58 protein-coding genes (1 of these 58 running past the window's edge) are annotated in these 55,793 nt (G+C 68.8%); 21 read left to right on the top strand and 37 right to left on the bottom strand.

Annotated elements, in window-relative coordinates; all coding sequences use genetic code 11:
• From ACHAA3_RS14915 to ACHAA3_RS14885, 7 genes are all read right to left on the bottom strand, one after another.
• Positions 1-731: the 5' portion of a PHP domain-containing protein gene (locus tag ACHAA3_RS14915; protein WP_435709832.1), read on the bottom strand. The gene continues 94 nt to the left of window position 1, outside the view; the window shows 731 of its 825 coding nt (coding positions 1-731); it begins with the start codon at positions 729-731; its stop codon lies beyond the left edge, outside the window.
• 9 nt (positions 732-740) lie between these two features.
• Positions 741-1,295 (bottom strand): histidine phosphatase family protein, encoded by a 555-nt coding sequence (locus ACHAA3_RS14910; protein ID WP_435709831.1) that lies wholly within the window; start codon positions 1,293-1,295, stop codon positions 741-743.
• Positions 1,296-1,345: 50 nt separating this feature from the next.
• A complete protein-coding gene (locus tag ACHAA3_RS14905) occupies positions 1,346-2,407 on the bottom strand; it encodes a MaoC family dehydratase (RefSeq protein WP_435709830.1) in 1,062 nt (353 codons plus the stop codon).
• Positions 2,404-2,877: a general stress protein gene (locus tag ACHAA3_RS14900; RefSeq protein WP_435709829.1), complete on the bottom strand. Its 474-nt coding sequence runs from the start codon at positions 2,875-2,877 to the stop codon at positions 2,404-2,406. Before ACHAA3_RS14900 ends, ACHAA3_RS14905 begins: the two co-directional genes overlap by 4 nt.
• A 9-nt stretch (positions 2,878-2,886) precedes the next feature.
• The gene (locus ACHAA3_RS14895; protein ID WP_435709828.1) at positions 2,887-4,077 is read right to left on the bottom strand and encodes an acyl-CoA dehydrogenase family protein; all 1,191 of its coding nucleotides are present in this window, start codon (positions 4,075-4,077) and stop codon (positions 2,887-2,889) included.
• Between the two features lie 90 nt (positions 4,078-4,167).
• Positions 4,168-5,037, bottom strand: a complete 870-nt coding sequence (locus tag ACHAA3_RS14890) for a DMT family transporter (RefSeq protein WP_435709827.1) — start codon at positions 5,035-5,037, stop codon at positions 4,168-4,170.
• A gap of 121 nt (positions 5,038-5,158) precedes the next feature.
• Positions 5,159-6,547: a WS/DGAT/MGAT family O-acyltransferase gene (locus ACHAA3_RS14885; RefSeq protein ID WP_435709826.1), complete on the bottom strand. Its 1,389-nt coding sequence runs from the start codon at positions 6,545-6,547 to the stop codon at positions 5,159-5,161.
• A 127-nt stretch (positions 6,548-6,674) separates the two neighbouring features.
• Between ACHAA3_RS14885 and ACHAA3_RS14880 the strand changes: the two genes are divergently transcribed.
• Positions 6,675-7,730 carry an alpha/beta hydrolase gene (locus tag ACHAA3_RS14880; RefSeq protein WP_435709825.1) on the top strand — a complete coding sequence of 352 codons (1,056 nt, stop codon included), beginning with the start codon at positions 6,675-6,677 and terminating at the stop codon, positions 7,728-7,730.
• A gap of 82 nt (positions 7,731-7,812) precedes the next feature.
• Entirely contained in the window at positions 7,813-10,209 is a 2,397-nt protein-coding gene (locus ACHAA3_RS14875; RefSeq protein ID WP_435709824.1) for an FdhF/YdeP family oxidoreductase, read from the top strand.
• Between the two features lie 8 nt (positions 10,210-10,217).
• Here the strand turns inward: ACHAA3_RS14875 and ACHAA3_RS14870 are convergent, their stop codons facing one another.
• On the bottom strand, positions 10,218-11,729 hold the full coding sequence (locus tag ACHAA3_RS14870) for an OFA family MFS transporter (protein ID WP_435709823.1): 1,512 nt from the start codon (positions 11,727-11,729) through the stop codon (positions 10,218-10,220).
• Positions 11,730-11,825: 96 nt separating this feature from the next.
• Between ACHAA3_RS14870 and ACHAA3_RS14865 the strand changes: the two genes are divergently transcribed.
• The 6 genes from ACHAA3_RS14865 (at position 11,826) to ACHAA3_RS14840 (ending at position 16,867) form a co-directional block, all read left to right on the top strand.
• Complete coding sequence (locus ACHAA3_RS14865) at positions 11,826-13,091, top strand: magnesium transporter MgtE N-terminal domain-containing protein (protein ID WP_435709822.1); 1,266 nt, start codon at positions 11,826-11,828, stop codon at positions 13,089-13,091.
• Positions 13,084-13,644, top strand: a complete 561-nt coding sequence (locus ACHAA3_RS14860; RefSeq protein WP_435709821.1) for a DUF1003 domain-containing protein — start codon at positions 13,084-13,086, stop codon at positions 13,642-13,644. The genes ACHAA3_RS14865 and ACHAA3_RS14860 overlap by 8 nt, the downstream gene beginning before the upstream one ends.
• Positions 13,645-13,730: 86 nt before the next feature.
• Positions 13,731-14,411: a TetR/AcrR family transcriptional regulator gene (locus ACHAA3_RS14855; RefSeq protein ID WP_435709820.1), complete on the top strand. Its 681-nt coding sequence runs from the start codon at positions 13,731-13,733 to the stop codon at positions 14,409-14,411.
• The gene (locus ACHAA3_RS14850; RefSeq protein WP_435709819.1) at positions 14,408-15,334 is read left to right on the top strand and encodes a TIGR01777 family oxidoreductase; all 927 of its coding nucleotides are present in this window, start codon (positions 14,408-14,410) and stop codon (positions 15,332-15,334) included. The genes ACHAA3_RS14855 and ACHAA3_RS14850 overlap by 4 nt, the downstream gene beginning before the upstream one ends.
• A gap of 48 nt (positions 15,335-15,382) precedes the next feature.
• The gene (locus ACHAA3_RS14845) at positions 15,383-16,537 is read left to right on the top strand and encodes an Mrp/NBP35 family ATP-binding protein (RefSeq protein ID WP_435709818.1); all 1,155 of its coding nucleotides are present in this window, start codon (positions 15,383-15,385) and stop codon (positions 16,535-16,537) included.
• A gap of 15 nt (positions 16,538-16,552) precedes the next feature.
• A complete protein-coding gene (locus tag ACHAA3_RS14840; protein ID WP_435709817.1) occupies positions 16,553-16,867 on the top strand; it encodes a sec-independent translocase in 315 nt (104 codons plus the stop codon).
• A gap of 28 nt (positions 16,868-16,895) precedes the next feature.
• Here the strand turns inward: ACHAA3_RS14840 and ACHAA3_RS14835 are convergent, their stop codons facing one another.
• Both ACHAA3_RS14835 and sigE read right to left on the bottom strand, forming a co-directional pair.
• Positions 16,896-17,735, bottom strand: a complete 840-nt coding sequence (locus ACHAA3_RS14835; RefSeq protein ID WP_435709816.1) for an anti-sigma factor family protein — start codon at positions 17,733-17,735, stop codon at positions 16,896-16,898.
• The gene (sigE, locus tag ACHAA3_RS14830; protein WP_435709874.1) at positions 17,735-18,325 is read right to left on the bottom strand and encodes an RNA polymerase sigma factor SigE; all 591 of its coding nucleotides are present in this window, start codon (positions 18,323-18,325) and stop codon (positions 17,735-17,737) included. The genes ACHAA3_RS14835 and sigE overlap by 1 nt, the downstream gene beginning before the upstream one ends.
• A gap of 137 nt (positions 18,326-18,462) precedes the next feature.
• Between sigE and ACHAA3_RS14825 the strand changes: the two genes are divergently transcribed.
• Entirely contained in the window at positions 18,463-19,158 is a 696-nt protein-coding gene (locus tag ACHAA3_RS14825) for an O-methyltransferase (protein ID WP_435709815.1), read from the top strand.
• Between the two features lie 29 nt (positions 19,159-19,187).
• Here ACHAA3_RS14825 and ACHAA3_RS14820 read toward each other — a convergent pair whose 3' ends face one another.
• From ACHAA3_RS14820 to ACHAA3_RS14780, 9 genes are all read right to left on the bottom strand, one after another.
• Positions 19,188-19,547, bottom strand: a complete 360-nt coding sequence (locus ACHAA3_RS14820; RefSeq protein ID WP_435709814.1) for a hypothetical protein — start codon at positions 19,545-19,547, stop codon at positions 19,188-19,190.
• Positions 19,547-19,708, bottom strand: a complete 162-nt coding sequence (locus ACHAA3_RS14815; RefSeq protein WP_435709813.1) for a DUF3117 domain-containing protein — start codon at positions 19,706-19,708, stop codon at positions 19,547-19,549. Before ACHAA3_RS14815 ends, ACHAA3_RS14820 begins: the two co-directional genes overlap by 1 nt.
• 99 nt (positions 19,709-19,807) lie before the next feature.
• Positions 19,808-20,464 carry a hypothetical protein gene (locus ACHAA3_RS14810; protein ID WP_435709812.1) on the bottom strand — a complete coding sequence of 219 codons (657 nt, stop codon included), beginning with the start codon at positions 20,462-20,464 and terminating at the stop codon, positions 19,808-19,810.
• A 92-nt stretch (positions 20,465-20,556) separates the two neighbouring features.
• Entirely contained in the window at positions 20,557-21,135 is a 579-nt protein-coding gene (locus ACHAA3_RS14805) for a DNA-3-methyladenine glycosylase I (protein WP_435709811.1), read from the bottom strand.
• Between the two features lie 16 nt (positions 21,136-21,151).
• Entirely contained in the window at positions 21,152-21,892 is a 741-nt protein-coding gene (locus ACHAA3_RS14800) for a TIGR00730 family Rossman fold protein (protein WP_435709810.1), read from the bottom strand.
• A complete protein-coding gene (gene dapE / locus ACHAA3_RS14795; RefSeq protein WP_435709809.1) occupies positions 21,889-22,947 on the bottom strand; it encodes a succinyl-diaminopimelate desuccinylase in 1,059 nt (352 codons plus the stop codon). Before dapE ends, ACHAA3_RS14800 begins: the two co-directional genes overlap by 4 nt.
• A gap of 4 nt (positions 22,948-22,951) precedes the next feature.
• Positions 22,952-24,079 (bottom strand): DUF5995 family protein, encoded by a 1,128-nt coding sequence (locus tag ACHAA3_RS14790; protein ID WP_435709808.1) that lies wholly within the window; start codon positions 24,077-24,079, stop codon positions 22,952-22,954.
• Between the two features lie 22 nt (positions 24,080-24,101).
• Entirely contained in the window at positions 24,102-24,782 is a 681-nt protein-coding gene (locus tag ACHAA3_RS14785) for a VOC family protein (RefSeq protein ID WP_435709807.1), read from the bottom strand.
• 24 nt (positions 24,783-24,806) lie between these two features.
• Positions 24,807-25,640, bottom strand: coding sequence for an aminoglycoside phosphotransferase family protein (locus ACHAA3_RS14780; protein ID WP_435709806.1), 834 nt, complete (start codon positions 25,638-25,640; stop codon positions 24,807-24,809).
• Between the two features lie 18 nt (positions 25,641-25,658).
• Here ACHAA3_RS14780 and ACHAA3_RS14775 point away from each other — a divergent pair, with 18 nt between their 5' ends.
• Positions 25,659-26,258: a hypothetical protein gene (locus ACHAA3_RS14775; RefSeq protein WP_435709805.1), complete on the top strand. Its 600-nt coding sequence runs from the start codon at positions 25,659-25,661 to the stop codon at positions 26,256-26,258.
• A gap of 1 nt (position 26,259) precedes the next feature.
• On the opposite strand, the gene purE is transcribed toward ACHAA3_RS14775, so the two are convergent.
• From purE to ACHAA3_RS14750, 5 genes are read right to left on the bottom strand one after another with little or no spacing between them, the layout of a single operon-like run.
• Entirely contained in the window at positions 26,260-26,775 is a 516-nt protein-coding gene (gene purE / locus ACHAA3_RS14770; protein ID WP_435709804.1) for a 5-(carboxyamino)imidazole ribonucleotide mutase, read from the bottom strand.
• A complete protein-coding gene (locus ACHAA3_RS14765) occupies positions 26,768-27,970 on the bottom strand; it encodes a 5-(carboxyamino)imidazole ribonucleotide synthase (RefSeq protein WP_435709803.1) in 1,203 nt (400 codons plus the stop codon). Before ACHAA3_RS14765 ends, purE begins: the two co-directional genes overlap by 8 nt.
• A 14-nt stretch (positions 27,971-27,984) precedes the next feature.
• Positions 27,985-28,974, bottom strand: coding sequence for an adenylate/guanylate cyclase domain-containing protein (locus tag ACHAA3_RS14760; RefSeq protein WP_435709802.1), 990 nt, complete (start codon positions 28,972-28,974; stop codon positions 27,985-27,987).
• Entirely contained in the window at positions 28,961-29,473 is a 513-nt protein-coding gene (locus ACHAA3_RS14755; RefSeq protein ID WP_435709801.1) for a PH domain-containing protein, read from the bottom strand. Before ACHAA3_RS14755 ends, ACHAA3_RS14760 begins: the two co-directional genes overlap by 14 nt.
• 26 nt (positions 29,474-29,499) lie before the next feature.
• Entirely contained in the window at positions 29,500-30,306 is an 807-nt protein-coding gene (locus ACHAA3_RS14750; protein WP_435709800.1) for a biotin--[acetyl-CoA-carboxylase] ligase, read from the bottom strand.
• A 50-nt stretch (positions 30,307-30,356) separates the two neighbouring features.
• On the opposite strand from ACHAA3_RS14750, the gene ACHAA3_RS14745 reads away from it, so the two are divergent.
• The 4 genes from ACHAA3_RS14745 to ACHAA3_RS14730 are packed head-to-tail and all read left to right on the top strand — an operon-like array spanning position 30,357 to position 33,452.
• Positions 30,357-31,955 carry an acyl-CoA carboxylase subunit beta gene (locus ACHAA3_RS14745; RefSeq protein ID WP_435709799.1) on the top strand — a complete coding sequence of 533 codons (1,599 nt, stop codon included), beginning with the start codon at positions 30,357-30,359 and terminating at the stop codon, positions 31,953-31,955.
• The gene (locus tag ACHAA3_RS14740; RefSeq protein ID WP_435709798.1) at positions 31,955-32,203 is read left to right on the top strand and encodes an acyl-CoA carboxylase epsilon subunit; all 249 of its coding nucleotides are present in this window, start codon (positions 31,955-31,957) and stop codon (positions 32,201-32,203) included. The genes ACHAA3_RS14745 and ACHAA3_RS14740 overlap by 1 nt, the downstream gene beginning before the upstream one ends.
• A 2-nt stretch (positions 32,204-32,205) precedes the next feature.
• On the top strand, positions 32,206-32,853 hold the full coding sequence (locus ACHAA3_RS14735; protein WP_435709797.1) for a hypothetical protein: 648 nt from the start codon (positions 32,206-32,208) through the stop codon (positions 32,851-32,853).
• A complete protein-coding gene (locus ACHAA3_RS14730; protein ID WP_435709796.1) occupies positions 32,850-33,452 on the top strand; it encodes a Maf family protein in 603 nt (200 codons plus the stop codon). Before ACHAA3_RS14735 ends, ACHAA3_RS14730 begins: the two co-directional genes overlap by 4 nt.
• An 82-nt stretch (positions 33,453-33,534) precedes the next feature.
• Here ACHAA3_RS14730 and ACHAA3_RS14725 read toward each other — a convergent pair whose 3' ends face one another.
• Genes ACHAA3_RS14725 through ACHAA3_RS14715 form a run of 3 tightly spaced genes read right to left on the bottom strand, consistent with a single transcriptional unit; the run spans position 33,535 to position 37,788 of the window.
• Entirely contained in the window at positions 33,535-34,866 is a 1,332-nt protein-coding gene (locus tag ACHAA3_RS14725; protein ID WP_435709795.1) for a glutamate-1-semialdehyde 2,1-aminomutase, read from the bottom strand.
• Positions 34,863-36,182, bottom strand: a complete 1,320-nt coding sequence (locus ACHAA3_RS14720; protein ID WP_435709794.1) for an O-antigen ligase family protein — start codon at positions 36,180-36,182, stop codon at positions 34,863-34,865. The genes ACHAA3_RS14725 and ACHAA3_RS14720 overlap by 4 nt, the downstream gene beginning before the upstream one ends.
• Positions 36,175-37,788 carry a hypothetical protein gene (locus ACHAA3_RS14715; protein WP_435709793.1) on the bottom strand — a complete coding sequence of 538 codons (1,614 nt, stop codon included), beginning with the start codon at positions 37,786-37,788 and terminating at the stop codon, positions 36,175-36,177. Before ACHAA3_RS14715 ends, ACHAA3_RS14720 begins: the two co-directional genes overlap by 8 nt.
• Positions 37,789-37,818: 30 nt before the next feature.
• Between ACHAA3_RS14715 and ACHAA3_RS14710 the strand changes: the two genes are divergently transcribed.
• Positions 37,819-38,463, top strand: a complete 645-nt coding sequence (locus ACHAA3_RS14710; RefSeq protein WP_435709792.1) for a GNAT family N-acetyltransferase — start codon at positions 37,819-37,821, stop codon at positions 38,461-38,463.
• 13 nt (positions 38,464-38,476) lie between these two features.
• On the opposite strand, the gene ACHAA3_RS14705 is transcribed toward ACHAA3_RS14710, so the two are convergent.
• Positions 38,477-39,541 (bottom strand): glycosyltransferase family 4 protein, encoded by a 1,065-nt coding sequence (locus ACHAA3_RS14705; RefSeq protein WP_435709791.1) that lies wholly within the window; start codon positions 39,539-39,541, stop codon positions 38,477-38,479.
• Positions 39,542-39,639: 98 nt separating this feature from the next.
• Between ACHAA3_RS14705 and ACHAA3_RS14700 the strand changes: the two genes are divergently transcribed.
• The 3 genes from ACHAA3_RS14700 to ACHAA3_RS14690 are packed head-to-tail and all read left to right on the top strand — an operon-like array spanning position 39,640 to position 44,002.
• Positions 39,640-41,064, top strand: a complete 1,425-nt coding sequence (locus ACHAA3_RS14700) for an oligosaccharide flippase family protein (RefSeq protein ID WP_435709790.1) — start codon at positions 39,640-39,642, stop codon at positions 41,062-41,064.
• On the top strand, positions 41,061-42,971 hold the full coding sequence (locus ACHAA3_RS14695; RefSeq protein ID WP_435709789.1) for a glycosyltransferase: 1,911 nt from the start codon (positions 41,061-41,063) through the stop codon (positions 42,969-42,971). The genes ACHAA3_RS14700 and ACHAA3_RS14695 overlap by 4 nt, the downstream gene beginning before the upstream one ends.
• Positions 42,968-44,002 (top strand): glycosyltransferase family 4 protein, encoded by a 1,035-nt coding sequence (locus tag ACHAA3_RS14690; protein WP_435709788.1) that lies wholly within the window; start codon positions 42,968-42,970, stop codon positions 44,000-44,002. The genes ACHAA3_RS14695 and ACHAA3_RS14690 overlap by 4 nt, the downstream gene beginning before the upstream one ends.
• On the opposite strand, the gene ACHAA3_RS14685 is transcribed toward ACHAA3_RS14690, so the two are convergent.
• Positions 43,968-45,092 (bottom strand): glycosyltransferase family 4 protein, encoded by a 1,125-nt coding sequence (locus ACHAA3_RS14685; RefSeq protein ID WP_435709787.1) that lies wholly within the window; start codon positions 45,090-45,092, stop codon positions 43,968-43,970. The two genes, ACHAA3_RS14690 and ACHAA3_RS14685, sit on opposite strands and share 35 nt — an antisense overlap.
• Before the next feature lie 26 nt (positions 45,093-45,118).
• Between ACHAA3_RS14685 and ACHAA3_RS14680 the strand changes: the two genes are divergently transcribed.
• Entirely contained in the window at positions 45,119-45,616 is a 498-nt protein-coding gene (locus tag ACHAA3_RS14680) for a hypothetical protein (protein WP_435709786.1), read from the top strand.
• On the opposite strand, the gene ACHAA3_RS14675 is transcribed toward ACHAA3_RS14680, so the two are convergent.
• Positions 45,591-46,721, bottom strand: a complete 1,131-nt coding sequence (locus ACHAA3_RS14675) for a class I SAM-dependent methyltransferase (RefSeq protein WP_435709785.1) — start codon at positions 46,719-46,721, stop codon at positions 45,591-45,593. The genes ACHAA3_RS14680 and ACHAA3_RS14675 overlap by 26 nt on opposite strands.
• 32 nt (positions 46,722-46,753) lie before the next feature.
• On the opposite strand from ACHAA3_RS14675, the gene ACHAA3_RS14670 reads away from it, so the two are divergent.
• Positions 46,754-47,323 carry a dTDP-4-dehydrorhamnose 3,5-epimerase family protein gene (locus ACHAA3_RS14670; RefSeq protein WP_435709784.1) on the top strand — a complete coding sequence of 190 codons (570 nt, stop codon included), beginning with the start codon at positions 46,754-46,756 and terminating at the stop codon, positions 47,321-47,323.
• A gap of 5 nt (positions 47,324-47,328) precedes the next feature.
• Here ACHAA3_RS14670 and ACHAA3_RS14665 read toward each other — a convergent pair whose 3' ends face one another.
• The 5 genes from ACHAA3_RS14665 to ACHAA3_RS14645 form a co-directional block, all read right to left on the bottom strand.
• Positions 47,329-48,354: an NAD-dependent epimerase/dehydratase family protein gene (locus tag ACHAA3_RS14665; RefSeq protein WP_435709783.1), complete on the bottom strand. Its 1,026-nt coding sequence runs from the start codon at positions 48,352-48,354 to the stop codon at positions 47,329-47,331.
• Positions 48,351-48,995: a PIG-L deacetylase family protein gene (locus ACHAA3_RS14660; protein ID WP_435709782.1), complete on the bottom strand. Its 645-nt coding sequence runs from the start codon at positions 48,993-48,995 to the stop codon at positions 48,351-48,353. The genes ACHAA3_RS14665 and ACHAA3_RS14660 overlap by 4 nt, the downstream gene beginning before the upstream one ends.
• Positions 48,996-49,005: 10 nt before the next feature.
• Complete coding sequence (locus tag ACHAA3_RS14655) at positions 49,006-49,794, bottom strand: glucose-1-phosphate cytidylyltransferase (RefSeq protein ID WP_435709781.1); 789 nt, start codon at positions 49,792-49,794, stop codon at positions 49,006-49,008.
• Positions 49,791-51,038 carry a class I SAM-dependent methyltransferase gene (locus ACHAA3_RS14650; RefSeq protein WP_435709780.1) on the bottom strand — a complete coding sequence of 416 codons (1,248 nt, stop codon included), beginning with the start codon at positions 51,036-51,038 and terminating at the stop codon, positions 49,791-49,793. Before ACHAA3_RS14650 ends, ACHAA3_RS14655 begins: the two co-directional genes overlap by 4 nt.
• Before the next feature lie 107 nt (positions 51,039-51,145).
• On the bottom strand, positions 51,146-52,327 hold the full coding sequence (locus ACHAA3_RS14645) for an acyl-CoA dehydrogenase family protein (protein ID WP_435709779.1): 1,182 nt from the start codon (positions 52,325-52,327) through the stop codon (positions 51,146-51,148).
• Positions 52,328-52,436: 109 nt separating this feature from the next.
• On the opposite strand from ACHAA3_RS14645, the gene ACHAA3_RS14640 reads away from it, so the two are divergent.
• Complete coding sequence (locus ACHAA3_RS14640; protein ID WP_435709778.1) at positions 52,437-54,206, top strand: acetyl/propionyl/methylcrotonyl-CoA carboxylase subunit alpha; 1,770 nt, start codon at positions 52,437-52,439, stop codon at positions 54,204-54,206.
• 15 nt (positions 54,207-54,221) lie between these two features.
• Here ACHAA3_RS14640 and ACHAA3_RS14635 read toward each other — a convergent pair whose 3' ends face one another.
• On the bottom strand, positions 54,222-54,620 hold the full coding sequence (locus ACHAA3_RS14635) for a hypothetical protein (protein WP_435709777.1): 399 nt from the start codon (positions 54,618-54,620) through the stop codon (positions 54,222-54,224).
• A gap of 14 nt (positions 54,621-54,634) precedes the next feature.
• Positions 54,635-55,756 (bottom strand): SpoIID/LytB domain-containing protein, encoded by a 1,122-nt coding sequence (locus ACHAA3_RS14630; protein ID WP_435709776.1) that lies wholly within the window; start codon positions 55,754-55,756, stop codon positions 54,635-54,637.
• Positions 55,757-55,793 lie beyond the last annotated feature (37 nt).

The following is a 55,793-nucleotide window of genomic DNA, read 5'->3' as shown; positions in this document are numbered from 1 at the left end:
CCGGTGACCACGAGGCCGAGGTCTGCGGCGATCTCGCGCAGCTCCGCCCGGTGGGACAGCTCGTGATCGTTGTGATCGACCTCGATCCCGTCGAGCCCCGACTCGACGAGGGAAGCGATGGCCTCAGCGGACAGGACCTCCTGACTCTCTCGTGCCCAGGGGTGCGCGATCACGGCACGCCCACCGGCGTCCTTGAGCAGCTCGATCGCCCGGGCCAGGGGGATGCCGTACTTCTCGACGTTCGCCGATCCGCCGTCGTCGAGCAGGCCCTGGAAGGCTTCGTCTCGGTGCCCGATGTGCCCGGCCTTGATCAGTGCGTCGGCGATATGGGGCTTGCCGATGGCCGCTGCGCGCCCCGACTGCTCCTCGACCTGGGCCATCGTGATCGACATGCCCTGTGCGGCGAGCAGCTCGAGGATGCGCGGCACCCGTTGCTCCCGACTGTCCAGCACGAGCTTCAGCTCAGCGTTCAGCGCGGTGTGATCGGGGTCGAATCCGTATCCGAGCAGGTGCACGCTCGTGCCGTGCAGCTTGGTGGACACCTCCATGCCACGCACCAGACGGATTCCGCAGGCATCCGCGGCGGTCTGTGCCTCGTCCCATCCTGCGGTGTTGTCGTGGTCCGTCAGCGCGACGACATCGAGGTTCAGTGCCGCAGACTTCTGCACCAGCTCGGCGGGACTGTCGGTGCCGTCAGAGCGGTTGGAGTGGGTGTGCAGATCGATGCGCATGACGTCAGGCTAGTGCGAGTCCCCGACGTTCCACCGCTGCACCACAGGCGTGCCGCGGTCGTCACCCAGCACCGAGATGGTGGCGGTGTCGAGATCGAAGATGCGTCCCTCCGCGACCTCGAGGCCCAGCCAGCGCGCCGCCAGCACGCGCAGCGAGTGCCCGTGGGCGAACACCAGGGTGCGGCCGTCGACCGCGCGCACACGCTGCACGACACGGTCGAGTCGGGCGCCGACCTGGGCGGCAGTCTCGCCGCCCGGTGTCGGGTGGGTCCACACCGACCAGTTCGGCACGGTCTCCTGGATCTGCGGCGTCGTGATGCCCTCGTAGTCGCCGTAGTCCCACTCGACCAGGTCGCCATCGATCTCGACGTCCGTGAAGCCTGCCAGCTCAGCGGTGTGGGTGGCACGACGTCGTGGGCTGGTCAGCACCTGGGCGAACTCGGTGTCGGCCAGCCGCGGCGCCAGGCTGCGCGCCACCCGCTCCCCGCGCTCGGTCAGCGAGATGTCGGTGACGCCGGTGTGCTTGCCGGCCGCACTCCACTCGGTCTCTCCGTGGCGAACCACCCAGAGCTCACGGGGCTGGGGCTCACGGGGCTGGGGCTCTCGGGCCTGGTTCATCGTGGCGCCAGGGCCCAGTAGTCGAGGTCGAGCAGCACACCGGCGGCGTACTTCCCGTCCTCGCCGCGCAGGGTCATCGACTCGTCGCGGTCCTTGGTCGCCACCAGACGCAGGCGCAGTGCACCGACCCCCGGAGCACCCGTCTCGGCCGTGTCGAGCACCTCGGACCATGCGTAGATCGTGTCTCCGGCCAGCGCCGGAGCGGCGTGGGCGCCTGCGTTGATCGCAGCAATGAGCTGGGCGTTGGCCAGACCGTTGAAGGACAGCGCACGTGCCATCGAGATGATGTGTCCGCCGTAGACCAGCTGGCTGCCATCGGGGCGGGCCTGCGCGCTGAAGTGCACCTTGGCGGTGTTCTGCCACAACCGTGTGGCCATCATGTGCTCGGGATCGGTGAGGGTCACGCCGTCGACGTGGTCGATCTTCTCCCCGACCACGTAGTCGCCCCAACGATGCGGCTCCCCCGCCGCCACGGCGTCGTACTCGGTGAAGTCCAGGCCGACCGGCACGACGAGGTCGTCGGCGGCCACGACGTCGGCGAGCTCGGGTACCACGGTCTCCGGGGCAGCCTCTGCGGCGTCGCGCTTGTGCACCATGACCCAGCGCACCCAGTCGAGGGCCACCTCGCCGCGTTGGTTCGTCGCGGTCGAGCGGACCCACACCACGCCGGTCCGACCGTTGGAGTTCTGCTTGAGACCGATGACCTCCGAACGCGTGCGGAGAGTGTCGCCGGGCACCACGGGCCGGTGAAAGCGGCACTCGGCGTAGCCGAGGTTGGCCACGGCGTTCAGCGAGACGTCGGGAACGGTCTTGCCGAACGCGACGTGGAAGCCGATCAGCTCCTCGACCGGGTGACCCGACCCGTCCGGCGCCGCCAGACCCACGGCAGCGGCGAAGACCGCCGACGACGGCACTGCGAAGCGCGTCGGGTAGATCGCGCCGTACAGGGCACGGTCTCCCTCGGTGATCGTGCGCGGCGTGGCGTGCTCGATCACCTGTCCGACGGTGAAGTCCTCGAAGTAGTTGCCGGAGCTGGTCTTGTGACCTCTCTCGCTCACAGGTCGACCGGACGACCGGGCATGCGGGCCAGCAGCTCCTGCCCCTGGGCCAGGAACTTGTGCTCGACCATGACCTCGTACTTGGTGGCGATGACGCTCTGCACCGAGCTGAAGTCGCGCTGCCCGCGGGTGGCCGCGTAGCCCAACGATGCGGACACGACTCCGAACACGATGCCGAAGCCGATACCGCCGGCCAGCGTGGCCAGCATCGAGCTGCCCTCGGTGAACAGGCTCAGGATCAGTCCGATCAGCAGACCCAGCCAAGCGCCCGAACCGGCCCCGCCGATCAGCACACGTCCCCAGGTGAGCCGTCCCGTGACGCGTTCGACCTGACGCAGCTCGGTGCCGACGATGGCGATGTTCTCGACCGGGAACTGCTCGTCGGACAGGTAGTCGACGGCCTGCTGCGCTGCGGTGTACTGGTCGTAGACGCCGAGGGACTGGGGGTACTGAAGGGTGAAGTCGGGCATGAGGGCTCCTTAGAGCTTGTAGTCCTTGAGCAGGGCGCGGCCGATGATCATCTTCTGGATGTCGGACGTGCCCTCCCCGATGAGCATGAAGGCGGACTCGCGGTAGAGGCGCTCGATCTCGTACTCCTTGGAGTAGCCGTAGCCGCCGTGGATGCGGAACGAGGCCTCGACGACCTCGTTGCAGTACTCCGAGGCGACCATCTTGGCCATGCCGGCCTCGACGTCCATGCGCTCGCCGGCGTCCTTGAGGCGGGCGGCCTTGACCACCATGGCGTGTGCGGTCTCGACCTTGGTCGCCATCTCGGCCAGGCGGAACAAGATGGCCTGGTGCTGGGCGATCGGCTTGCCGAAGGTCTCGCGCTGCTGCGCGTAGGCGATGCCGAGCTCGAAGGCGCGGTTCGCGATGCCGACGGCGCGGGCGCCGACGTTGACACGGCCGACCTCGACGCCGTCCATCATCTGGTAGAAGCCCTGTCCGGGCTTGCCGCCGAGCACCTGGTCGGCACTGATCTTGTGGCCCTCGAAGATCATCTCGGTGGTGTCGATGCCCTTGTAGCCCATCTTGTCGATCTTGCCGGGCACCGTCACGCCCTGGGCCGTCTCACCGAAGCCGGCCTTCTTCTCGACCAGGAAGGTGGTCATGTTCTGGTAGACCGACTCCGAGTCCTCGTCGGTCTTGCACAGCACGGCGACCAGCGTCGACGAACCGCCGTTGGTCAGCCACATCTTCTGGCCGGTGATCTCGTATCCGTCGTCAGTCCTGGTGGCCTTCGTGCTGATGGCCGCGACGTCGGACCCGAGGCCGGGCTCGGACATGCTGAACGCGCCGCGGACCTCGCCGGCGGCCATCTTCGGCAGATACCTGGCCTTCTGCTCGTCGGTGCCGTGGTGCATCAGCATGTACGCGACGATGAAGTGTGTGTTGATGACGCCCGACACGCTCATCCAGCCGCGGGCGATCTCCTCGACCACGAGCGCGTAGGTCAGCAACGACTCGCCGAGCCCGCCGAACTCCTCGGGGATCATCAGACCGAAGATGCCGAGCTCCTTGAGCCCCTCGACGATGTCGGTCGGGTACTCGTCCTTGTGCTCGAGATCCGTCGCGACGGGAATGATCTCCTTCTCGACGAACTGACGGACGACCTTGAGGATCTCGGTCTGGTCGTCGGTCAGACCTTCGGTGTTCACGAGCCGGCCCATCGGTACTCCTTGGTGTTCGGTGATGACGGCTCGACTGTACCGACCGGCAGCCGCACCGGCTGGACACCGGGTCGTGACATCGCCGACACCTTAAACCGGGGGCGCCTCGACCTGCGGCCGGCGCAGCACGACGACACCCAGTCCGGCCAGGATCAGCGCGAGCCCCGCATAGATCCCGGCCACGGGGGTCTGGCCGAGGAACACCCCGGCCAGCAGGGCAGCACCGGGGACCTCGAGCAGCAGGAGCAACGAGATGGTGCTCGGGCTCATCACCGACAGCAGGTGGTTGAACACCGAGTGCCCCAGGAGCTGCGCGACGATCGTCACGGCGATGATCGCGACCCACGTGCTGAGCGCGAATCCGGTCAGCTCGATCCCGGCGGCCAACGACACCGCGGCCAGCAGCACCGCACAGATCCCGTAGCAGGCCACCGTGTAGGCCGAGGTCGAGATCTGCCGCCGCACCCGGCTGCCGGCATCGAGATAGATCGCTGCTGCCGCGCCGCCGACCAGCGCGAGGAGGTCACCGGTGAGGGCGCGGGCCGAGACCGTGAAGTCCACGCCGGTGATGACGAACACCCCGCCGAGCGCCATCGCCGACCCGACGACGACGGATCCGGGGATGCGTGAACCGTGCAGGCGATCGATCAGCACGATGAACACCAGCTGCATGCTGACCATCGCCGTGGCCGCGGCCACCGTGGTCAGCTTCAGCGCCGTGATCCAGGTGCCGAAGTGCACGGCGAGCATGACTCCGGCCAGCACGAGGTCACGTCGGCCCCCTCGATCCAGGGTCCTGAGCTCGGCCGGGGCCCGCCGTGCCGCGAACGGCGCGATGGCGACAGCGCCCAGCGCGTTGCGCCACATGCCAATCGCCAGGGCGGGTGCCGCAGCACCCGCCATCAGGGGGCCGCTCGCCGAGACGCCGAGGACCGCCACGAGCGCGAGGAACGCATTCACCCCGACACTGTGCCCGATGGCCCGGGCAGGCGCTCCCTCGTGCCCCCTAGCCCCAGGATTCCTCCAGCTCGACCAACGAGTCCTCGAGATGTTGCAGCAGCCGCTGCAACGAGCTGCAGCGCTAGCCCCAGGATTCCTCCAGCTCGACCAGCGAGTCCTCGAGATGTTGCAGCAGCCGCTGCAGGTGAGGGATGGAGCGACGGCAGCCGATCAGGCCGATGTCGATGTGGTCCTTGCGGCTGGTCAGGGTGATGTTGAGCGCCTGGCCGTCGAGCACGATCGAGACCGGGTACATCCCGTCGAGCCGGGCACCGTTGAAGTACATGTCCTCCTTGGGACCTGGCACGTTCGACACGATCACGTTGAACGGGGGCCGCGTGTACCGCACGAACCCGGGCACCGGGTTCAGCGCGAGCGGTGCCATCTGGACTGCGGACAGGGCCAGGATCTGGGTGGGCGTGAGGTCGCCCATGATCTTCTTGGCCTGCTTCGCCGAGTAGGAGATCTCCTCGAGCCGGGTCGCTCCGTGCGCGCGGTTGGTCGCCAGGCTGACCACGATGGCGCCCACCTGATTGCCTCCCCCACGATCAGCGCCGTCCGGCCCGACGGCGTCGGCGCGCAGCGCCAGCGAGATCGGGACCATCGCGGTCATCGGCTCGTCGGGCAGGGCGTTCTGCTCCAGCAGGTACTGCCGCAGAGCGCCGGAGACCATGGCCAGGACGACGTCGTTGAGGGTGGTCTCCGAGGACTTGGCCACCTGCTGGATGCGATCGATGCGCCACGACTGGGCAGCGAACCTGCGGGCTCCTCCCACCGGGCCGTTCAGGATCGACTTGGGTGCCCGCGGCAACGTGATGTCGTGATCGCGCACCACCTGCCGGGCGATCTTCAGGCCGGTCGGCACCAGGCCGGCCACGTCTCCGACCACGTCGGCGCCCGATCGCACGATGCCCCACGGATCGAGCCCACGCCGCATGGCGACCGATCGCGAGCGCGGCTGGACGAGCCACGGCGGCAGGCAGTCGCGGGCCTCCGGATCCTTGCTCAGCGAGCGCTGCATGAGGCGGATCGCCGCGACGCCGTCGACCATCGAGTGGTGGACCTTGGTGTACACCGCGACCCGCCCGTCCTGGAGGCCCTCGACGACGTGGCACTCCCACAGCGGTCGGTGACGGTCCAGCAGGGACCCGTGCCACCGGGAGGTGAGCTGCAACAGCTCGCGAATGCGGCCCGGATGTGGAATCGCCGAGTGCCGCACGTGGTAGTCGTAGTCGATCGTCTCGTCCGATGACCACCAGGTGGTGCCCAGCAGGTTCACCGGCTCAGCGGGTCGGCGACGAAACAGGTCCGAGACGTCCGAGCTCTGCCGAAATGCCTCGACCATCTCGCGGGCGTACTGCGGTCCGGCGTCCTCGGGCGGGACGAACAGCTGCAGTCCCCCCACGTGCATGGGGTGCTCACGGGACTCGGCCAGCAAGAACATCGAGTCCGTCGGGGGCATGAACGGCATCTGAACTCCATCGCTCGTTGGTCCGCCGAGTGCGCCGATCAACCGCTAGGCTGACGACGCCTTGTGGCGTAGGTCACTTCAGACGTGCAGGGTATGACTCAAGTCCCAGTGCGAAGAAGGAGGCCCCATGGTCTCGCACCTGTCCGTGGCCGCCGAGCCTCGCTTCATGCCCGGAGCCAGCGTCCAGTCGCGGCTCCTCGGATTCGGCCTTCGCCACGGAGTCCGACCCCTCGTCAGCGCGTGGACGATGCTCCCCTTCGACTTCATCCCGCCGAATCTGGTCGATCATCTGGCGCGCCTGCTCCCGGTCCACGAGGGCACCCGGTGGCGCACCATCGGACTTCCGGCGTGCTCGGCCGAGTGGTTGCGGGCCACCGGAGTCGACGAGTCCACGGACCGCGGAGCCATCCTGTACTTCCACGGCGGCGCCTTCTTGACCTGCGGCATCAATACGCACCGACGACTCGTCTCGCGCATCTCCTTCGCGTCCAAGCAACCCGTGCTCAACGTCGACTACCGCCAGATGCCCCGCGAACCGGTCGCGTCGTCGGTCCACGACGGCGTCACGGCGTTCACGTGGCTCCTCGAGCAGGGATACCGCGCCGATCAGATCACGATCGCCGGCGACTCCGCTGGCGGATATCTCGCCTTCAGCGTGGCGCGTGCCGTCATGGACGCAGGCCACGGCAAGCCCGCAGGCGTGGTCGCCATCTCACCCCTGCTGGAGTTCGACCCCGCCCGCAAGCAGTCGCACCGCAACGCCCATCGATGCCAAGCCTTCCCCCTGCGCGCCTTCACCCGGCTGAGCGAGGTCACGCACAACTTCGACACCCGCCGGGGAGTCGCCGGACGCCGGGTCTGCCCCGTCGACATGCCACTCGCCGACATGCCCCCCACCCTGATCCATGTCGGCTCCCGCGAGGTGCTGATGGCCGATGCCGAGCTGATGGCCAACCGTCTGACCTCGGCGGGCGTCCCGTGCGATCTTCAGATCTGGGACCGCCAGGTGCACGTGTTCCAGGCCGCGGCGTCGTGGGTGCCCGAGGCCCGCGCGGCGATCGAGGAGATCGGCACGTTCGTGCGCCATCTCGCCGAGAGCCAGCGCGATGTCACCGCCCCGGCCGGCTCGGTGCGCGTGGCCGCGACCCGCGTGCCCGCAGCTCGCCGGGCCGCCTCCGTCTAGGGAGCCCGGGCACCGATCGGCAGCCGGACCACGCGTGGTCGACACTGGTGGGGACGAGATCATCGCAGGAGGGGACATCACCATGAAGCAGCCGGGAACCGACCGAGACGCGATCGACGAGAACGATCTCGAGGTGCACGAGCCCAAGACGGCCGCCGCAGGGGTGACCGGTGTCCGCGTCGCCCTGCAGCGATCCGTGGCGCACATGGGCCTGCGACGAACCGCGAAGACGCTGACCAAGCTCAACCAGGCCGACGGCTTCGACTGCATGAGCTGCGCCTGGCCCGATCCCGATCCCGAGAATCGGCATGCTGCGGAGTTCTGCGAGAACGGCGCCAAGGCCGTGGCCGAGGAGGCCACCCGAGACCGGGCCACTCCGGCCTTCTTCGCCCAGCACAGCATCGCCGACCTCGACGCCCACGACGAGTACTGGCTCGGCCAGCAAGGTCGCATCACGCACCCCATGGTCAAGCGTCCCGGCGGCACGCACTACGAGGAGATCTCGTGGGACGACGCCCTGGCCCTGGTCGGCGACCACATCAAGGCCCTCGACTCCCCCGACGAGGCGATCTTCTACACGTCGGGACGAGCCTCCAACGAGGCCGCCTTCGCCTACCAGCTGTTCGCCCGCGCGCTCGGTACCAACAACATGCCGGACTGCTCGAACATGTGTCACGAGTCGACCAGCATCGCGCTGCAGGAGTCGATCGGCATCGGCAAGGCGTCGGTGACGATGAAGGACGTCTACGAGGCCGACCTGATCCTCATCGCCGGCCAGAACCCCGGCACGAACCACCCGCGCATGCTCTCGGCCCTGGAGATCGCCAAGCGGCGCGGCGCCAAGATCATCGCGGTCAACCCCCTGCGCGAGGCCGGCCTGCACAACTTCCGCAATCCCCAGGTGCCGCGCGGCATCGTCGGCAAGGGCACCGAGATCGCCGACCTGCACCTGCCGATTCGCCTCAACGGCGATCTGGCCCTGTTCCAGGCGATCGGATCACTCCTCGTCGAGTGGGACGCCCTCGACCACGACTTCATCGCCCGACACAGCACCGGCTTCGAGGCCTGGGCGCACCACGTCGCATCCGTGGACTGGGCCACCGTCGAGCGGGCCACCGGCCTGAGCCGGGCGCAGATCACCGAGGCTGCCGAGATGATCCGCGCGTCGGACAAGACCGTCTACTGCTGGGCCATGGGCCTGACCCAGCACCGCAACGCCGTCGCCACCATCAAGGAGGTCTGCAACGTGGCCTTCGCCCGCGGCGACATCGGCAAGCCGGGCGCCGGGCTGTTCCCGATCCGCGGCCACTCCAACGTGCAGGGCGATCGCACGATGGGCATCTGGGAGCGTCCGCCGGCCAAGTTCCTCGACGCCCTGCAGGCCGAGTTCGGTTTCGATCCGCCCCGCGAGGATGGCCTCGACACGGTCAACTCCGTCCGGGCGATGCGCGATGGCGAGGCCCACGTGTTCATCGGGCTGGGCGGCAACTTCGTGCAGGCGGCGCCCGACACCACCGTCACCGCCGCGGCGTTGCACCACACACGGCTGACGGTGCAGATCTCGACCAAGCTCAACCGCTCGCACCTCGTGTGCGGCGAGACCGCCCTGATCCTGCCGACGCTCGGGCGCACCGAGAAGGACGTCCGAGGTGGCAAGGAGCAGTTCGTCACGGTCGAGGACTCGGTGTGCGCCGTGCACGCCTCGCGGGGCGTGCTCGACCCCGCCAGCGAGCACCTGCGGTCCGAGACGGCAATCGTCACGGGCATCGCCCGGGCGACGTTGGGCGATCGCCACGGCATCGACTGGGCAGCCATGGGCGAGGATTACGACGTCATCCGCGACCGCATCTCCCGCGTCGTGGCCGGTTGCGAGAACTACACCGCCAAGGTCGACCGGCCGGGTGGCTTCGTGCTGCCCCACCCGCCGCGCGACACCCGCACCTTCGAGACCGCGTCCGGCCACGCCGAGTTCGTGGTCTCACCCATCGACGTGCTCGAGGTCCCCGAGGGTCACCTGCTGTTGCAGACGCTGCGCAGCCACGACCAGTTCAACACCACCATCTACGGGCTCAGCGACCGCTACCGGGGCATCGAGGGTGGCCGACGAGTCGTGTTCGTCCACCCGGACGACATCACCGCTCTCGGCTTCACCGATGGCGACCTGGTCGACCTCAGCACCCGGTGGGACGACGACGACATCGAGCGGGTGGCCCCCCAGTTCCGCATCGTCGCCTACAGCACCCCGCGCGGCACCGCTGCTGCGTACTACCCCGAGACCAATCCGCTGGTGCCGCTGGACTCCACGGCCGAGGGCAGCAACTGCCCCACGTCGAAGTCGGTGATCGTGTCCCTCGTGCCGTCGCGACAGTCCTCCGACCGCACGGGATCCTTCGACAGCCTCAGCGGCGATCAGGCGCAGAACGGGCGGGGGTCGGATGAGGGCCACAAGTCACACCCTCAGCCGACCCACCTGTCCTGACCGAGACGCTAGAACAGGTTCGCCGCCCGGACGGCCGTCTGGTAGATGCCGTAGATCAGCGGGACCGAGACGACGACCCAGGCCACGACGAGCAGGGGCGACAGGGGCTTGCCGATCGTGTCGCCGACCTTCTCGGTTCCGGCAGCGCCGCCCGACAGCGACGACTCCGACTCGTGGAACTTCTCGGACACCGGACGAATGGCGAGGTTGGCCACGAAGCCGACCGCGAGCACGCCGACCATCGTCAACAGGGCCGGTCGGTAGTCACCGGCGACCAGATTGCCCGGCTCGCCCTGCGCATCGAGGATCCCGTTGACGATCAGTGGCCCGACCACACCGGCGGCAGCCCACGCCGTGAGCAGGCGACCGTGGATCGCGCCGACCTGGAAGGTGCCGAACAGGTCCCGCAGGTAGGCGGGGGCCGTGGCGAATCCGCCGCCGTAGAAGCTGATGATCACGCCAGCCGTCAGCGCGAACAACGTCGTCGACGTCGAGCCCTGGAACGCCAGGAGGGCGTACAAGATGATGCCGATGCCGAGGTACATGACATAGATGTTCTTGCGCCCGATGCTGTCCGACGCCGAGGACCAGATGAAGCGGCCCGCCAGGTTGAACAACGACAGCAGACCCACGAAGCCACCGGCTGCTGCGGCGGCGACCGTGGACGAGCCACCCTCGCGGAAGAAGTCCTGGATCATCGGGGCGGCCTGCTCGAGGATGCCGATGCCCGCGGTGACATTGCAGAACAGGACGACCCACAACAGCCAGAACTGCGGCGTGCGGAGGGCGTTGTTGGCCGACACGTGGGCGGTGGTGACCATCGACTTGGAGGCGACCTTCGAGGCGTCGAAGCCCTCAGGCTTCCAGTCGTCCGCGGGCACCTTGACCAGCCAGGCGCCGAACAACATCAGGACGAGGTAGACCAGCCCGAGCGTCACGAACAGCTGAGCGACCGCGGGACCGGATGCGACGCCGGTGGCGGTGTCGAAGTTGGAGTCGTAGGCCCGCAGGAGGCGGGTCGAGAGGGGGCTGGCCAGCGCCGCGCCACCGCCGAAGCCCATGATCGCCATGCCCGTGGCCAGACCCGGGCGGTCCGGGAACCACTTGATCAGCGTCGAGACCGGCGAGATGTAGCCGATGCCCAGTCCGATGCCGCCGATCACGCCGTAGCCGAGGTAGACCAGCCACAGCTGGCTGGTGGCGATGCCGAGCGCTCCGACCATGAAGCCACCGGCCCAGAACACCGCGGACGTCGCCATCGCGCGGCGCGGTCCACCGGTGTCGACCCAGGTGCCGAAGATGGCCGCCGAGAGGCCGAGCATCACGATCGCCAGCGAGAAGATCACGCCGATCGACGTCAACGAGGCGTCGAAGCGTTGCACCAGCGAGGCCTTGTAGACGCTGGTCGCGTACACCTGCCCGATGCAGAGGTGAACGGCAAGGGCGGCGGGCGGGATCAGCCAGCGATTGAAGCCGGGCGGGGCGATGGTCTTGTCTCGATCGAGCATGGCCAGTGACATGGGCGTCCTTTCGGGGTGTGACTCGCGTCTCACCGTACGGTGAAGTGCAGGTCGGCGCCGACAGATGATTCCACACCCGCCAGATAGAGTCGGCGCGTGAGCACCAGTCCCAGCCGAATCTTCTTGTCCCGCATCGTCGGACACGAAGTCTTCGACCCCAACGGGGACCAGGTCGGCAAGCTGCGCGACATCGTCGTGGCCGTGCGCTCGGATCGGCAGCGTCCTCGCGTGCTGGGGTTGATCATCGAGGCACTCGGGCGCCGACGCGTGTTCTTGCCCATCACCCGCGTGACGTCGATGGACTCTGGACAGATCATCACCACCGGCGTGCTGAACGTGCGCAAGTTCGAGCAACGACGCACCGAGACGCTCGCCGTCCACCAGCTGTTCGATCGCACCGTCACCATTCCCGACGGCACCCGCTCCACGGTCTACGACCTCGCGATGGAGCAGGATCCCCGTCGCGACTGGTACATCAGCGACGTGGCCGTGCAGGCCGCCGGCAAGCGATTCGGCCGCCGCGGCCCCCACGTCGTGCTCGAGTGGGACCAGGTCACCGGGCTGGCCACCGAGGAATCCGGGCAGGGCGCCACCCACCTGTTGGCCACGATGGACGAGATGCGTGCCGCCGACGTCGCCAACGCCCTGCGCGACCTGCCGGCGAAGCGGCGTCTCGAGGTGGCCACCGAGCTCGGCGACGAACGCCTGGCCGACGTCTTGGAGGAGCTCCCGGAGAAGGACCAGGTCGAGATCCTGGGTGTCCTCGACCCGGACCGCGCCTCCGACGTCCTCAGCGAGATGAATCCCGATGACGCCGCCGACCTGCTGGGCGAGCTGTCCCCAGCGGCCGCCGAGCAGTTCCTGGCCCGCATGGAGCCCGAGGACGCCGAGGACGTGCGTCGACTGCTCACCTACGAGGAGCGCACGGCCGGCGGCATGATGACCACCGAACCCATCGTGGTCTCCCCCGACACCACGATCGCCGAAGCGCTCGCCCGCGTGCGCGAGCCCGAGCTGATCCCGGCGCTCGCCTCTCTGGTCTACGTGTGCCGCCCGCCGGTCGAGACCCCCACCGGACGGTTCCTGGGCATCGTGCACTTCCAGGCACTGCTGCGTGAACCTCCGTCGACCCAGGTCGGCGCCATCGTCGACAACGACATCGAGTGGCCCCGACCCGAGGCGTCGCTGCAGCACGTCGCCCACCTGCTGGCCACGTACAACATGGTCGCGCTCCCGGTCGTCGACGAGAACACGCACCTGCTCGGCGCAGTCACCATCGACGACGTCCTGGACCACCTGCTGCCCGAGGGATGGCGCGATCGGGCGAACGACGAGAACGAGGCGGTGATCGTCCGTGGCTGAGCGTCCCGCCGACCCACGTCGATCCGACCCACGTCGATCCGAGCAGCGCAGGAACGACCAGCGCAGGCTCGACCAGCCACGGGACGCCCGACGCTCCCTGCGACCACGCCGGCAGCCCGATCCCGAGCGCTTCGGACGATTCGCCGAGACCTTCGCCCGGTTCATGGGAACTGCGCAGTTCCTCGGCTACATGACGGCACTGATCGCCGTGTGGCTCCTGTGGAACGTGCCGGTCGGTCCGGACCGGCCGCGCTTCGATGAGTACCCCTTCATCTTCTTGACCCTCATCTTGTCGCTGCAGGCTTCCTACGCCGCTCCCCTCATCCTGCTGGCGCAGAACCGCCAGGAGGCGCGCGATCGCGTCACCCGCGAGCAGGAGCGCGACGCCACCGTCCAGTCGCACGCCGACATGGAGTTCCTCGCCCGCGAGGTGGCCAGCCTGCGCCTCGGACTCGGCGAGGTCGCTACCCGCGACTTCCTGCGATCAGAACTGCGCAATCTCGTCGAGACGCTGGAAAGCTCCGGCGAGGAGGACGAGGACGAGTCCACCTGAGGTGACTTCCTTCGCTCTCGTTCCTGGTCGTGTACCCTAGTTTTGAACACGTTCAAAAACGGAAAGACCTCCAGGAAGACCAAGTAATGGGATTCGACAAGAGTGCAGAGACGCGTCAACTGCTCGTCGACACTGCGTTGCGTCTGTTTCGCACCGACGGGTACCAGGCCACGACCATGCGGCGCATCGCTTCGGAGGCCGGAGTGTCGCCTGGCCATGCGTACTACTACTTCACCGGCAAGGACGAGCTGGTTCACGAACTGTACCTGACGATCCAGCACGACCACCGCGAACGAACGCTCCCCTGCCTGGTGGCGGGTGCACCGCTCGCCACGAACCTGCGCGTCGTGCTCGACTGCGGGCTCGACGTCATGGAGCCCTATCACGCGTTCGGCAGTGCCTTCGTGCAGAACGCCCTTCCCTCGACCTCCACCGCGAGTCCCTTCTCTGCCGAGTCCGGCGACGCTCGGGCCATGGCCATCGCTCTGATGGGCGTCGTGGTTGAAAGGTCCGCCGTGCGTGCTCCGCGCAACGTGCTCGATCAGCTGCCCACCGTGCTGTGGCTGGTGTACCTGGGGGTGACCTTGCACTGGGTCACCGACAGCTCGAGAGATCATCACCGATCCCGGATCCTGGCGACCGGCGTCAGCTCTCTAGTGTCGCGCGCTGTGGCCCTGTCACGAGTTCCCGGCGCCAGCGGTCTCATCACCGACGCCACCCACCTGCTCACCCGCCTCACCCCACCCCCCGAGGAGCGCACGCCATGAAACGTCTCGAGACCGCCGTCATCGCTGGAGCATCTGGCTACATCGGCCAGGCCGTGAGCAGGCACCTCACGGACCAGGGCGTCATCGTGAGGACCATCGGTCGTGCCGGTTCCGATGCGAGCTGGTCCGACGCGTCATCGCTGCGCGACGTGCTCGAAGGGTCCGACCTGGTGGTCAATCTGGCTGGCCGGTCCGTCAGCTGTCGGTACGGCAAGAAGAACGCTGATGCGATCCTCACCTCGCGGATCGGCACGACGGCCGCACTGGGTCGCGCCCTGTCCGAGGTGAGGATCCCGCCGAGTCTGTGGATCAATGCGAGCACCGGCACCATCTACCGCGACTCCCGCGACCGAGCCATGGACGAGCACCGGGGCGAGATCGGATCCGGCTTCTCGGTGGAGGTCGCGCGCGCCTGGGAGCACGAGATGGAAACATCCGGTGCTCCGGTCCGCACGATCGCGCTGCGCATGGCGATCGTGCTCGGCGCTGGAGGCGGCGCCCTCAATCCCTTCATCAATCTCGCCCGCCTCGGACTCGGTGGCCGCATGGGACCGGGCGACCAGGTGTTCAGCTGGGTCCACGTCGACGACGTGGCGCGAGCAGTGATCCACCTCTATCACCACGACGAGATATCAGGACCGGTCAACGTCGCGGCCCCCGAGCACGTCAGCAACGACGCTATGATGGCCTCGGTGCGCCGCTCGATGGGCCGGCGGCGTGGTCTCCCCACCCCCTCCTGGCTGCTCGAAGCCGGTTCTCGCATCATTCGCACAGAGGCCGAGCTCGTGCTCAAGAGCCGATGGGTGCAGCCGCAGGTGCTGCTGGACTCGACGTTCGAGTTCGCCCATCCCACCCTCGACGGCGCTCTGGTCCAGATCGCCCAGCACACGCGTCGCGGACTACTTCCCGTCGCACTCGGCTGAGGGCCCCTTCGAAGGGACAGTCAGCGACTCACCCGTACGATGGGAGACATGGCTGTTGTGACCGAGGACCAGATCCGCGAGGCGCTCGCGGGCGTCCAAGACCCCGAGATCAAGCGACCGATCACCGAGCTGGGGATGGTCGACTCGATCACGATCGACGACACCGAGATCGTCGTCCATCTCCTCCTGACGGTGTCCGGCTGCCCGCTCAAGGACACGCTGAATCGCGACATCACCGCCGCCGTCGCCGCGGTGGCTCCGGTCCACTCGGTGCGCGTGGACATGGGCGTCATGACCGACGAGCAGCGCAAGGGCATGCAGGAGATGTTGCGCGGCGGCCAGGCCCAGCGCGACATCCCGTTCGCCCAGCCCGGTTCCCTGACCAAGGTGTATGCGATCGCCTCGGGCAAGGGTGGCGTCGGCAAGTCGACCGTCACCGTCAACCTCGCGGTGGCCATGGCGCAGCGCGGACTCAAGGTCGGTGTGCTCGATGCCGACATCTACGGCCACTCGGTGCCCGACATGCTGGGTGTGGGCGATCTGCGCCCCACACAGGTCGAGGACCTGATCATGCCCGTTCCGGTCGCCCTGCCGTCGGGTGCCGAGCTCAAGGTCATCAGCATCGGGATGCTGAAGCCGCGCAAGGACCAGGTCGTCGCCTGGCGCGGCCCGATGCTGGATCGTGCGCTCGTGCAGATGCTCAGCGATGTCTACTGGGGCGATCTCGACGCTCTCCTGCTCGATCTGCCCCCGGGCACCGGCGACATGGCCATCAGTCTCGGCCAGCACCTGCCCAACGCCGAGGTCATCGTGGTCACCACGCCGCAGAATGCTGCCGCACAGGTCGCCGAGCGGGCCGGCACGATGGCTTCGATGATGCATCAGCGAGTCGTCGGCATCATCGAGAACATGTCCTACCTCCAGCTGCCCAGCGGTGAACGCATGGAGGTCTTCGGATCCGGCGGTGCCGAGCAGGTCGCCGACACCCTGGGGCAACGCCTCGGCTACGACGTTCCGCTTCTCGGCCATGTTCCGCTCGAGGAGCAGGTCCGCGCCGGCGGCGACAGCGGCGATCCGATCGTCGAGACCGATCCGGGTTCGGAGTCCGCGAAGGTCATGCTCGCCGCTGCCGATCACCTCATCGGCCGCACCCGTGGACTCGCCGGAATGCAGCTGGGGCTCGCGCCCGCCGGACGGCTGTAGGCCGACATGTTCGGCATGGGAGTCCCGGAGATCGCCCTCATCGTCGTGGTGGCACTGCTGGTGTTCGGTCCCGACAAGCTGCCGGACCTGGCCCGCCAAGCCGGCGGATTCGTGCGTACGGTGCGCCAGATGGCCGACAACGCCAAGAACGACATCGGCCGTGAGATGGGCAGCGACTTCAAGGACCTGAACCTGCGCGATCTCGACCCCCGAGAGGTCGTGCGCCGCAGCATCATGGACACGCCCTCCGCCGCTTCGCCGTCACCGGTCAAGGAAACTCGCATCCTGCGGCCGGGCGAGAAGCCGCCCTTCGACTCCGAGGCGACCTGAGCCCCACGTCCGCCCCCATTGCCGAGACTCAGGCAGCGGCCCAGGAGGTCATGCGGTCCACACCACGGCCCAGGCGGTCCAGCGGATGGCCGGTCGACTCGCTCGTCGGAAGCTGGGCCACGGCCCCGCGGATCCGCTGAGGATCCGCGTCGGTCACGATCGTGTAGACGATGCCGTCGCGATCCCACGTCACGAGCGTCGGCTCCCCGACTCGATGCCACACGACCGCCGAACCCCAGATCTGCTGTTCGAAGCCTTCCAGCGCCGCCGGGTCGAGGCGTCCTGCCTGCTCGTAGACCTTCATGCGCGTGGTGCCGTTGCTGTAGGTGAGGGCGATCGCATCGTCGGCGCGGGTCAGGGCGGCGTGCGTCCGTTCCAGATCCCCTGCGAGGCGTCCGTGGCAGGCCCAGCCCTGCTCGTTGAGCTCAGCCACCCTGCCCTCGCTGACCGAGACCGCCGTGGCGCTGCTGGAGGCGCCGAAGAAGCCGCTGGCATAGTCGTCGAAGGGTGGAGCCACACGATCGCCCACGCCCGCCGCTCCCCCGCCGACCGCGTAGGCCAGAGCGGCGACAGCCATCGATGCGCCGGCCAACGCCACCCCCGCGCGCAGCGGAGCCGCACGGCGCAGCCGAACCCACCGCCCCTCCTCGACGGACTGCTGGTCGGCCAGACCGTTCAGCGAGGCGAGCAGCCCTCGGGGTGGCTCAGGGACCGTGCCGGTCTCCATGCGGGACTTGATGGCTCGCTGCTGTCGCACCGCCTGCCCGCAGGACTCGCAGCCCTCCAGGTGGGTGCGGGCATCGCGCATCGCGGCGGGCTCGAGCTGCCCGTCCACGAATGCTGCGACGTCGGTTCCCAGATGTGCCATCAGATGCCCATGGCCCCCACGAACCGGGTACGACCGGAGGTCGGCGCGCGGTGGGAGAGCGCCTCGCGCAGCTGGGTTCGGCCGCGGTGGATGCGTGAACGCACCGTGCCGATCTTGACGCCCAGCACGTCGGAGATCTCCTCGTAGGACAGGCCCTCGACATCGCACAGCACGACGGCGACGCGGAAGTCATCGGACAGCTGCGCCAGCGCGGACTCCACATCCGGGTCGAAGTTGGCGTCGTGCACGACGTGGTCGGGCTGGGAATCCACACTCGTGAGGCGATCTTCGGCTCCGTCGCCAAAGCGGTCCATGCGCACCCGCGACGAGCGTCGCACCCGGTCCAGGAACAGGTTCGTCGTGATGCGGTGCAGCCAGCCCGGGAAGTTGCCCGGCTCGTATCGGTCCAGCGAACGGAAGACCCGGATGAACACGTCCTGGGTGAGGTCCTCGGCATCGTGACGATTGCCGGTGAGCCGGTAGGCCAGTCGGTAGACCCGAGGCGAGTGCTCCTCGACGATGGCGTGCCAGTCCCGCACATCAGGCTCGATGCCCTCCGCAGCTCCCGCGTGGAGCGTGCGATGCGCCATGGACGTCACGTCTTTCGTCATGCTGCGATGATTTCCCGGTCACCTGAGAGAACGCACAGAGGACACTGACGGTTCCCCCACCAATTGCCCACCTCGACTCAGCACGACAGGCAACGCGGAATCGGCGTCGTTGCGGCGTGGGGCCGCCCCAGCGGTGCTGCCGCAGATATCCTGTCCTCACACCCACGTCCGAGGAGCCCATCATCACCACCGCGCAGAGCCTGGCCTTCGTCGAGGACTTCGCCCACGAGGACGATCATCTCGCCGCCGCCCGGCAACGAGCCCACGAGGTCGGTGTCACGCCGATCGGTGCGGCTGCTGGCGCTGCCCTGTCCTTCCTGACCGGCGCAGTCGGTGCGCGCGCCGTCGTCGAGATCGGGACCGGTACGGGCGTGTCCGGACTGTGGTTGCTGCGCGGCATGCTGCCCGACGGAGTACTCACGTCGGTCGACCTCGAGGCCGAGAATCAACGCCACGCCCGCGAGGCGTTCGCCGAGGCGGGCTACAAGCCGCAACGATTCCGCCTGATCGCCGGCTCCGGCCTCGACGTCATGCCTCGCATGACCGACTCGGGCTACGACCTGGTCTTCCTCGACGCCGAGCTGGTCGAGTACGTCGACTACCTCGACCAGGCGATGCGCCTGGTCCGCCCCGGCGGTGTGGTCGTGTTCAACCACGCCCTGGGCGACGACAAGGTGGGCGATCCGGCCCAACGCGATCCCGAGACGAGCGCGATCCGCGACGTGCTGGACCAGGTCTCCCGCGAAGACGACCTGCGCGGCATGCTGCTCCCCGTGGGCGACGGCCTGCTGGCCGTGCAACGCATCAGCTGACAGGACCCACGGGCGGACGGACCGCCCGCTCAGTCCTCGCCGCTGGAACGTTCGAAGTTCGCCGACGACCGGAACCCTGCGGGGCCGCGCACCACCGCGATGATCTCGCACGCCTCGATCGTCATCGGCGCAGAGCCGATGATCTTCGAGCCCGGCGCGTCAGCAGCACGGTCCTCGAAGTCGTCCTGGAACGCCTGGCGCGCATCGTCACTGACGAAGACGTAGGTTCCCTCGAACCACTGCCCCTTGACGGCGCGCCACGACTTGAAACGCAGCCCCTCGAGCCCGGCGAACCGCTTGAACGACTCGTCCTCGACGTACGCACGCAGGGCCTTCAAGGTGCCCTTGGGAGCGTCGGCCAGGGACCACCGAATGGTCAGCCCGAACATCAGACCGCTTTGAGCGCGTCACCGAGCGACGAGGCCTCTTCGTTGTTCAGCTCGACGACGAGGCGGCCACCACCTTCGAGCGGGACGCGCATGACGATGCAGCGGCCCTCTTTCGTGACCTCCATCGGACCGTCACCGGTCCGCGGCTTCATGGCGGCCATGATTCCCCTCTCTGCGCGTCTCCACGGTGCCCGTGGATCATCGAGACCCAGTATCCCTCACGGCTGTCGGGGCCGCGTGACCGGTTCCCGACACGGGCTTCAGGCGGGGCGACGCTCGCCGGACTTCGGGGGCTGCTCAGCCACCTGCTCCCAGGCGAGGATCTCGGCGCGCGCCTCGACTGCTGCAGCTTCGCTGGCCGCGAGCGCATCCTGAGCCGTCAGCAGATCGCTGCGCGCAGAGGCCAGATCGGAGGCGGCCGCATCGACGTCAGACTGCAGGGCCTCCGTGCGTGCCTTCTCCTCGGAGAACTTCTCGCGAGCGAGAGCGATCTCGATCTCGGTGGTCAGCAGGACGTCCTGCATCGCGCTGAGCTGGGTCTCGCGTTGCGCCAGACGCGAACCGAGCGACTCCACGAAGGCGATGTGCGACTCGTGACGCTTCTTGGTCTCCACGCGGTAGCTGTCCGACACCTGGGCCCGATCGGTCGCCCACGCGCGGCGCACCACGACGATCTCGGCGAGCAGCAGGGATGCGGACACCACGCCGGCCACCACGCCGAACACGGTGGCCCCAGCCAGGAGCTGCACCGTCGAGGTGATCAGCGCGGCGCAGGCCACGACGGCCGAGAGGGCCAGCAGGGACGTCGCAGCGATCACCTTGGCCGAACGGGCCCGGCGACGCAGTGGCGTGTGGCGTGAGCCGGCGGAGGGACGCGCGGACGCGTCGCGATCTGGGCTGCGTCGTGTGGGGGCCATGAGGCCGATGGTACGGAGAATGACTGGGGTGGCTGGTCGCGCCACGCCGTGAACCGGCCCGAATCCTGCTGCGAGGACGCGCGGTTTGCCGCTCAGGTCGAGCCGCGAGCCACACATCCGACCAGGTGGTCGTCGACCATCCCGGTGGCCTGCATCAGGGCGTAGGCCGTGGTCGGCCCGACGAAGCGGAACCCCGCGGCCTTCAACGCCGCAGCCATCGCCGTGGACTCCGGCGTGACGGCCGGGACGTCGCCCACCGTGCGCGGAGCCGGCGGTGCAGGTTCGGGTCGAAATGTCTGCAGCAGGTCGACGAAGCCCCCTTCGAGGTCCAGGACGGCACGCGCGTTGCCCACGGCAGCCTCGATCTTGCGCCGGTTGCGCACGATCCCGGCATCACCCATCAATCGTTCGACGTCGTGATCGCCGAATGCGGCGACGGCCTCAGGATCGAAACCCGCGAAAGCCTCGCGGAAACGGTCTCGCTTGCGCAGGATCACCAACCACGACAGGCCTGACTGGAATGACTCCAGACACACCCGCTCGAACAGTCCCTGCTCGTCGAGGACAGGCCTGCCCCACTCGCGGTCGTGATAGTCCAGCATCGCCGGATCGGCGCCCCAGGGGCAGCGCAGCACCCCGTCGGCGTCCGGGACCGGCCCGTCGTCGATCATGCGCTCACCTTCGCGCTCATGCCGGGGCGTCAGCGACCCGACCGAAGTACGCGACCGCTTCGTCGATGTCGTCGGTGACGTGCAGCATGTCGATGTCACCGGGGCTGATCTTGCCGTCAGCCTCCATCGTGTCGCGCAGCCAGTCGATCAGTCCTCCCCAGTAGGCCGACCCGAACAGCACGATCGGGAACGAGGTGATCTTCCCGGTCTGCGCGAGCGTGAGCGCCTCGAACAGCTCATCCATCGTGCCGAACCCACCGGGCAGCACCACGAACCCCTGCGAGTACTTCACGAACATGGTCTTGCGCACGAAGAAGTACCGAAAGTTGATGCCCAGGTCGACCCAGTCGTTCATGCCCTGCTCGTGCGGCAGCTCGATGCCCAGGCCGGCCGACACTCCCCCGCACTCGCTGGCCCCGCGGTTGGCCGCCTCCATGGCGCCGGGGCCACCGCCGGTGATGACGGCGTAGCCGGCGTGGCACAGCTTCGCCGCGATGTCGCTGGCCGCCGCGTACATCGGGTCGTCGGGCTGGGTGCGTGCCGAGCCGAACACGCTGACCGCCGGCCCCAGCTCGGCCAGGGCGCCGAAGCCCTCGACGAACTCGGCCTGGATGCGAAGCACCCGCCAGGGGTCGGTGTGCACCCAGTCGGCCGGTCCGCGTGAGTCCAGGAGCCGTTGATCGGTCGTGCTGTCGGGAATGCGGTCGCGGCGCAGGCGCACCGGCCCCTTGTGGTGCGAGGGCGTGTCGCGGTTCATGGAGCCATCCACTTCGTGAGGGAGTCAAGGACTGCGTGCAGGTCACTGACCGACACGTGCTCGTCGGCCTTGTGGGCGAACAGGGGATCGCCGGGACCGTAGTTGACCGCTGGGATGCCCAGCTGGGTGAACTGGGCGACGTCCGTCCAGCCGAATTTCGGGCCGATCGTCGCTCCGACGGCCTCGACAAAGGCAGCGGCCGCCGGTTGGGTGAGTCCGGGCAGGGCTCCGGGAGCCGAGTCCGTGACGGCAAGACCGAAGCCCTCGAAGACCTCCTGCAGGTGCGTGAACGCCTCGTCCTCGCTGCGGTCGGGCGCGAATCTGAAGTTGACCTCGACGACCGCCTCGTCGGGCACGACGTTGCCGGAGACCCCGCCGGAGATCGACACCGCGTTGAGGCCCTCGCGGTACTCCAGGCCATCGATCTCGACCCGGCGAGGCTCGTAGGTCGCCAGCAGGTCGAGCACCGGTGCAAGCGCGTGGATCGCATTGGATCCCCGCCACGACCGGGCTGCGTGGGCACGCTCGCCGGCGGTGCGCAGCTCGACGCGCATCGTGCCCTGGCAGCCCGCCTCGACGCCGGCGTTGGACGGCTCCATCAGGATCGCGAAGTCCGCGGCCAGCAGCTCGGGCCGCTCGCGCGCGATCCGGCCGAGCCCGTTGTGGATCGCCGCGATCTCCTCGGCGTCGTAGAACACGTAGGTGACGTCGCGCACCGGCTCGCTGATCGTCGCGGCCAGCGTGAGCGCCACGGCGACGCCGCCCTTCATGTCGCACGACCCCAGGCCATGGAGGACCGCACCCTCCAGTCGGGAGGGCAGGTTGCCGTTGACCGGGACCGTGTCGAGGTGTCCGGCGATCACGACCCGCTCGTCGCGTTCCAGATCGGTGCGCGCCACGATCGTGTTGCCGTCACGGACCACGCTCAGGTGCGGAAGAGCCCGCAGCGCGGCCTCGACGTCGTCGGCGAGTGCCTCTTCGTGCAGGCTCTCCGACGGTGCGTCCACGAGGGCAGCGGTCAAGGTGACAATGTCGGCGGTGAGGTCGAGAGGCACTCGATCATTTCATCACGTCGCCGTCGGGGACGCGGTCGAACGCCTCGAGCCTGCGCCCCGGCACGTCGTAGTACCGGCGCATCAGCGGATCGCGCAGCTCGGCCGGCAACACCCGACGGGCGGCTTGCAACCACAGCGGGATGAAGCGGCGTGGCATGTCGTTCAACAATCGCTCGGACGCCACGGTGAACACCGGCGCCATCCGCAGGTAGTCCGCCCGGAACACCACGTGCTCGACGTCAGCGAACGCCTCGGCGTGCACGGCGGTGAGTGCCTGCACGAGATCGGCCTCGATGTGAGCGGCGACCCCGAGCAGCAACCCCCGGACGATGTCGACCGTCGATCCGGTTCGGCCGGCCCGCTCGGCCAGACCCCACGCCCTCGCCCACATCGGATCGGGGTCTCCGCCGGCCTCGAAGGCGGAGAGGTTGCGTGCGTAGTGGAGGTGGAAGGCCGGGATCAGCCGCAGCACCCAGTCGGGGTGGTCGGCTCCTCCGCGGTCGAGGTGGGCGAGCTGTTCCTCGGTGACGTACTGGTAGACCCGCGCGAACCACTGCTTGGCATCGCCCGTGGCTTCCAACTGATCGGCGATCCGACGCTGCTCGTCCAGCACCGCCTCGGCCGCGTCGCGCAGTGGCTGCAGATCTGCGGACTGCCGCACCGGCGATGGGGACGCCGGGAGCGGGTCCGGCGCCCTGAGCGCGGCCATGGCCTCGACCGAGGCGCGCACCTGACGTCCGACGGCGCGGGTGGCCAGCGCTGCTGGTCCCGGCAGCACGAACTCCAGATCGACCGTCCACGTCAGGTCGCACCCGCCGCCGTCGGTCGGTTCGAGGACCAGCTCGCCCTCGTGTCGGCGCAGACCGACCACTCCCCCGACGACCGTGTAGGCGAGTCGGTGCGGCGGCTCGGCCACCCTGATCACCTCAAGGAGGCTGGTGCCGAACACGCGCACCGTGCGCATGGCGCCGACCCCGTTGGGGCGCCCACCTTCGCCGAGCGACCGGCTGCCGATCTGAGCCGTGGACCACCGATTCATCTGCTCCGGCTCACCGATCAGCCGCCACACGCTCGCCGGTGGTGCGTCCAGGTGCTGCCGCACGACCATCTGACTGCTGCTGAGACGACCCACCCGGCCAGTGTGTCCGACCTCGTCAGGATTCGCCGAAGACGCAGAACTCGTTGCCCTCGGGATCGGCCATGACGGTCCACGTGATCTCGTGGTCCTGAGGACGAAGAACCACGGCACCTGCGGCGACCAGGTCGCCGACCGTCGCCCCACCGGTCAGGGTCACGTCCCAGTGGATGCGGTTCTTGACCGTCTTGGGCTCCGGTACCGGAGCGAAGTCCATCGACTCCAGCGTCGAGCCTGCGATGTCGTCGAGGTGGGAGTACCCGTCGTCGCTGTGCGTCAGCGTCCCGCCGAGCACGTCGGCCCACCACTGCGAGATCGCGACGTGGTCGGCGGAGTCGATCCCGACAGCCTTGAGTCGGTGCGCCGGCGGCGTGTCATAGGTGAACACGCACAGCTCGCCGCCCTCGGGATCGGCGAAGACGGTCCACGAGAAGTCGCCGACCTCGGAGAGCTGGTCGAGACCACCGAACCGGTCGAGCGACTCTGCCCGCAGGTCCAGGTGCACCCGCTGCTTGACGGAGCGCGACTCCGGCACCGCCAGGACCACGATCGTCTCCCCCGGGCCACCACCGCTGACCGTGACGTCACCGTCGGCATCCACCGGGCCGGCCTCCCACTCCAGGACGCGGGCCCAGAACGCGGCGACGGTCGGCGCGTCGCTGGCGTCGATGCAGAGGTTTTGCCAGGTCACGAGAGCCATGCGATCAACCTAGTCCTGACCCGACTAGTCCTGAACAGCCTTGAGGATCGTGAGGTGCTTCGTCAGATCGTCGTCGCCGGTGGACCACAGGGCGTTGAAGGCCTTGCGGACGATCACCCAGTCGCGGGCGCGGTCCTCGTCGAGACCCGCCACGTCGACCAGGGTGTGAAATCGACGACGCACCGCCCACCGGATGTCGCCGGAGGCCACGACCTCGTCCCAACGGGACCACAGCATCGGCGCGACCTCGTAGTGCGGATCGCCCGACATGGGCTTCGGGTCGATCACCAGCCACGGATCGCGCTCCCGATCGTCTCGACGGGAGGCCAGGACGTTCTCGTGATGCAGGTCCCCGTGGATGAGCGTTCCGACGGAGCCGGGGTCGGACACCAGGTCCCGGACGAGGTGAACGGCCTGCTCGACGACCCGCCGCGGGACCCGCGCGCCGGCGGAACCGAGCTCATCGGACCACCGGGCGACGAAGTCGGTCAGCAGGTCGAGCCGGCGAGGAGCCGGCACGTGCAGTCGTCGGTAGAGACCAGCCACAATCTCGCAGGCCACGATGTCGTCGACCGTCCGGAGATCCTCGGCCCCTGCCCGTTCCAGCACCATGGCGCCCCGGCGCGGATCACCGCGCAGCAGTCGGACGACGCCATCGCCCGCCCACGTCTGGAGCCCGAGGATCTCGTGCCGCTCCTCGGGGCCGGCGTCGAGGGTCTTGAGCACGGCGGCCACGTCGTCGACCGTTCGCACCGGCACCACGAGAGCCGTGTGCCCGTGCATCGCCTCGCCGTCCGGCTCGAGCTCCCACTCCGCCATCAGGGCCGAGACGTGAGCCGGGAGGTGGGTCGAGGTCATGTCAGCCATGATGACGAGGTGACCATCAGCGCCTTCACCGGGCACATCGCCGGGATCGGGACCACGTCCGGCACCCGGCTGATCCTGGGGATGTGGGACGACACACCTCTGGGACCGTTCGCCGACGCCATGATCGAGACGGCCGCCGGTCACCGTGTCCTCGTCGCTCCCCGACGGGACGTGGCCGACTTCATCGCTGCCACGTACTCCTTCGACGAGGTGGTCCTGGCCCCGGTGAAGCTGACCCGGGGCGACCGGTGGCAGATGACGTCGAACGACCTGAACGTGACCTTCACCCCGGGGCGCCAGAGGTGGATGTCGCCACTGCTGCGCGCCGTGCCGTCGCCGGTCCATCGCACCGCGGCGTGGGCCAAGGTGTGCAGCCCGATCGCCTCTCGACTCATGCCGGGGGTGCAGACGTACGGGACGGCCGGCAGTGGTCGCGACGAGTGGTACGCCGCACGGCACGTCCGGCTCCTCGACACCGCCTCGGCGCGCTGGCGAGGCGAAGACCTCGGCAACCTCGCCCTGCTGACTCCCCCGGTGCGGTTCGGATTCGCCTCGGCCCCGGCCCGTCCGAGCCTGACCGCCCTGACGTCCTACGTGCGCCAGCGATAGGTCAGCGGAAGCCCGCACCGCCGGCCGGCCTGCGGATCTTCTCGCCCTTCGCCCGGGCTGCATCGGCCAGGTCGGTCTGGAACTGCAGCATCTTCTCGGCGAGGGCCGCATCGCCGCTGGCCAGGATCCGGACGGCCAGCAGACCGGCGTTGCGGGCACCCCCGATCGACACGGTGGCGACCGGCACACCAGCTGGCATCTGCACGATCGAGAGCAGGGAGTCCATGCCGTCGAGGTGCTTGAGCGCGACGGGTACCCCAATCACCGGCAACGGCGTGACGGCAGCCAGCATGCCGGGCAGGTGCGCCGCTCCGCCGGCACCAGCGATGATGACCTCGAGACCACGACGATGCGCCTCACGACCGTAGGAGATCATCTCCTCGGGCATCCGGTGGGCCGAGACGACATCAGCCTCGTGGGCCACGCCGAACTCGGTGAGCGCCTCGCCGGCCGCCTGCATGGTGGGCCAGTCCGAGTCCGACCCCATCACGATGCCGACGCGTGTCTGTTCAAGCATGCCTCGACCCTACCGGCGACCACGACCGAGCGGAGCGAAGCGAGTCGGGCGCCCCATCGGTGAGCAGCGCGGCGGATCGACGGGCTCGGCCGAGCACGTCCTCGACATCGCTGCCGGTCGCCGTGACGTGGCCGACCTTGCGGCCGGGCTTGACCGCCTTGCCGTACAGGTGGACGTGCACGTCCGGTTCGGCGGCGAGGGCGACGGCACGCTGGGCCACCAGATCAGTCACCGCCCCGCCGAGGACATTGACCATGACAGCCACCGGCTCGCGGGAGTCGGTCGGTCCCAGCGGCAGGTCGAGCACGGCCCGCAGGTGGTTCTCGAACTGGCTGGTGGCCGCTCCCTCGATGCTCCAGTGCCCCGTGTTGTGCGGCCGCATGGCCAGCTCGTTGACGAGCAGACGGCCGTCCGCGGTCTCGAACAGCTCGACCGCGAGGATCCCGGTGACGTCGAGCTCGGTCGCGAGCCGCTCGGCGATGTCGCGCGCCCTCTGCTCGGTGGCAGGAGCGAGGCCGGGCGCCGGGGCGATGACCTCGGCGCACACCCCGCCGACCTGGCGCGACTCCACGACGGGGTAGGTGCGGACCTCGCCCGAGGGTGAGCGCGCCACCAGCGCCGACAGCTCACGGCGGAAGTCCACGAGCTCCTCGGCCATCAGCTCGCGGCCCACGGCGCCGGAGGTGTCCTCGAAGATCTGGTCGAGGTCGTCGGGCCCGTGGACCACCCAGACCCCCTTGCCGTCATAACCGCCTCGGGTCGTCTTGATCACCGCCGGGTACCCGAAGTCGTGCATGTCGTCGACGACGTCGGCGAGCTCGTCGGACAGCAGCTCGAAGACCGGGGACTCGATCCCCAGCACGCTGAGTCGGATCCGCATCTCGCCCTTGTCCTGCGCGAACAGCAGAGCATCCGGGCCGGGCCGGCAGGCGTGGCCCTCGGCCGTGAGGGTCCGCAGGTGCTCGGGGGGCACGTGCTCGTGGTCGAAGGTCACGACGGGGGCGTCGGCGATCGCGGTGCGCAGGTCGGCGAGGTCGGTGTGGTCGCCGACGACGTGATCGCCGATCACCTGCGCGGCGGACACGTCGGGTCCCTCGGCCAGCAGGCGGAGGTCGATGCCGAGCGCGATGGCGGGCGAAGCCATCATCCGAGCGAGCTGGCCGCCGCCGATCACGACGAGCTGGGGTGCGGTCACGACTTCACCCTAGGTCAGCGGGCGCGGAAGCCGTGGCGACGGCTGACCGTGACCGGGGAGACGTTGCCGAAGCCGCGCAGGGGCCGCGGCGGAAGGACGCGCGTCTCGAACTCGTCACCGAGCCCGTCCGCGGTGTGCTGGTCGACGAGGACCCGGTTGCTGCGCGCCACGCTGGTCAGGCGAGCAGCCAGGTTCACCGGTGGGCCGAACACGTCGCCGAGCCTGCTCAGCACCGAGCCGGTCGCCAGCCCCACCTTGACGTCGGGAATGTCGGGGCGACGCGCGATCTGACCGACCAGCTCCATCGCGATCTGGGTGCCGCTGGTGGGGGTGTCCGCGACGAACAGCACCGCATCGCCGAGCGTCTTGACGATCCGACCGCCGCGCGCCGTGACGATGTCGGTGCACCGGCTCTCGAAGTCCTCGACGAGATGTCCCAGGGCCGAGTCGTCCAGGCCGTTGGACAACGACGTGAACCGGCTCAGGTCGGCGAACCCGACCGTCAGGTCGGTCGACAGGAGCTCTTCGTCGGAGGCGCCGAGCGCGTCCATGCGCGCCACCGCCGCGGCGAGGTGACGTCGCCAGGCGTACAGCAGGAGCATCTCGAAGCCGGATCCGCCGTACTGGGCCAGGTCGACGGCGCGTTCCAACCGGCTGGTCGCCGCGCCCGTCTCGATGTCGTGCTCGACCTGTTCGACCAGCGTCGAGACCTGCCAGTCGGCAAGCCGCGACATCGTGGTGCCCAGGGCCCGGGTCATGCGAAAGACGGTGGCTTCCTCGAACAGATCCGACGTCAGCGCGGCTGCGACCGCTGCGACTGCCTTGGTGTCGGCGTCGGTGTAGGCCACGCCGTCCCCGCGATCGGGAAATCCGAGCGCCCGCCACAACCGCTGACCGTCCTCGAGGCTCAGACCGCCGCGCTCGGTGACCTCCTGGGCCGTCAGGGCGACGTCCGCGCCGAGGAGCAGGCGGATCAGCTCGCCCCGAAGGTCAGACTGACTCATCTCTTCTGTCGCCCTCGTGCTCGCCGAACACCAGGGTGCTCACCGTGCGATGGAAGTCCTCGATGCCGGGGATGTCGTTGAGCCGGAGGCCCTCCTGCTCGCTGGCGTCGTGGATCACCAGGGTTCCGCAGCCCAGCAGCCGATCGTTGAGGTGCTTCTCGTAGGCGACGTCGTTGATCCGGCTGAGGGGGATGATGCGTCCGGTGCGGGTCAGGATGCCGCGCTGCTCGACGATGCGTCGATTGGTCAGGGTGTAGGTCCACGTGATCCAGCGCAACCACGGCAGCACCGCACCCACGATGATCAGCACGAGTCCGACCCCGACGACGATCCACCGGGCCACGCCGCCACCGACATCGCCGACCTGGGTGGCCAGGTAGGCCGTCGCCCCGCTGACCACGACGAGGATGAGGAACGGGAGGAACAGGACCTTGACGTGGGTGCGCGTCTCGGAGACGGTCGTCTCGCCCTCGATCATCAGCTTGCGCGGCAGGCCCATGTCCCCAGTCTGTCACGGGGCGTGCCTCAGGCGCGGGTGCGCACGTGGGTGACATCACCGGCACTGACCGGCGTCCCGTCGACGATCAGCCGTCCGTGCTCATCGATCGACTCGGCGGAGCCGACGAGCTCGCTGCCGTCGGGCATCGAGACCCGGACCGGCGAGCCGAGCGTCACGCAGCGGCGCAGGTAGGAGTCGCGGATGCCGGCAGCCGGATCTCCTTCTGTCGCCACCCAGGCCCGGTACAGCGGTCCCAGCGTGCGCAGGATCGCGCGCAGGACGACGGTGCGATCGGTGCTGGTCGCCCCCTCCAGGGCCAGGGAGGTGGCCGTGGGCACCGGCAGCTCTTCGCTGGTCATCGAGACGTTCACCCCGATGCCGGCGATCGCCGCCGGGCCGGTCGGCGTCTCGACACGTTCGAGGAGGATGCCTGCGATCTTGCGATCCTCCACCAGCACGTCGTTGGGCCACTTCAGCGCGGTGTCGACCCCCAGGCCGCGCAGGGCCGCGTCGACGGCCAACCCACACAGCAGTGGCAGCCACACCCAGCGAGCGGGCGGCACCCCGTCGGGGCGCAGCACGACCGACACGGCGATGCCGGACCCCGCAGGCGCCTGCCACACGCGGTCGAGACGTCCGCGCCCCGCGGTCTGCAGTTCGGCGGTGAACACCGATCCGTTCGGGGCGCCCGTCGTCGCGGCTGTTGCGGCGTCGGCGTTGGTGCTGGTGGTCGTCGGTGCCACGTTCACCTGGGCCCACAGCGAGTCCGAGCCGAGCAGTGCGGCCTGCAGCGCGGTCGAATCCAACGGCGGGCGATCGAGGTCCTCGTACACGGACCTCAGCCTCACACACCACCGGTCGCGTCCTTCGTTACAGTGAGCGCGTGAACGACGCTGACGCACAGATCGAAGAGAAGCCCGAGCTGCACACCACGGCCGGTCGCCTGTCCGACTTCCTGGAGCGCCGCGACGCTGCCGAGGTCGAGATGGCTGCCCGCGCCCACGAGAAGCAGAGTGCCCGGGGTCGCCAGAGTGCGCGCGAGCGCATCGACCAGCTGCTGGACGAGGGGTCGTTCGTCGAGCTCGACGCCCTCGCACGCCACCGTGCCACCGACTTCGGTCTGGAGAAGAATCGTCCCCTCGGAGACGGCGTCATCACCGGTTACGGCACGATCGACGGGCGCCAGGTGTGCGTGTTCAGCCAGGACTTCAGCGTCTTCGGCGGCAGCCTCGGCCAGGTCTACGGCGAGAAGATCGTCAAGGTCATGGACCTGGCGATCAAGTCCGGCTGCCCCATCATCGGCATCAACGAGGGGTCGGGCGCTCGCATCCAGGAGGGCGTCGTCTCACTGGGCCTGTACGGCGAGATCTTCCAGCGCAACGTGCACGCCTCCGGCGTCATCCCGCAGATCAGCCTGATCATGGGCGCCAACGCCGGCGGACACGTCTACTCCCCCGCCGTGACCGACTTCGTGATCATGGTCGACAAGACCTCCAACATGTTCATCACCGGTCCGGACATCATCAAGACCGTCACCGGCGAGGACGTCACGATGGAGGACCTCGGTGGCGCTCGCACGCACAACACGCGCAGCGGAAACGCCCACTACATGGGCGCCGACGAGGCCGACGCGATCGAGTACACCAAGGCCCTCATCGGCTTCCTGCCGCAGAACAACATGGAGGAAGCCGAGGTCTTCGACGAGCCTGCGGATCTCGCGCCCAACGAGGCCGACCAGGCGCTCGACACGTTGATCCCTGACTCGACCAACCAGCCGTACGACATCCGCACGGTCATCGAGACCGTGGTCGACGACGGGGACTTCCTCGAGGTCCAGCCGCTGTTCGCGCCCAACCTCGTGATCGGCTACGGCCGCGTCGAGGGCCGCAGCGTCGGTGTCGTCGCCAACCAGCCAATGCAGCTCGCCGGTTGCCTGGACATCGATGCCTCCGAGAAGGCCGCACGGTTCGTGCGCACCTGCGACGCGTTCAACATCCCCGTCCTCACCTTCGTCGACGTGCCCGGGTTCCTGCCGGGTACCGACCAGGAGTGGAACGGCATCATCCGCCGAGGTGCCAAGCTGATCTACGCCTACGCCGAGGCCACCGTCCCGCTGATCACCGTCATCACCCGCAAGGCCTACGGCGGCGCCTACGACGTGATGGGCTCCAAGCACCTGGGCGCCGACATGAACATCGCCTGGCCGTCGGCACAGATCGCGGTCGTCGGTGCGTCCGGCGCCGTCGGCATCCTGTACCGCAAGGAGCTGGCTGCCTCGGACGATCCGGACACGCTGCGCGCCCAGCTGATGACCGAGTACGAGGACACGTTGTGCAACCCGTACCTCGCCGCCGAACGAGGCTACGTGGACCAGGTCATCGCACCGCACCAGACGCGTGCCGAGATCGTGAAGTCCCTGCGTCTGCTCAAGACCAAGCGGGAGACCCGGCCGCCCAAGAAGCACGGGAACATCCCCCTCTGATGCCCCAGGACACGCCCGAGGAGTCCGCAGCACCCGCCCAGCCCGTGCTGCGGGTGGTCAAGGGCGATCTCACCCCCGAAGAGCTCGCCGCGCTGGTTGTCGTCGTCGCGGCGCGCAACGCTGCCGCCGCCCAGTCGGCGTCGCGCAGGCCTGGTCGCCGCCGCTCCGAATGGGGGCATCCCGCCCGCCTGGTGCGTCAACCTCTCCGGGTCGGTGCCGATCAGTGGCGCCGCTCGGCCTGGGGCTGACCGTGACCCTGCAGCACACACGCGACGTCGCGCTCGCCGAGTGGTGGGCCGGGGCCGCTGTGCACTGGTCGACCCTGGTCGAGCTGGGTCCGCCCGGATTCGAGGCCTACTGCCGAGTCAGCTTTCCCGTCGGCGACGTCTGGCGGCCCGAGAGCGAGGTCTTCGACGACCTCGCCTCGCTCCTGCGCCAGCACACCACCGATGCCGGACGCGAATGCCTCTTCGCCCTCTGGGACGGCTGGGGAGACATCGACGGCACCGAGGCCGTGGGCATGCTCACTGCTCTGAGCGACACCGGCCAGTGGTTCACCCGCATGTTCGGCAAACCCCGTCCGCCGCAGGTGCCTCCTGCGTTCGGGGCGACGATCATGGGTGCTCCGCGAGTGGCCATCGGCGAACGGCAGTTCCTGCTGTTCCGCGGACCGCTCGACCAGGCCGGATCCTGGGGCGCGCGCCCGATCGCGGTCGACTGGCCGGCGCGCCAGATCAGCATCCCCAACCTGACGTGGCCCGCCGATCACAGCTGGTCGGTCGCGGCCGACGCGGGTCACAACACGATGGGCATCGGCGGGTCGCGGCGCCTGATCGAACGCATCGTCCTGCACCCACGGCTCGACGCCCGTCACGTCACCTACCCGGAGGCCGCATGAGCACCATCCGCACGGTTCTGGCTTCCCAGTCAGCGGCCCGACTCGCGACGCTCCGCTCAGCGGGCATCGATCCCGAGGTCGTGGTCTCCGGAGTGGACGAGGACCGCGTGGCCTCGAAGAACGCGGCTCACCTGAGCACGGCCCTCGCGCAGATGAAGTGCAGGGCGGTCGACGAGCTGCTCGGTGACCCAGAAGCTCTGGTGATCGGTGCGGACTCCGTCCTCTCCTTCGAGGGCGACATCCTCGGCAAGCCCATCGGCCCGGTCGAGGCGGCCGGACGATGGCGACGCATGCGCGGCGGATCAGGTGTGCTGTTCACCGGTCACTGCGTGCGACGCGGCGGCGAGGAGTTCGTGGAGAGCGCCCAGACCATCGTGCACTTCGCCGACGTGACCGACGACGAGATCGACGCCTATGTCGCGACAGGTGAGCCGCTGAACGTGGCCGGTGCCTTCACGATCGACGGCCTGGGTGGGGCGTTCATCCGAGCGATCGAGGGCGACCACCACAACGTCGTCGGGTTGTCGCTGCCACTTCTGCGCGACCTCGTCGGTGATCTCGGCATCGCGTGGCCGACGCTGTGGAACCGTCTGCCCTGATCGAGCGACTCGTGGGCCGTTCTACGTGACTCCTCACCGGGTCTACGTGACTCCTCACCGGGTCTGCGTGACTCCTCGGCGGTCAGAGGCGACGGGGGGCCGCCTTGGAGCGCAGCGCGGGGGCCACGGGACGACCGTGCAGGAATCCGTCGACCGAGCCGGTGTCCAGGGCCGCCCGGTAGACCGCGCAGGCCTGCGCAACCGCATCGATGGTGTGCTCGAGGTCGGCGTCGGTGTGGGCCGCAGACACGACGAACGACTGTCCCAGCACACCGTGGCGCACCAGCTCCTGCAGGAACAGGGTGCGCCAGGCCTGGCTGGGTTCGCCGTCCGGGTCGCGCGTCCCGAAGACCAGGCACGACGGTCGGCCACCGACCGTCACGTGATCGGTCAGGTCCATCGCAGACGCCACCTGACGCACTCCTTCGGCAAGCCGTAGTCCTGCAGCCTCCATGCGACCCACCGGGTCTGTCGTCCGATAGGCCTCGGCAACGGCGAGAAATGCAGCCAGTCCGCCCGATTCTGGGCCGTGTGTCGTGGACAGGAGGAACACTCGGTCGGCGTCGGTGTTCAAACCACCGAGCTCCATGACCTCGCGACGCCCGGCCAGCGCGGAGACCGGGAAGCCGTTGCCCATGGCCTTGCCCCAGCACGACAGGTCCGGAGTGACGCCGTAGACGTGCTGAGCACCGCTGGCCGACCAGCGAAACCCGGTGATCATCTCATCGAGCACCAGCAGCGTCCCGTGCCGGTCGCACGCCGCGCGCACCCCGGCCAGGAAGCCCGGTGCGGGCTCCACGGCACCGGTGGCGGCCTCGAGGAAGACACAGGCCACGTCGTCGCCGGCCAGGGCCGACTCCAACGACTCCAGATCGTTGTAGTCGAATCGAACCGTCCGCTCGATCGCGCCGCGGCCTGTTCCGGCCGACATGTCGGTGCTCGCGATGAACCAGTCGTCGACCGAGAAGAAGGGCTGACGACAGATCGCCACCGTGTCGCGACCCGTGAAGGCTCGAGCCAGACGCAGGGCCGCAGTGGTGGCGTCTGATCCATTCTTGGCGAACTTGACCATGTCCGCCGTCGGCACGAGCTCGAGGAAGGCCTCAGCCGCCTCGAGCTCCAGCTCCGTGGGCCGACTGAAGTTGCTCCCCCGCCCGATGGCTGCGCTGACCGCGTCGACGACCGGTCGAAACCCGTGCCCGAGGGTGACCGACCGCAGTCCCATGCCGTACTCGACGTACTCGCGACCGTCGACGTCCCACACCCGGGCTCCCTCTCCATGGGTCAGCACGGGGGCAGCTCCCTCGGGGTACTGATCGGACCCACGAGCGTAGGTGTGGGCGCCGCCGGGCACCACGCGGTGCAGGCGCGCCTGCAGGTCGGTGGAGCGCGGCAGCATCGGCTGATCGGTCACGAGGTCGCACCCTCGTTGGCCACCGTGGCTGCGACACCGGCCAGGGCGACGAGGAGGAACTGCAGCGTCGAGATCTGCTGGAAGGCGGGAACGTCGAGGATCAGCCCGATCACGATGAGTGCGGTGATGGAGCCGACGATGCCGTTGACGAGCTCGCTGGTGCTGTCGTCACCGAGATCTGCGAACCGACGACGGGCCGCCACGGCCACGAGCACGATGCCCAGGAGCAGCACCACCAGGGCCAGAAGTCCCAGCAGTCCACCCTCGACCGCGCGCCCCAGGTAGTAGTTGTCGAGCACAGGTTGTTTCTGCACGTCGTACGTGCCGATGCCCTGACCGAACCACAAGTGGTCGGGCATCGCGGCGAACGCATAGTCCAGGCCGTTGCTCCGCGAGGCCAGGGACGCGTCCTGCGATCCCCCGGTCAGCACATCGGCGATGCGGGTGACCACGGAGACACCCAGCGCCATCGCGATGAAGACCGCCACGATCGCTGCACCGACGAGCGCGGCAACCCGCCGCACCGGCCACGACCAGGCCATCACGACCAGTGCGACCACGGCCGCGATCACGGCCGACCGCGAGATCGTCGACAGCGCCGCGATCAGCAGCACCAACGATGCGAGTGCCCACAGCACCCCGGTGTGGCCCCGACGTCGTTCGGCGGCCGTCAGAGCGACCGCGAGCGGAAACGCGACGGTCAGGACCGCGCTCAGCTCCAGCGGGTGCCCCGCCATGCCCTGGGGGCGCACACTGCCGGCTCGTTGCAGGTCACTGGTCAGCAGCGAGCCCTGGTCCGACAGGCCGGGCACCGAGATCAGTGAGGACAGATCGAGGTTCAGGTACACCGCCAGCAGCCCGACGACCCCACTGAGCGTCGCGCCGACGACGATCCCGCGCATCAGATTCTCCAGGCCCGCGCGGGAGCGAACGACGACGAGGATGAACAGCACCAGGCCCAGCAACCAGGACTCGCGCACCACGGCGAGCAGCGAGTTCGTGGCTGCGGTCTCGTCCGGACCGCGCAGCATCAGAGCGGCTGAGGAGATCAACGTGGTGGCCATCATCGCCATGACCAGCAGCAGCGTGGTGCGGTGGGGCGCTGCGATGGTCTGCCTCGCCAACCAGCACAGCAGCAGAGCGACCAGGCAGCCGTACACGATCACCACGCTGGGCGTCAGGCCCAACGAGAACGGGACGACCTGCGACTGGCGAGTGCCGAGCGTCAGGATCGCGACGACCGCCACGACTCCAGAACCGAAGCCGGCAGCCGACCGTTGATCGACCGAACCCGTGGGACGCGCGACGCTATCCATGATCGCGGTACGACACGTGGTCGCCGAGATCGACGACCGTCCGCCCGTCGTGGTCCCGATGCAACCCCTTCTCGTTCAGCCGCTCCTCGGCACGCAGATAGGCGGCACGCTGTTCCGCGCGGGACCATGCCAGATGGCTTCCACTGCGCCGATAGTCATCGCGAACCATCTGACGCAGGATCTCCTGACGACGCAGTGAGCCCGGCCGGCCGGCAGAGACGGCGCCGCGGGTCGCCGGTGCTGGGTCGACTGGTTCCGGGTCGACTGGTGCTGGGTCGACTGGCTCCGGGTCGACTGGTTCCGGGTCGACTGGTTCCGGGTCGACTGGTTCTGAATCATCTGGTTTTGAATCATCTGGTTCTGAATCATCTGGTGTTGAGTAGTCGTCCCATGCTGAGTCGACTGGTTCTGAGTCGACGGGTGCTGAGTCCTCTGGTGCTGAGTCGTCCCACGCTGGACGCGTCAGGGTCGGAGCGTTGAAGACCACGCCCGGAACGCCGCCGCCGACCGTCGTCGGCCGCGGCTCGGGCGAGGGGCTCGGGCTGGACGTCCGCTTCGACTTGGGCTTGGGCTTGGGCTCCACCACCTCCGCCTGTGGTTCCGGCTTCGACTTCGGCTTCGATGTGCGCTCCGACTCCGGCGCCGGCTTCACCTTCGACTTCGACTTCCGCTTGCGCGTGCGCTCCCGCTCCGACTCCCGCTCCGACTTGCGTTCGGACTTCCGCCTCGACTTCCACTCCCGCTTGCGCTCCCGCTCCGACTCCCGTTCTGACTTGCGTTCGGACTTCCGGCTCGACTTCCGCTCCCTCTTCGACTCCCGCTCCTGCTTCCGCTCCGACTTCCGCCTCGACTTCCGCTCCCGCTTCGACTCCCGCTCCTGCTTCCGCTCCGACTTCCGCTTCCGCTCCGACTTCCGCTCCTGCTTGGACTTCCGCTCCGACTTCGACGTCGACCGCTCGTCGGCAGCGGCAGCGCGGCGCTGCGATCGCCGTTCGAGCAGCGGCATCGCTGCGACGAGCACCAGGAGGCTCACGAACCCCGCTGCGAGGCCGAAGACGCCGGCGGCGCGCACCTGGGGGTTTCCCACCAGAGCCGGAGCGGTGGGCGGGCTGGAGACCACGATCTCGGCCCGGGTCGCGGAGGGAACGTTGGAGGCCGACTGGACCGCGGTGAGCTGCGCCGAGGCCTGGTTGGTGAGCACGCCGATGGCAGCCTCAGCGCCCCCGGCGGTCGCGGCCGTGGCGGTGAGGTTCACCTGGGGGGTCAGCTGGGCCGTGGCGTTGTTGCTGCCGCTGAGGGTGTCGGCGTCGTACTGTCCGCTGCCGCCGGCCGCGACCACGCGGTCGCGAACCCCGTCGGACTCCAGCTGGGTGGCGACCACGAGGGCCAGCTGCGCGGTGCTGAAGTCGAGGCGCGTGAAGGGATTGTCCATCGTGCCGTCGGCCTCCGGGGTCATCGGCGGCACGACCAGCACCGTGGCCGAGCTCTGATACGTGTTGGCCGCTCGGTCGTACCCCAGGTAGCCAGCCGCAGCAGCCACCACGACGATCAACAGCAGCGCGACGGGTCGACGCACCAACGAACGCATCAGTTCGTCCACTCTCATGGCTCCTCCTCAGACAGGTACTCTCCCTGTATGAGCACGCGGGGCATCGATCATGACGGGAACTTTCGCCTCGATCGACTTTCTCGACGGACCGCGGCCACGCCGATCGGGCCGGTCCGGATCGGCGACGACCTGATCTTCCTGCGGCAGGCCCGCTGGTCCGACGGGCCCGCATGGGTCGCGACCCGTCGTCGAGACGGCCAACGCATGCGAAACGTCTTCGGCGAGACCAGCCTGACCACCTGGGTCGAGCACCTCGTGGAGCAACGACGCGCCGTCCGGGCCGGACTCCGCGTGCCCCTGCTCGCCACCCACGTGGACGGGCGCGTCCTCGGTGAGGTGAACTTCCACCTCGACCCCACCACCGGCTCCGCCGAGATCTCGTTCTGGTTCGCCCGCGGGACGTCGCGAGACGTCACCGCCTGGGTCACAGCCAGCAGCCTGCTCCGGCTGTACCAGCTTCCGGCGCGCGTCCCCCGGGTGATGGCCCCGATCGCCGCGAACAACCCCGGACCACGACGCCTGCTCGCTCACTGGGGATTCACCGAACGTGCGGTCTCGCGAGAGCTGCGCCCGTACGACGGAGTGCCGGTCGACCACGACATCTGGTGGCTCGAGCGCGACGCCGACCAGCTGGCGGACCTGGCGCGCGGCATGACCGATCCCATGCTCTGAGCGCACGCCAGGACTAGCCGACGGCCCTCCTGAGCAGATCGGCCAGCGAGGCACTCATCGCCGCAGACGTGAAGTCGCGCCGGGCCGTCTGCGCCGCCGCGGCTCCCATCGCCTCGCAACGATCCGGATCGAGCAGCAGGGCACGCAGGGCTCCGGCGAAGGCCTCCGGGTCGTTCGGTGGGACCAGCAGGCCGGTCTCCCCGTGCACCACATAGTCCGAGATGCCCGGATTGGCGGTGACGACGAGCGGGCGACCACTGGCCATGGCCTCGAGCACGACGGTCAGTCCCGAGCCCGTCGGCGTGGGGCGAAGGGCCACGGCCACCACGCTGCTGCGGGCGTAGAGATCTCGCATCCGCCCGCCCATCCGCTCGGTGTGCAGCGTGTCGAGGGCCGGATCGATCGAGACCGGGAGTGCGGTGGCCAGCTCGAATCGCAGATCGGGCAGCTGCCGCCGGACGCGATGCACCGCATCGATCAGCAGGTCGTGGTCGCGGAAGCGGTCCTCCCCCGCGCTCACCACGAGCTGGCCGGCCAGCTCCCACGCATGCTCCGCGTAGAAGTCGGTGTCGATGCCCACGGGCACGTAGTGGACCTCGGGCACGTCCCACTCCGCCGACAGGATCGGAACCATGGCACTGCACTGGGTCCACACCGATGTGGCGCGCGACAGGGCGCGCTGCACCAGGTGCCGCTGCACCGGGGCGGTGGCGTCGCGGGTCGTGAGCCAACCCACCCCCGTGACGACCGGCGCCGCGGACCGCCGGTGTCCACGCAACGCCGCCGGAACACCCGTCCGCTCGTCGTAGGCCAAAGTCACGTCAGAAGATCGTCGTTGCATCCTCTTGCTCATCGTGTGGTGCTCGACCAGCTCGAGTCCGCCCGTGCGGTGCCGCACCGATCGCGCCGCCCGAGCACGAACCCCTGTCAGCTCGCTGTCACCGAACGTGACGTCGAATCCGTGGTCATGAAGGTGGTGCAGTCCGTATGGCGACGCGTCGGGAACCTCACCAGCCGCCGAGCGATCGGCCCACTGTCGAGACGACGTTCCCACCGGAAGAGGGATGTACACCCGCACGCGTTGACCTCTCCTCGGATGACTCCGACGAGGGTAGCGCTGGTCGTGCCCCCCAGCGCAAGACCCTCCTGGTGGATTCGAGTCCCTCAGCTCGACGGATGGCCGGAGCCTTCAGTCAACAGCTGATCTTTCGCATCGCCGGGATGCTGGCCTCGATCTTCACCCTGTCGATCACGGTCCGTCACCTGGGTGGCACCACGTACGGTCAGCTGACTGCTGCCATCCTGTTCATCTCGTTGTGGACCAGCCTCACCGAGCTGGGCATCGGGGCGGTCATCGTGCGTCGCGTCACGGGGGCGGGGGCCGACCTCGGCCACCTGGTGCGACTCAACACCGGACTGTCCCTGATCTACTGCATCCCCCTGTCGGCAGCGGCGGTCGGCAGCGGCGTCGTCATCTACTCGCTGCAGGACACGCCCGAGGTGGTGCAGCTCATCCCGATCGTCGCGATCGGTCTCACGCTCACGACCATCAGCAGCTGCCTGGATCCGGTGTTCCTCGCCACCGTGCGATTCACCGCCGTGGCCGTCTCGGACGTGCTCGGTCGAGTTCTCTCGTTCGGCCTCACGCTCGTCCTGGTGCGTGCGGACGCGGGGCTTCTGTGGTTCGCCGTGGTGCAGCTCGTCCCCCCGATCATCGTGCTCGTGGTGCAGGGCATCGCTGCCTCGCGCCTGATCGACTGGCGGCCCATCTTCGATCTCGGCGAGAGCTGGGACCTGATCAAGGAGAGCCTCCCGCAGACCGGTGTGCTGATCATCGGCGTCCTGTACTGGCGCCTCGACGGCGTCCTGCTGAGTCTGCTCGGCACTGCGGAGTCGACCGCCACCTACTACGTGGCCTACACGTTCGCCTTCACGCTCTCGGTGGTCACGACCTTCTTCGGCGCCTCGACCCTGTCGACGACGACGCGGCTCTTCGCGGAGGACTCCCGGGCCTTCGCGGAGTTCATCGGACGTGCCGTGGAGTCGATGCTGTTCGTGGGCCTCCCGATCGCCGTGGTGGGCACGATCCTGGCGGCGCCGATCCTCGAGCTGATCAGCTCCGAGGAGCTGACCGATCAGGCCGGGCTCACCCTCGCCCTGCTGTTCGTCGCCGTCGGCATCACGTTCATCAACTCGGTGTCCTCCGAGGCCCTGTTCGCCTCGCACCAGCAGGTGTTCCTGCTGCGGCTGAACATCATCAGCCTGGTCATCAACATCGCGCTCAACCTCGCGCTCATCCCGGCCATGGGAGCCGTGGGAGCCGCCGTCGCTCTCATCGTGACCGAGCTGATCGGTCTCGTGGTGACCACGATCCGCCTGAGCCAGCTCAGCGACTACCGCACGCCGTGGCTGTTCCTCGCTCGATTGTCGATCCCCGTCATCGCCTCGGCTGCGGTCGCCGAGCTCCTCCACGAGGGCTCCGCATCCTTCGTTCCGGCCCTCCTGGCCGCCGTCGTCGTCTACCTCGGGGTCAACCTCACCCTGGGGCCCGTCCGGATCTCGACCGTCCGCGAGCTCCTGCGCCGTGAGGACACCCGATGACCGATCGCCCCCTCGCCGTGCTGATCGTCGCGTACCGCACGCCGTTCCTGCTCGAGGCGTGCCTGGCTGCCGTGGCCGAGCACCTGCCCGACGCCTCGGTGCACGTGCTCGACAACTCGGCCGAGCACGCAGCCGAGGTCGATCCCGTCGAGCAGTCCCACCCCGAGGCCATCTGGCACCGCGGTGGTCCCAACCTCGGTTTCGCCGCCGCCGTCAACGTGCTGGCCACGACCGTCGCAGGTCACGACCTCCTGCTGCTCAACCCCGATGCCGTGCTGCAGAGCCCGCTCACCTCGACCCTCGCCGCCATGCGGGAGCCCGACGTGGCCGTGGCCGCTCCTCTGGACGTCGCCGCGTCGCCGGCCGGGGCAGAAGCCTGGGACGTGGCCCACCGCGAACGCACCGTGATCAGCGCCTTGGTGTCTGCGGCCGGGTACGCCTCCCGGCTCCGTGGAACCCCCCTCTCCGAGCTGTACAGGACTCCACCCCAGGACGTCGACGGCTACCTGACGGGCGCCTGTCTCGCGATCAACCGCGCAGCATGGGACGAGATTGGCAGCTTCGACGAGGAGTTCTTTCTGTACGGCGAGGAGACCGAGTGGCAGGCACGGGCCCGCGCCGCCGGGTGGCGTCTCCGCCTGGTCGACGAGCCCGGCATCGTGCACGAGGCTGCTGGCACCACTCGTTCGTCCTCGGTCGCGGCGCGCCGCTCCGGCGACCTGCTGCGCGCCAACATCGCGCTCGAGATCGGCCACCGCACCTCCCACCGCCGTGCCGATGCCTACCTGGCGGGCACGTCGTTGCTCGATCACCTGCAGCGCTCCAAGCGCAGGCACCGTCGCGAGCACCCCAGGACCGACAAGCCGGCGGTCATCCTCACGATCAATCGTCTGGTCTACGGCGGGGCCGAGCGGCACCACGTCGTGCTCGCCACCGAGCTGGTGCATCGCGGGTACGACGTCACGATCGTGTGCCTGCAGCGACTCGGCCCCCTCATCGCCGAGGTGCCGCACGCCGTTCGGGTCGTGCGGCAGCCGTGGTGGGCGCCGGACGTCGACCTGCCGGACGGTCCGAGCATCCTGATCACCGGGGACACCAACACCGAGACCGGGTTCGGCACCCTGTGGCGGCGACGTCGTCGTGACCGCCGGTGGCTCGTCGGCGCGCACGTCCCGCCGAATGCGGACGGTCCGACCTACTCCCCGGCGCTGGCCCGTGCCATGCGGCGGGCCGATGGCTTCATCGCCCTGTCGCCGCGTCACCGAGAACAGCTCGGCGCACACGGCGATGTCGCGCGGCACTGGTTCGAGGTGCCGAACGGTGTCGTCCACGCCGCCGACCTGGGCGACGTGCCATCACCCCCGCCCCTCCGCGACCCCCTGCGCTTGGTCATGCTGTCGCGCATCGTCGAGCACAAGAACCCCCATCTCCTCGTCGAGGCACTCGCCGGTCTTCCCGACCTGCCCTGGACGCTCGACATCTGGGGCGACGGCCCGGATCGGGTCCGCCTCGAGGCCCTGACCCCGACCGACCTGCGCGATCGGGTGCGGTGGCGTGGCTGGTCCGCAGGCCCGGGCCCGGCACTGGCTGAGGCCGATGTCGTGTGCCTGCCGAGCCGGGCCGAGGCGTTCCCCCTGACCATCCTGGAGGCCATGGCACGCCGACTGCCGGTGATCGCCTCGTCCTCCTGCGCCGTGCCCGACGTGCTCGATCATGGTGCCGCCGGCATCGTCGTCGACGACGTGACGGTGGCAGGGTGGCGCCGCGCCTTGGTCGACCTGTTCGACCGGCGTGCCGATCTGTCCGAGCTGGCCGATCGCGGATTCGAACGGATGCGTGAGCACTACACGATCGAGTCGATGGCCGACGGCTACGAGGCCGCAATCCGCGAGACGATGCACCGATGAAGGTCCTGTGGCTGTCGCCGTGGATGCGTCCGCTCTCGCGCGTGCAGACCGACGCGTTGCGTGCGGCCGGAGCCGACGTGCGACTCGTGACGACCGACCAACACCCCGAGTCCGGCCCCGCAGTGGACGGCGAGTGGGTCGTCGACACCCGGTTCAAGCGACCCTCGACGTGGCCTGAGTTCTGCCGGCTGCGACGCCAGGTGCGCGACTTCGCTCCCGATGTCGTGGTGACCGAGCTGGTGCGAGATCCCCGCTGGATGCTGCTGGATCGCTCGGCGCCGCGGGTCGACATCGTGCATGACGACCGTCCGCACGACGACCACGAACAGCTGCCTGCATGGGAGCGCCGTGCCTTCGCCCGCTGGCGGGCCAGCTCCTGCCTGACGATCACGCACAGTCAGTACGTCAGCGACCGGGTCGCCTCGACCCGTGCTCGCGTGCCGACCACCGTGACTCCGCTGGCCAGCGATCTTGCCGAGTCGCGCGTGCCCGCACTCGTTCCGGCCCGGGAGAGACGCGACTTCGTGCTCACCGGTCGGCTCAACGGGTACAAGAACATCCCGCTGGTGCTGGAGGCCTGGACCCGACACCGCGAGGGCCCCGGCCACCGAGGCGACCACCTGATCCTGATCGGGGAGGCCGATCAGGATCTCGACCTTCCCCTCGGGGTGCGGTGGGAACGTGGTTCCTTCCGCTACGCGGACAAGGTCGAGACGATCGCACGGGCCAAGGCGTCCGTCGCCCACTACCGACGGGCGACCCAGAGCGGCGTGCAGGTGCTGGCCATGCAGCTGGGCGTCATGCCGATCGTGTCGGACCAGGGCGGGCTGCCCGAGCTGCAACCTCCCGGCGGGCCCGTCGTCGACATCGACGACGTGGCCGGGCTCGCCCGGGCGTTCGACGTGCTGGCCGACTCCGAGCACGCCGCAGACGCTGGCATCACGGCCCGTCGGGCGTTCGAGCAGCGACACGCCCCCGCGGCGGTGGGCGCTGCGCTCAGCGAGGCCCTCGGGCGGGTCGCCCGAGCCTGACCCATAGGTCGGTCAGGGCCGCGTACCACCGCGACACCTCGAAGTCCTCCGCACGCTGGCGCGCCGCGGCCCTGAGCCGTCCTCGGCGATCGTCGTCCTCGACCAGCGACGTCAGCGCCGCGGCGAGACCGCTGATGTCCCCCGGATCGACGAGAAGACCCTCGACGTCGTGGCTGATCACGTGGGGAATTCCGCCCACCGGGGTGACGATGGGAGCGAGTCCGTGGGCCATGGACTCCAGCAGAGCCATCGGGAGCCCCTCGTCGTAGCTGGGGAGCACGAACACCTCGGCCTGCGCCATGAGCGCGTCTCGTTCCGCAGGTGCAAGCCACCCCCGCACCTCGATGGTGTCCTGGAGGCTGGCTTCGCGGACCGTCCGCACCATCTCATCGACCTCTCCGTCGCCGGCCAGCACGATGTGCAGGCGTGCTCGGCTCGAGATCGACATGGTCTCCACCGCTGCCACGACGTCATAGCTGCCCTTGCGCACCCCGAGTCGCCCGAGCGCGACCGCCGTGACGACGGTGGGACACTCGCCGCCGTCTGCCTGCTCCGGTCCGACCTGTCTCGTCGGGGGAAGCACGACCGGATTGTGCAGGACCACGAACCGGCCCACCGGAAGCTTCAGCAGCGGCGCGAAGGTGTCGACGTGACTGCTGCCGAGCACGACCCAGCGATCGGCTCGCAGGGCCCAGCGGGCAATGGACCGGACGACGGGGTGGAGGCGCGACATCCATCCGGCGAAGTCGTAGCTGTGGGCGTGGATCACGGTGGGAACCCCGCGCATGCGCGCGGCCAGCAGCGGCGCCGCCTTGCGCACCACGCTGCCCCCGTGGGCGAGGTGGACATGCAGGACGTCGACGCGACCGGCCAGCACGAGGGCTGAGGCCACCGCCATGCCACGGACCCCGAGAGCGAGCCGGCGTGGTGCCGATCGGTCGATGAACGTGGCGACGACCCGGACCGTGACGGACGGGTCGGGGTGGGCGGCCATCAGCGTCATGACCGACGCCATGCCGCCTCGGCTGTCCGGTCCGGCGGGAGCCGGGCCCACCGCGAGCACGCGCAGGGGCGAGTCGACCTCAGCCATCGACGACACGCCCTAGGATCAGCAGCATGCGGCGTCCGATCGGTGAGGTGCTCCGCACCTGGCTGATGCTGCTGCTTCCTGCGCTGCGCATCGGGGTGCGACGTGCTCGCCGGTTCCGGTCGACGCGGCACCGCGTCGACGTCGGCCCCGTGCAGGGCGACACGCCCCACGGGTCCGTGTCGTTCGAGCTCGGCCCACGACGTCCGGTCCGACTCGCCGGCCACACCGTCGGTGAGGTGACGACGCATGACGACGCGGGCACCTCGACCGCCGAGTCGGTACTCAGCTGGACGGTGGACTCCCCGGCAGCGTCTGTCGTCGCCGTGCTGACCGTGCTCGCCGACGCGTCGTTCGAACGGGGCAACCATCGCGCTGCGGTGTGGGCGTGCGAGGAGCAGTCCGTCGTGATCGAGGCACTGCCGAACGCGGGCTTCCGGCTCGAGGGTGCTGGATCGCCGCCCTGGGGCGACGTCCGGCAGTGGACCCTGTGGGCCCGGCTCAGCACTGATCCTCCGGTGACGTGATCCAACGGCCCTCCAGCTGGGGCCAGGCGCACCGCAGCTCGGGTTCCAGGTCCGGCAGCGTCACGTAGACCGTGTCCGGTGACGCCGCGACGAGGTCCTCAGGTGCCACGATCGGCACGTCGGTCGCAGGCATGCGTCGCCCCTGCTTGGCCGGTGAGCCGTCCGCGACGGCCGCGACGAGGCCACGGTCGAGCCGAGCCAGTGCGAACAGCGCGACCGTCCGGGACGCCGCACCATAGGCCATCACCGACCTGCCCTGGTCCCGCAACGCGGTCAACCAGGCACGCAGGCGCTCGGTGTCTCGGTCGACGCTGTCCTGCAGCTCGGACAGGGCAGTGGGATCGGCGACACCGAGCCGGGCCTCGTGGGCCGCGATCTGCTCGACCCGCGTCGAGGCCGGGTGGTCGCCGTGGCGGGCAGCGATCAGCAAGGTCCCGTCGACCACCTCCCCTGACTCGATGCTGCCGTACAGCGCGAAGGTCGCGGCGTCGACGACACTCATCCCCACTGCGGCCAGCAGCCGCTGCAGCGAGGTCAGCGAGTAGTAGGCGGCGTGCCCGTGGCGCAGCGAGGTCCACTGGCGGGCCTGCACGATCGCAGCGAGCGTGTGGACCTGGACCATCAGGACACCGTCGGCGGACGTGGCGTCGGCCCGCACCTGCCAGGCGGCCTGCTGGTCGGGCTCGTGCATGACGCCGAAGCTGTCGAGCACGACGTCGGCGGCGGCAGTCGTCTCACCGACCACGTGTCCGCGGTCGACGAGCAACGGCAGCCACGTCCCGCCGTGCGGGCTCGGAAACTCACGAACCGTGCTGCGCGCCCCGCGGGCGGGCAGCCATCCAGCCGCCTCGGCAGTGCTCACCGCGACCTCTGCCTGGTCCATGAGTGCTTGCGGCTCCACGCCCCGGGGCTCCTCGGGAGCCGTGTCGTCCTGCACGATCTGCGCCAGGGCACAGTCGCCGCAGATCATCATGGCCAGCGGGCTCGACCGATCAGGTCCGGGGTCGGACCGGGCCGGAAAGACGTCCGCCGGTGGCACCGATCCCAGATCGAGCACGAGCGTGGTCCGCGGTGATCGGCAGGCACAGCACTGCGGGGTCGTCACGGCGAACCCTCCGATGCTGCGATAGTGACCGCATGCGAGTCGAGACGACCACCCTGCCCGGTGTTCTCCTGCTGATTCCCGTGCCGAGCAGCGACGATCGCGGATTCTTCACCCGCACCTTCGACACGGAGATCTTCGACGCCCATCAGTACGCATCCGGCGGGTCGGTGCGGTCGGGAGACTTCACCCAGGACTCGCAGTCGCGTTCGCATCCGCAGGTGGTGCGCGGCATGCACGGACGACTCGGGCGCGGGGAGGCCAAGCTGGTGCGGTGCGCGCGCGGTTCGGTGCTCGACGTCCTGGTCGACGCCCGCCCCGGGTCGCCGACATTCGGTCGTCAGGAGTCCTTCGTGCTCGACGACGTGACGCACGCCCACCTGTTCGTCCCGCCCGGCATGCTGCACGGTTTTCAGGTGACCAGCGACATCGACGCCGACGTCTGCTACCGGATCGACCGACCGCACGAGCCGTCCGAGGACGTGTCGGTGGCCTTCGACGACCCGGATCTGCAGATCGCCTGGCCGCTGCCGATCGGCGTGGTGTCGACTCGCGATCGTGCGGCAGGCACCTGGGAGGACCTGACCCGACGCCTGGAGCAGTAGGTCGATCACGACGACCGGACTCTCATCGACTCATCGAGCGTCCCCGCGCTCTGGCGACGCTGCAGGTGGGCCAGACGGGTGAATCGCTGGTCGAAGTCGACCTGGGTCAGGCCGCACTCGACGTACTTGTCGTACAGCTCACGCGCGCCGTCGGCGATGCTCCACGCGGCGTCGTAGCCGGGCAGCAGGTCGCGCACGCGGGAGAAGTCCACCCGGTACGAGCGGGGGTCGCCCGCGGTCTCGCCGGTGATGTTCAGCGTGGCATCGGGCACGACGTCCGCGACGGCCTGCGCGATCTCGGCGACCGTGACGTTGTTGCCCTCGGTGCCGACGTTGAACGCCTGGTCGTGCACGACCTCACGAGGAGCGTCGAGAGTCGCGATGAAGGCAGCGGCGATGTCGCGCGCGTGGACCAGCGGCCGCCACGGGGTGCCGTCGGACAGCACCGTGATCTCACCGGTCAGCACGGCGTGACCGACCAGGTTGTTGAGCACGATGTCGGCGCGCAGGCGCGGCGAGAAGCCGAACGCGGTCGCATTGCGCAGGCAGGACGGGCTGAAGGTGTCATCGGCCAACGCCGACAGATCGCCCTCGACCAGCACCTTGCTCTCGGCGTAGGGCGTCAGCGGGTTGAGGGGAGCGTCCTCGCCGACCAGTCCGTCGCCGGCCGAGCCGTACACCGAGCACGTCGAGGCGTAGAGGAATCGGGAGACACCTGCGGTCCTGGCCGCGGTGGCCAGTCGGGTCGAGGCGCGGTGGTTGATGTCGTAGGTGATGTCGGGTGCGAGGGCACCGAGGGGGTCGTTCGACAGCGCGGCGAGGTGGACCACCGCGTCGAAGCCCTCGAGATGATGCGGCTCGACGTCGCGCAGGTCGAGGGCCAGCGTGGAGGGGTCGTCCACCGGGGGGCCGAGGACGCACTCGGCAAAGAGTCCCGAGTCGAGGCCGGTGACCTCGTGCCCGGCCTCGACGAGCAGCGGCGCCATGACCGTGCCGAGATATCCTTGGTGCCCGGTGAGCAGGACCTTCATGCGTGACCTCCGAGATCAATGAGCCATTTGTCCACGACGAAGGCCTCGGCGTGGGGTGCCCGGCACTGGATGCCACGCAGCCGGGACAGGGCGAGGAACGACGAGGGCTCGTACCAGTCGTGCAGATGTTGCGACGGATAGCTGTCCATCAGGATCTGCACCTTCTGCTCGGCCGTCCGGTCCGACAACGGCACGAAGGCGGTCGGCTGGGGTGTGTCGGTCTCCCACTTGAGGATCTCGTAGCCGAGCATCAGATGGTTGCGGAACTCGGTGGGCGCGATCTCCGCCAGCAGCCGGTGGTCCTGGTGCGCGTCACGGCGCTGGGGGCCGAACACGACCTGGGCGGAACTGGTGCTGGCGAAGTCACGGACCGCATCCTTGACGGCGTCGTAGTGCGCCGGGGTTCGGCCGTCGGGGAGGTCGTGCACCGTCAGCTCGAATGACCCCACGAGCGACGTGAGGGCGGTCCGTTCCTCGACCTCGCGCTCCGTCCCGCCGCCGGTCAGCACCAGCGCTCGCACGGTCAGATCGGGCTGCGCGGCCGCGAGGGTCAGCAGCGTGCCGCCCATGCCGATCGCGAGATCGTCGCAGTGAGCGGCGAGCAGGGCGATCTCGGTGACGTGCCCGAGTCCGAGGGGCATCACGCGGTCGTCACTTCTCCCACACGGCCCACGGGCGAGAGCCGTCGGTCCACGCGTGGTCGAGCTCGGCACGCTCCTTGAAGGTGTCGGCCGGCTTCCAGAATCCGTCGTACTGGTAGCCGAGGAGTCGACCATGCTCGAGCAGGGCGCCGCACGCGTCGGCGACGAGGTCACCATTTTCTGGCAGGTGGTCGAAGACCTCCTGGCTCAGCACGAAGTACCCGCCGTTCTCCCCCATCGGCAGATTGCTGACGGGTTGGATCTGCACCACCCGGCCGTCGGCGCCGACGTCGACGACGTGGAACGACGACTGCGGTGGGACCACGATCATCGAGGCAGCAGCGCCGGTGGAGCGCACCCGCTCGACCATGTCGTCGAGCGGTGCGTCTGAGAGGACGTCGGCGTAGTTGGCCAGGAAGTACTCGTCGCCGTCGAGGTAGGGCCGGACCCGGCGCAGCCGTTCGCCGATCGGCGTCTCCAACCCGGTGTCGACGAAGGTGATGGTCCAGTCGCAGACGTCGGACTGGGCGCCGGCGTCGCCGAGGACCTCGACCCGCCCTCCGCGCAGCACGAAATCGCTGGTCTGTCGGCGGGCGTACTCGGCGAAGAAGTCCTTGATCTGCTGCGCGCCGTAGCCGAGGCAGAGCACGAACTCGGTGTGGCCGAAGTGCGCGTAGTACTTCATGACGTGCCACAGCAACGGCTTTGACCCGACCATCTGCAACGGCTTGGGCAGCATGTCCCCCTCGCCGTTGCGCATGCGCATGCCGTAGCCACCACAGAACAGGACGACCTTCATGATGCGACCACCTCGGGGCTCGTGAGGACGGGGTGCACGTCGGGCAGCGGCGAGATCAGCTCGCCACCCCACGCGGTGACGAAGGACAGCTGACGAGCGATCTCGGTCTCGAGGTTCCACGGCAGGATCAGCACGACGTCCGGCTGATCGGCCTTGATGCGGTCGGGCGCGTGAATCGGGATGCGGGTGCCCGGGGTGAATCGACCGTGCTTGTACGGGTTGCGGTCGACCGTGTACTCCAGCAGGTCCGAGCGGATGCCGCAGTAGTTGAGCAGGGTGTTGCCCTTGCCCGGTGCGCCGTATCCCACGACCCGCTTGCCGGCCGCCTTGGCATCGAGCAGGAAGCGCAGCAGGTTCTGCCGAACGAGCTGGGCGCGCGGCTCGAGGTCGAGGTAGCCGGCCACCTCGTGCAGTCCTGCGGCCTTCTCCGCGGCAAGCGCCTCATCGACCGCCGCAGACGGCTCGCCGGCGATGGCCTCGGGCCGCGCCCACACCCGGATCGAGCCACCGTGCGAGGCCAGCAGCTCGACGTCGACGACCGTCAGGCCGGCAGTCGCCAGCGCCCGGGTGATCGACAGGACGGTGTAGTACTGGAAGTGCTCGTGGTACACCGTGTCGAACTGTCCGAGCGTGACCAGGTTCAGCGCGTGGTGCACCTCGATGGTCAGCCAGCCGTCGTCGGCCATCAGGGTGCGCAGGGCCCGGGTGAAGCCGAGCAGGTCCGGGATGTGGGCGTACACGTTGTTGGCGGCCACCAGGTCGGCCGGGCCGTGCTCGGCCCGCACCTGGTCGGCCAGTGCCTCGTCGAGGAACGCGGTCAGGGTGGGAACCCCGCGCTCGCGGGCGGCCTCACCGACGTTGACCGACGGCTCGATGCCCAGACAGGTGATGCCGCGCTCGACCACGTGCTGCAGCAGGTAGCCGTCGTTGCTGGCGACCTCCACGACCCGCGAGTCCGCACCGAGCGCGAGCCGCTCGACCGCGGTGTCGACGTACCGCCGGGCGTGCTCGACCCAGGAGTCGGAGAAGGACGCGTAGTACGCGTAGTCGACGAACGTCTCCTCGGGCAGGATCAGCGCGGGGATCTGCAGCAGGAGGCAGCTTTCGCACAGGTGCAGGTTCAGCGGATAGGTCGGTTCAGGGGCGGCCAGGCCTTCTGCGGTCAGGAACAGCTCACACGGCGGTGTGGCGCCCAGATCCAGGACGCTTCGCAGGCGTTCGGATCCGCACAGGCGACAGGACACGGGATTCTTCTCTCCTCGAGGTGCGATACACCGACGAAGAGGGTTCCGCGACCCTTCTGTGACGCGACTCGGCCCGAATTTCTCCGGCTAGGTCACGCGTGAGCCAGTCACTCGACCGGCAGGCCAAGACCCCGCGCGATCAGCATGCGCTGGATCTCCGAGGTGCCCTCGCCGATCTCGAGGATCTTGGCGTCACGGTAGAACCGAGCCACCGGGTACTCCTCCATGAAGCCGTAGCCGCCGAACACCTGGGTCGCGATCCGGGTGGCGTCGACGGCGGCCTCGGAGGTGTACAGCTTGGCGATCGAGGCAGCCTGCTTGAACGCCGCTCCCCCGACGCCGGCGTCCTTCATCGCGGCTGCCTGGTAGGTCAGGGCACGGCCGGCCTCGGCCTTGACGGCGAGATCGGCGATCTGGAACGCGACTCCCTGCTTGCTGCCGATCGGCACGCCGAACGTGGTCCGTTCACCTGCGTACTGCACGCACGCATCGAGGCACCCCTGGATCAGCCCGACGGCCAGGGCCGCGATCGCGACGCGGCCGTCATCGAGCGTGGCCAGGAACTGCGCGTACCCGCGACCGCGCTCGCCCAGCAGGTGGTCCTGCGAGACACGGACGTCGGTGAACGACAGCGGGTGCGTGTCCGAGATGTGCCATCCGAGCTTGTCGTAGGGCGCCTCGGCGACGAAACCGGGCGTTCCCGCCGGGAGGATGATGGCCGAGATCTCCGGCGAACCGTTCTCGCGAGTCCCGGTCCGAGCGGTGACGGTCACGCACGAGGTGATCTCGCTGCCGGAGTTCGTGATGAACTGCTTGGCCCCGTTGACGACCCACTCGCTCCCCCCAGATTCCGACGAGTCGAGCACGGCCTTGGTGGTCGAGGCCGAGGCATCGGATCCGGCTCCGGGTTCGGTCAGGCCGAAGCCCGCCAGCTTCTGCCCGGCCACCAGCTCGGGGAGCCACTGCTGCTTCTGCTCCTCGGTGCCGAAGGTGAGAATCGGGTTGATGCCGAGGCTCACTCCTGCCTCCAGCGTGATGCCGATCGACTGGTCGACCCGCCCGAGCTCCTCGATCGCGATGCACAGGCTGGTGAAGTCGCCATCGGCCCCGCCGAACTGCTCAGGAGCGGTGATGCCGAACAATCCCAGATCGCCCATCTGACGCACGGTGTCGATCGGGAAGTGGTGGTCCTTGTCCCACTGCGCCACTCGCGGAGCGATCTCGCCCTCGGCGAAGTCGCGGACGCTGCGTCGGAAGGTCTCGTGCTCGGGCGAAAGTTCATACGGCATGCCCTGACCGTAGCAAGATGAGGTTAACGCCCGTTAACCACGCGCGACGTTCTAGACTGCGGCAGGCATCCACCTGCACAGCACGCACCACCTACGAGGAGTCAGTTCTGTGAGCAAGCCCCTGTCGAAGGTCCTGATCGCCAACCGCGGCGAGATCGCCGTACGCGTGGTCCGGGCGTGCAAGGACGCCGGGATCGGCTCGGTCGCCGTGTACGCCGAGCCGGACCGAGATGCGTTGTTCGTGCGGCTCGCCGACGAGGCCCACTCGCTGGAGGGCTCCACCCCCGGCGACTCCTACCTGTCGATCGACAAGATCATCGCCGTGGCTCAGAAGTCCGGCGCCGACAGCGTGCATCCCGGCTACGGATTCCTCGCCGAGAACGCCGACTTCGCCCAGGCCGTCATCGGCGCCGGGCTGATCTGGATCGGACCGCCGCCCTCGGCCATCGAGAACCTCGGCGACAAGGCCAAGGCCAAGCACATCGCCGAGAAGGCCAAGGCTCCCCTGGCGCCGGGCACCAAGGACGCCGTCGAGACTGCAGACGAGATCGTGGCCTTCGCCGAGGAGCACGGTCTCCCGGTCGCCATCAAGGCCGTCTTCGGTGGTGGCGGGCGCGGCCTCAAGGTCGCACGCACCTTGGAGGAGATTCCCGAGCTGTTCGAGTCGGCCACCCGCGAGGCCGTCAGCGCCTTCGGCCGTGGCGAGTGCCTCGTCGAGAAGTTCCTGGACAAGCCGCGCCACGTCGAGACCCAGTGCCTCGCCGACAGTCACGGCAACGTCGTGGTCGTGTCGACCCGCGACTGCTCGCTGCAGCGTCGCCACCAGAAGCTGGTGGAGGAGGCGCCCGCGCCGTTCCTGACCGAGGACCAGGTGGCGCGTCTGTACGAGTCGAGCAAGGCCATCCTCAGCGAGGCCGGGTACGTCGGCGCCGGAACCTGCGAGTTCCTGGTCGCCCGCGACGGCACCATCAGCTTCCTCGAGGTCAACACGCGCCTGCAGGTCGAGCATCCGGTCTCCGAGGAGGTCACCGGTCTGGACCTCGTGCGCGAGATGTTCCGCATTGCCGCCGGCGAGGAGCTGGGCTACGGCGATCCGGAGATCGTCGGCCACTCGATCGAATTCCGCATCAACGCCGAAGACGGCGGCAAGGGCTTCCTGCCAGCGCCCGGCACCCTCACGAAGTGGGCTCCCCCGTCGGGACCCGGCGTGCGGATCGACGGCGGCTACGAGGAGGGCGAGACCGTGCCCGGCGCGTTCGACTCCCTGGTGGCCAAGCTGATCGTCACGGGCCGCACCCGCGAGCAGGCGCTCGAGCGTTCGCGTCGCGCCCTCGACGAGTTCGTCGTCGACGGCATGCCCACGGCGATTCCCTTCCACCGCTCGGTCGTCGACGACCCGGCCTACACCGCGGCCGATGGCTCGTTCGACGTCTACACCACGTGGATCGAGACCGACTACGACAACCAGCTCGAGCCCTACGTCGGCACGTCGGAGATTGATGAGCCCGGCGAGCGCGAACGTGTGGTCGTCGAGGTCGGCGGAAAGCGCATCGAGGTCGTGCTTCCCGGCGGACTCGGAGCCACTGCCCCCGCTGGCGGTGCCAAGAGGCCCAAGCGCAAGGCCGGCGGGGGCGCCGGCGCTGCTGCGTCCGGCGACTCGCTCACCGCTCCCATGCAGGGCACCATCGTCAAGGTGAGTGTCGAGGAGGGTCAGGAGGTCGCCGAGGGTGACCGGATCTTCGTCATCGAGGCCATGAAGATGGAACAACCCATCAATGCCCACAAGGCCGGCGTGATCACGGGCCTGTCGGCCGAGGTCGGCGCTGCGGTGGGTTCGGGTGACGTCCTCGCCGAGATCAAGGACGCCGAGCAGGCCTGAGCGGTTCGCAGCGCGTCAGCGGCGAACGGGCGGGACCTCGGGAGGTGCGTGCTGGTCGACCTCGCCGTAGGCGATACCGGCTGCCCACACCAGCACGGTCACACCCGCCCACGTGAGCCAGCCGTCGATCGCGAATCCTTCGCTCGGGGTCACGCGGTCGGTGATGAGTAGTCCGAGGTACGTCAGCACCAGGCCGCCGATGATCACGTAGGCGCGTGTGAATCGGCTGACCAGATTCATCACGACACCCCGCAGCACCAGCGTCAGGATCGTGAAGAGCACGACCGCGAAGGCGAACCAGCCGAGCTTGATCGTGAATCCGGGCAGCACCCACGCTGCGAACGCGATCGACACGATGTTGGCTGCGGCGGCCAGGGCCGCCGAGCGGGCGAACGAGGTCACGTGGGCACGCACGGACTCAGTGTGACTCAGAACCCGAACCAATCCGACTTCAGGCCGAAAGCGAAGCGCGCGACCGGCCCACTGACCGTGACCGACCCCCTGGATCCCACCAGCTTCAGCGAGACGACGCGTCCGCCCATGTCGCCATGGCCGTTGCGCTTCACGACCTCGAGCCTCGTCAACGAACCGATGGACGGGTTGGCGCGCTCGATGGTCGACACTGCCACTGTGGAGGTCCAGTCGTGGTTGGGGTTGCCCGAAGCGCCATCCCACGGGTCAGCCACGGCCCTCAGATAGGGCTGGCTGCCCGCGTTGGTGAACCCTCCCGAGGATGAGGAGAACTGGGTCAGGGCCGGTGCACTGCCGTACATCAGGACTCGATTAGAGGTCGAGGCGACTGCGGCGTCCGTGCGCGAGTCTTCCGCGCTGGCGCCTCCGTACACCTGGCACGAGGTCGTGTCGCAGATGTCATAGTACCGGCTCGAGCTGATCGAGCGCAGTCCGTAGGTTCGCGCCGCGATCGCCTGGGAACGCAGCGCCTCGGTCGGCCACGATGCGGGCACTTCACGCGCGAGGACGCCGCGTGTGTAGTCATCAAGGTTCAGCACGTTGACGGTGCGGCGAGTGGTCGCTGAAGAGCTCGACTGCGCGGCACGGATCTTGTACCGGTACGTTGTCGTCCCACCACCGGGCAGCGCCAGACGCATCGTGGTCGCCGCGAAGTCCGCCGATCCGCTCCACGTCATGTTGTTGTAGGTCCGCCAAGTCGATCCGGACTTGTACCGCAGCACCGACTTGCGCCGATCAGCGGACAGCGGCTCGATCCGCCAGTACGACACGGCACGTCCGGACACCGTTGTCGGAAGAGAGAGGCTCGTCGAGCCTTGCAGGAACCTCAGACCCGACTGCGCCACGACAGCGGTGGAGCCGTCATCGTCTGCGCCTACCAGGACGCGGATGTACCGAGCTTGCGACTTCAGGGCCGTCCCGGGGTAGTAGGTGGCCAGAATCTGTGAGGCGAGTTTGCCCTGCAACGCCCCACCACGGGCGCCGTACTGGCTCATGCCGATGCCGTGTCCGTAACCGTGGCCGTCGAACGTGACGCTGCTGGCCGAGCCGACGCTGCGGGTGTTGACCGAGTTAGTCACGCTGCTCGTTTTGGCAGTGACCTTGCTCGAGTATGGA

Source organism: Aeromicrobium sp. CF3.5, from assembly GCF_051262695.1.
GTDB lineage: Bacteria > Actinomycetota > Actinomycetes > Propionibacteriales > Nocardioidaceae > Aeromicrobium.
This window is presented reverse-complemented; position numbering and strand designations above follow the sequence as displayed.

What these genes read in the sequence shown, in the direction of transcription:
- ACHAA3_RS14900 (WP_435709829.1), bottom strand. Translation starts at nt 2,877, where the DNA reads ATGCCCGACTTCACCCTTCAGTACCCCCAGTCCCTCGGCGTCTACGAC.
- ACHAA3_RS14895 (WP_435709828.1), bottom strand. Translation starts at nt 4,077, where the DNA reads ATGGGCCGGCTCGTGAACACCGAAGGTCTGACCGACGACCAGACCGAG.
- ACHAA3_RS14885 (WP_435709826.1), bottom strand. Translation starts at nt 6,547, where the DNA reads ATGCCGTTCATGCCCCCGACGGACTCGATGTTCTTGCTGGCCGAGTCC.
- ACHAA3_RS14880 (WP_435709825.1), top strand. Translation starts at nt 6,675, where the DNA reads ATGGTCTCGCACCTGTCCGTGGCCGCCGAGCCTCGCTTCATGCCCGGA.
- ACHAA3_RS14875 (WP_435709824.1), top strand. Translation starts at nt 7,813, where the DNA reads ATGAAGCAGCCGGGAACCGACCGAGACGCGATCGACGAGAACGATCTC.
- ACHAA3_RS14870 (WP_435709823.1), bottom strand. Translation starts at nt 11,729, where the DNA reads ATGTCACTGGCCATGCTCGATCGAGACAAGACCATCGCCCCGCCCGGC.
- ACHAA3_RS14855 (WP_435709820.1), top strand. Translation starts at nt 13,731, where the DNA reads ATGGGATTCGACAAGAGTGCAGAGACGCGTCAACTGCTCGTCGACACT.
- ACHAA3_RS14850 (WP_435709819.1), top strand. Translation starts at nt 14,408, where the DNA reads ATGAAACGTCTCGAGACCGCCGTCATCGCTGGAGCATCTGGCTACATC.
- ACHAA3_RS14845 (WP_435709818.1), top strand. Translation starts at nt 15,383, where the DNA reads ATGGCTGTTGTGACCGAGGACCAGATCCGCGAGGCGCTCGCGGGCGTC.
- ACHAA3_RS14840 (WP_435709817.1), top strand. Translation starts at nt 16,553, where the DNA reads ATGGGAGTCCCGGAGATCGCCCTCATCGTCGTGGTGGCACTGCTGGTG.
- ACHAA3_RS14835 (WP_435709816.1), bottom strand. Translation starts at nt 17,735, where the DNA reads ATGGCACATCTGGGAACCGACGTCGCAGCATTCGTGGACGGGCAGCTC.
- sigE (WP_435709874.1), bottom strand. Translation starts at nt 18,325, where the DNA reads ATGGCGCATCGCACGCTCCACGCGGGAGCTGCGGAGGGCATCGAGCCT.
- ACHAA3_RS14820 (WP_435709814.1), bottom strand. Translation starts at nt 19,547, where the DNA reads ATGTTCGGGCTGACCATTCGGTGGTCCCTGGCCGACGCTCCCAAGGGC.
- ACHAA3_RS14815 (WP_435709813.1), bottom strand. Translation starts at nt 19,708, where the DNA reads ATGGCCGCCATGAAGCCGCGGACCGGTGACGGTCCGATGGAGGTCACG.
- ACHAA3_RS14810 (WP_435709812.1), bottom strand. Translation starts at nt 20,464, where the DNA reads ATGGCCCCCACACGACGCAGCCCAGATCGCGACGCGTCCGCGCGTCCC.
- ACHAA3_RS14805 (WP_435709811.1), bottom strand. Translation starts at nt 21,135, where the DNA reads ATGATCGACGACGGGCCGGTCCCGGACGCCGACGGGGTGCTGCGCTGC.
- ACHAA3_RS14800 (WP_435709810.1), bottom strand. Translation starts at nt 21,892, where the DNA reads ATGAACCGCGACACGCCCTCGCACCACAAGGGGCCGGTGCGCCTGCGC.
- ACHAA3_RS14785 (WP_435709807.1), bottom strand. Translation starts at nt 24,782, where the DNA reads ATGGCTCTCGTGACCTGGCAAAACCTCTGCATCGACGCCAGCGACGCG.
- ACHAA3_RS14780 (WP_435709806.1), bottom strand. Translation starts at nt 25,640, where the DNA reads ATGACCTCGACCCACCTCCCGGCTCACGTCTCGGCCCTGATGGCGGAG.
- purE (WP_435709804.1), bottom strand. Translation starts at nt 26,775, where the DNA reads ATGCTTGAACAGACACGCGTCGGCATCGTGATGGGGTCGGACTCGGAC.
- ACHAA3_RS14760 (WP_435709802.1), bottom strand. Translation starts at nt 28,974, where the DNA reads ATGAGTCAGTCTGACCTTCGGGGCGAGCTGATCCGCCTGCTCCTCGGC.
- ACHAA3_RS14755 (WP_435709801.1), bottom strand. Translation starts at nt 29,473, where the DNA reads ATGGGCCTGCCGCGCAAGCTGATGATCGAGGGCGAGACGACCGTCTCC.
- ACHAA3_RS14740 (WP_435709798.1), top strand. Translation starts at nt 31,955, where the DNA reads ATGCCCCAGGACACGCCCGAGGAGTCCGCAGCACCCGCCCAGCCCGTG.
- ACHAA3_RS14730 (WP_435709796.1), top strand. Translation starts at nt 32,850, where the DNA reads ATGAGCACCATCCGCACGGTTCTGGCTTCCCAGTCAGCGGCCCGACTC.
- ACHAA3_RS14720 (WP_435709794.1), bottom strand. Translation starts at nt 36,182, where the DNA reads ATGGATAGCGTCGCGCGTCCCACGGGTTCGGTCGATCAACGGTCGGCT.
- ACHAA3_RS14715 (WP_435709793.1), bottom strand. Translation starts at nt 37,788, where the DNA reads ATGAGAGTGGACGAACTGATGCGTTCGTTGGTGCGTCGACCCGTCGCG.
- ACHAA3_RS14710 (WP_435709792.1), top strand. Translation starts at nt 37,819, where the DNA reads ATGAGCACGCGGGGCATCGATCATGACGGGAACTTTCGCCTCGATCGA.
- ACHAA3_RS14700 (WP_435709790.1), top strand. Translation starts at nt 39,640, where the DNA reads ATGGCCGGAGCCTTCAGTCAACAGCTGATCTTTCGCATCGCCGGGATG.
- ACHAA3_RS14695 (WP_435709789.1), top strand. Translation starts at nt 41,061, where the DNA reads ATGACCGATCGCCCCCTCGCCGTGCTGATCGTCGCGTACCGCACGCCG.
- ACHAA3_RS14690 (WP_435709788.1), top strand. Translation starts at nt 42,968, where the DNA reads ATGAAGGTCCTGTGGCTGTCGCCGTGGATGCGTCCGCTCTCGCGCGTG.
- ACHAA3_RS14685 (WP_435709787.1), bottom strand. Translation starts at nt 45,092, where the DNA reads ATGGCTGAGGTCGACTCGCCCCTGCGCGTGCTCGCGGTGGGCCCGGCT.
- ACHAA3_RS14680 (WP_435709786.1), top strand. Translation starts at nt 45,119, where the DNA reads ATGCGGCGTCCGATCGGTGAGGTGCTCCGCACCTGGCTGATGCTGCTG.
- ACHAA3_RS14670 (WP_435709784.1), top strand. Translation starts at nt 46,754, where the DNA reads ATGCGAGTCGAGACGACCACCCTGCCCGGTGTTCTCCTGCTGATTCCC.
- ACHAA3_RS14665 (WP_435709783.1), bottom strand. Translation starts at nt 48,354, where the DNA reads ATGAAGGTCCTGCTCACCGGGCACCAAGGATATCTCGGCACGGTCATG.
- ACHAA3_RS14660 (WP_435709782.1), bottom strand. Translation starts at nt 48,995, where the DNA reads ATGCCCCTCGGACTCGGGCACGTCACCGAGATCGCCCTGCTCGCCGCT.
- ACHAA3_RS14655 (WP_435709781.1), bottom strand. Translation starts at nt 49,794, where the DNA reads ATGAAGGTCGTCCTGTTCTGTGGTGGCTACGGCATGCGCATGCGCAAC.
- ACHAA3_RS14645 (WP_435709779.1), bottom strand. Translation starts at nt 52,327, where the DNA reads ATGCCGTATGAACTTTCGCCCGAGCACGAGACCTTCCGACGCAGCGTC.